The following is a 57,671-nucleotide window of genomic DNA, read 5'->3' as shown; positions in this document are numbered from 1 at the left end:
GAAAAGACTTTCAATCGGGGATCGCAGTTCTCTAGGATTAAGAATTTTAAATGAAGCTAAATATGGTGATTTTAAAAATCATATTGAAGTCTTAAAGAAAAATTCAGCAAATCAGCAACTATATAAAAAAGCGAATTAATCCAGAGAAAAATGCAGTGACAACTAGGTGAAAACTTTTGTTGTTACTGCATTTTATTTATTCTAGTTTCATCTACATATGACCAATAGAACTGATAAAACTCGTCTGATTTCTGTTCGTCTACTAGAGTCGGTCCGTAACCCATTGCCCGTTTATACTTCCTACTACCATAATTTCCCGAAGACTATATTATAGTCCTACCCACCTGAAAAATTCTAACTAGGACTGCCATATACAAGAAGAGTTTTATTTGTTACGTAAGTTAAATAATGTAAATTTATGTTAAGGTATATATAAATAGGGTGGAACTAACGAATATTAGGATTTTAGATCTTGTTTACTTCAGTTCTTTTATCTATTTGCCTATTGCTATTTCATTACTAAGTATTTGGGGTTTATTTTGGGTATTCAAGAATATGAGAAAGCTATATGTTGCTCCATTGGTTCTTGTGAAATTTAGGTATCATTACGCATTTTGTTGGTTTGAAGTTAGTTAGGCGGATCTTAGCTTAAATATTAATTAAAGATTCAAATAGGAAAGGAAACAATTTATTTATGAATGATGTTCATCTTAAACTACTGGGGAACAAAAGTTTAAAATCCAAATGAAAAATTAAAAGTAGCTTTTCTTATTGAGCATGAATCGGATTAGTTCAACAAGTTTTTATGAAAGGAGGATGGCAGTTGAAAAAAATTACTAACACTCATTTAGCAATTTTAACAACCGTGTGTATTCTAATTTCTGTTATTTATAGTTTAATTGTCAATGAACCAATATATAAACTTACATTATTTTTCCACGCTGCGACTGTGATGATGTCTATCATTACTTTAGCGATTCATTTTATTGCTTTAAAAGAGAATAAAGAGAATAAAAAACTATTATTATTTAGTCTTGTAGTACCAATCGCCACCATAATATATTTTACTATCGGTTTTTATATGTATTTTGTGCTTTGTTACAATAACGCTACTAACGGCTGCGCTAATTAAAGATTGTGGGTGGTGTAGGCTAACAAAATATGTTCCATGGTGTCTAAAAAAAAACACTGAATTAAGCATAATTAAACCTTCTTCAAAAGGTTTAATTATGTGAAATGTAGAATTACTATTAAAACCATTTTGTTAGGAGGAAAGCTATGCATACCTTATCAGGAAAGGTTATTCTCATTACTGGCGCAAGCTCAGGTATTGGGCTAGCGACGGCCGAGTTGATGGCATCCAAAGGAGCTAAAGTAATTCTTAATTATAATTCAAATGTGAAGGGGGCAATGGAAGCTGTCCAACGTATTCAAGAAAAAGATGGAGACGCCATTGCAATTCAAGCGGATGTTACCAATAAAGAAGAAGTGATGCTGATGGTTGAACAAACTATTTCTTCATTTGGCACAATTGATGTTTTAGTTAATAACGCTGGTGGTGGCATCCGCCAAAGTACATTTATGGATATGAGTGAAGAGCTATGGGAAGAAACGTTCAAATTAAATGTAAATAGTGTACTCTTTTGCTCTCAAGCAGTATTAAGATATATGATTCCGAAAAAAAGTGGCAAAATTATTAATGTATCTTCATCGGCTGCACGTATTGGAGGGGCAGGAGAAAGTATTCATTACGCATCTACTAAAGGGGCAATCAATACTATGACGATTGGTATGTCGAGAGAGCTAATTGAGTATGGAATTATCGTGAATGGGGTAGCACCTGGAATAGTAGAAACACCTTTTCATGATAAATTTGCTCCTGGCGATAATCGACTTGATCGTATGGCTTCATCTGTCCCTATTAAACGGGCTGCATCACCTATGGAAATAGCAGAGGTAATCGCCTTCCTTTCTTCCAATGCTTCAGATTATATCCTAGGAGAAATTATAAATGTCAGTGGTGGAAGGTGATTTTAAAAAGAGAACGCTATTAGGGATTTTTGATTAATAAAGTAGATTATCGGTATATCTTCTATACCTGTCCGTTTTTTGATTGAACTTATAGCGCGGGTTAGTGCAAGAAGAAATTTTAATATATAAGATTAAATTAAATTTAGAGAATCGATTAATCGGGAGTGAGCATTTCAAATGCAAGAAATATTAAAAAGTTTTATGGACGATCCGTGGTGGATGATTTCGAAAAGTATGTCAGAATCCTTAAATGGGGAGTTAGAAAAAGAACTTTCACCAAAACATATTCTTTACGGAAAAGAAACTGTAGCAGTTGCTAGAAGAGAAGATAAGGATGACGTTATTTATTGGATTAATAAGCTTAATAAATATGCAGTGGTTCATTTAACATATTCAAAAGAAACTTCAAGTAAATTCCCTATTACAACACTATTTACATTAAGTGAATTAGAAGAATACTGTAAGCGTGTTTCAAAATCTTACTAAACAAACAATTACCAATGTATTTTAGTTGAAGATTTGGTTTGTGAAATATAAAAAAAGAGTTAATTTCTAAGTGCTTTTGTAGATTATGTTGTCCCTCAATATTTTGTTTAGCAACAATTTATCTGAACACAATTATAAAAAATACTCCCTCCATACTAAGTATAGAAGGAGCTGTCTAGTTATAGCGATTCTTCGTGAGCTTCACCATCAATTGTTTCATAGTAAAGTGTGCCGTTGTTGATGAACAAGTTTAAAACCTCTTCTTCTAGTAAAACTTCTTCGGAACCGTCTTCAATATATATTTTTGTTAAGTAACCAGCATTATCGTAATCACTACAATAAATCGACTTGTCGTTAACGGCTAAATAGTAGCAAGCTGTTTCTGTAATTTGTTTGTTAGTATTATTCGATAAATTATACGCATAGACTGTCGCGTCACTTATACTATTGTAGTAAATGACATCATCCAAGGTATCTGCATACCACATATCATGCATGAAGGTAAAAGCATTACCTGTAGCTGCCTTGTAATTTTCGGTTACCCAGTAATGATCGTTACTTAATTGGGTATCATTTAATAAAAAATATTCGTATGAAATGGCATATTGTTCATTCGCTTCGGCATCATTCCAAGTGGTATCGACATGGTACCATGCATCGTCCACCTTTACTAAATTCCATGCATGCAGTTGGTCACCACTATAGCCGTACACATATTCAGTTTCGAGACCTGCTGCTTTAAAGAGACGATACGTTAACAGTGCATAAGCCTGACAAACAGCCGTTTCATCCGTAATGAGTTCGTAAACTGTTTGACCCTCAGTTACGCCTTTATCTGTATATGTAGCAAGCTGTACAACATAGTCATTGATTATTTTTGCACGCTCGAAATCACTCATGTTTTCTGTAATAAACGTACTTTTAAAGCTTTCTATATGTGTATTAACTGCAGTCTCTTTTATGGCATCTGTTAAATAGGTAATCGTCAATTCAATGATAAACCCTTTATTTGTTTCCTCAGAAGCCCATTCATATTGAAGAAAGTAGCCTGCAGTATAAGGATCTACATAAGAGAGTAAGCTAGGTAAATCATTTAATTGCACCTCGAAATCAGCCCATTCTAAAGTGCCCGTATACATTACTTCAAAAGTCTTCTCAAATTTTGCAATATGTTTTTCTACGTCTTTCGTAAATTGAAGTAATGCAGGGTCTTCGTCAAATAGTGTTGTAGAAAAGAGGTTAGCTGTTGGAAGGGAAGGGGAAATCTTTTTGCTTTCAGGTTGCTTTTGTTCTTCTACTTCATATTTCTTTTGAGGTACTACAACAGCATCAGAACAGGCAGAAAGAATCAATGTAAGACTGAGCAGCGGAAGAAAAAGTGCCTTTCTCAAAATTCGTAACCTCCATACATACTATTTATATCATTGTATAAAATTGGAGTGCGGAATAGAAATTGTTTTTCAAATTTATGTAAGGTGAGTGGCGGTAATGTGGTTTTTGGGATTCCTACATTGTCACAGTACCCACTTTTTGTTATAATGTAGTGTGTTGTGATGTTTCAAAGTTCGGGAGGTGCAGTAGATGCATACAGTAGTATTAGTTTCATTAATCGTCGTATCATTAGCATTGATTGTTGTTGTATTACTTCAATCTGGTAAAAGTGCAGGCTTGTCAGGTGCCATCTCGGGTGGGGCTGAGCAACTATTTGGTAAACAAAAAGCTCGTGGTATGGATTTAATCCTTCACCGTGTGACAATTGTATTAGCAGTATTATTCTTCATTCTAGCAATCGCTATTACGAAAATCTAATAGTTGAAGATGTATCGCCTAACCAAGTATGGTTGGGCGTTTTCTTTTATTTGGGGTCATCTACATAACATAGGGGTGATTTCTGTTCTGCCCAGACTCCACTCCAATCAACTAGTTACTTGAAATCAATATACTTATTAACTCAAATATTATCCCCTATTTTTGGTGATGAGTCCTGATTTGGGTATAATAGAGATAAGCTTTTGATGAAGGAGGGCGTGCTATGAATAAATCATTATCGCAGCCATTTTTCTTTCAAGCAGGTTCACGAGCGGTTTTACTATTACATGGATTTACAGGTAGTTCTGCAGATGTGCGCATGCTTGGTCGATATTTAGAAAAAAAGGGGTATACTACGTTAGCACCTCACTATAAAGGTCACGGTGTGGAACCAGAAGAACTTATTACAACAAGTCCAGCAGATTGGTGGTTGGACGTACAAAATGCTTACCAACAATTAAAAGATGAGGGCTATCAAGAAATTGCCGTAGCGGGACTGTCGCTTGGCGGTGTGATGGCGTTGAATATCGCGGCAAATTATCCGGTCAAAGGTATTATTACGATGTGTTCACCAATGACGATGCGTACAACAGACATTATGTTTGAAGGCGTACTGAAATATGCACAAGACTATAAAAAGTTTGAAGGTAAAGAACAATCGCAAATTGACGCAGAGGTAGCGTTAATTGCGGAAAAGGGAATGCCTTCATTGCCACAGCTTCGTGAATTTATTGCACAGACACGCAAAGAAATCGATATGATTTATGCGCCGATTTTGGTCGTGCAAGCAACAAATGACGAGGTTATTGATACAGATTCTGCCAATATTATATATAATGAAATAGAGTCACTTGAAAAGTATATCAAGTGGTATGAAAACTCAAGACATGTTATAACATTAGATCAAGAAAAAGATCAATTACATGAAGATATTTATCGTTTTTTAGAGGGCCTAAATTGGGTAGACTAAAGAATAACATATAGATTTTCAGTAAGAAGGAGGTAAAATTTATGATAAACAATAAAGATCCACTCCAAAGTCGATTACTCGATTTTTTTGGTGAAGAAGAATATAACCCATTAACGGTTGGTGAAATCGAGGAAGAGTTTGGCTTTGAGGACGCAGATGAATTTAAAGAACTAGTGAAAATACTAGTACGTATGGAAGGTCAAGGCTTAGTCGTTCGTTCTCGTTCGAATCGCTATGGCTTACCTGAGCGTATGAATTTACTGCGTGGTAAGTTTATCGGGCACGCAAAGGGCTTCGGTTTCGTGACACCTGATGTGGAAGGAATGGATGATGTATTTATTCCACCACATGAAGTGAACGGTGCGATTAATGGGGATACGGTTTTGATTCGTGTATTAAAAGAATCATTTGGTGATCGCCGCGAAGGTACTATTACGAAAGTTGTGGAGCGCGGGCAAACAAAATTTGTCGGTACTTTCCAAGCAAATCGTGGCTTCGGCTTCGTTGTTTTAGATGATAAAAAATTGCCAATGGATATTTTCATTGCAAAAGGTGATACGTTAGGTGCTGTTGATGGGCATAAGGTAGTGGTAGAAATCGCTACGTGGCCAGAAGATTTAAAATCTGCAACAGGCTATATTACGAAAATTTTAGGACATAAAAATGATCCTGGTGTAGATATCCTATCTATTTTATATAAACACGATATTCCGCCAGAGTTCCCTAGTGAAGTAATCTCTGCTGCACAACAAGTGCCAGATGAAATTACAGAAGCAGATTTAAAAGATCGTCGTGATTTACGTCACGAAACGATTGTGACAATTGACGGTGCAGATGCCAAGGACTTAGATGACGCTGTAACCGTAACGAAAAATGTAGATGGCACATATAAACTTGGCGTACATATCGCAGATGTAAGTTACTATGTAACACAGGGCTCAGTCCTTGATATTGAAGCGTATGATCGTGCGACAAGTGTGTATTTAACAGACCGTGTAATCCCAATGATTCCACACCGCCTATCAAATGGTATTTGTTCGTTAAATCCACAAGTAGATCGTTTAACGTTATCATGTGAAATGATTATCGATGAAAACGGTAATGTTATCTCTCATGAAATTTTTCAAAGTGTTATTAAAACAACGGAACGTATGACATATAGAGACGTGTACAAGATTTTAGAAGAGCAGGATGAGGAGCTTATTGAGCGTTATAAGGCACTTGTACCGATGTTCAAAGACATGGCAGAGCTTTCTAACATTTTGCGTAATAAACGTACATTGCGTGGCGCGATTGACTTTGATTTTAAAGAATCAAAAGTAATTGTTAATGAGGACGGCTGGCCAGTAGATATCGAACTACGTGAACGGACTGTGGCTGAGAAGTTAATTGAAGACTTCATGTTAGTAGCCAACGAAACAGTTGCTGAACATTTCCATTGGATGAACGTGCCGTTTATTTATCGTATTCACGAAGATCCTAAGCCAGAAAAGCTACAACGCTTCTTTGAGTTTGTCACGAACTTCGGTATTTTAATTAAAGGTACGGGGAATACGATTCATCCAAAGGCACTTCAAGATGTGTTAAAAGCAATCGAAGGCATGCCAGAAGAGCCAGTCATTTCTACGATGTTGCTGCGTTCGATGCAACAAGCGAAGTACTACCCTGAAAGTATTGGACACTTTGGTTTGTCGACAGATTTCTATACACATTTCACATCGCCAATTCGTCGTTATCCTGACTTAATCGTACACCGATTAATCCGCACGTATTTAGTGAACAAGGATACTTCGCAAGAAACGATTACACAGTGGAGCATGGCAATGGATGAAATTGCAGATCATACTTCAGAACGTGAGCGTCGTGCAGTGGATGCAGAACGTGATACAGATGCATTGAAAAAAGCACAGTATATGTCTGATAAAATCGGTGAGGAGTTTGAGGGGATTGTCTCTTCTGTTACAAACTTCGGTATGTTCATTGAGCTACCAAATACGATTGAAGGACTTGTGCATATTAGTAATATGACAGATGATTATTACCGCTTTGATGATCGTCAAATGATTATGATTGGGGAGCGTACAAATCGTCAATTCCGTATTGGCGATGAAGTGAAAGTACGTGTTGCTAATGTTATTATAGAAGAATCATCAATCGACTTTGAAATTGTTGGTATGGTGACGTCTTATGGTCGCACACGCAAAGATACACCGAAAGTCATTCATACGCGTAAAAACTATAGCGACAGCAAAGGCGGTCGTGGTAATCGCACTGAGAGAGCTAGAGATGGTAGAGGACGACGCACTGATGATGAAAAAGGGCGTAGTGATACATCTAAAAGAGGGGAACGTCGTGAAAGCGACCGCGATCCACGTGGCCGTCGTAAAGATGGCTCTAGCCCTGGAGCGAAAAAAGGCGTGAAACAAAAACAAAAGTTTTACGAGGGCATCGCCAAAAAAGGCAAAAAGAAAAAATCAAAACGTAAATAATTATGGAATGGGTAGGCGATGTCCTACCCTACCTTTGAGTAGAGGGTGAGCATAATGGCAAAAGGCGCAGGAAGAGTATTAGCACAAAACAAGAAAGCTGGACATGACTACTTTATTGAAGAAACGATTGAAGCGGGTATGGTCTTAACGGGTACAGAGATCAAGTCGATTCGTACAGGTAAGGTCCAGCTAAAGGATTCGTACGTCCGAATTAGTAACGGTGAAGCATGGATTAGTAATATGCATGTCAGCCCATTCGAACAGGGAAATCGTTTCAACCATGATCCGCTACGTCAGCGTAAACTACTGTTGCATAAAAAACAAATCGGCGAACTAGTGGGTGCTGTAAAACGTGATGGCTATACAATCGTGCCATTGAAAATGTACATTAAAGATGGCTATGCGAAACTACTAATTGGCGTAGGTAAGGGTAAAAAAGATTACGATAAACGTAATGATATGCGTAAAAAAGAAGCAAAACGCGAAATGGAACGTGTATTTAAAGCGAAAAATCAAGTCTAAGATATACTCTATATAATAGAAAAAACTCACCATTTTTGTGGTGAGTTTTTTGTTGTGAGTCCTGAATAATGTAGGCTATCGTTGAAAAAAGCGGTGAGTGCTGAAAAACAACACAGTATAGAGCCGTTTTTGCTACTCTGATAACTTTTTAAAATAAAATAATAGAACTAAAGTTATATATATTTTCTGGTGAAATAGCCTTTTAAAGTGGTAAGTTCGCTCAGAAAATTGTACTTTTGAAGACTATTTTCTTTGATTTTTAAAGCAGCGCGCTCTTAAATATTGTTCCGTTGACTTATAAACTTCACTAAGTTTTTCTTATACTTAGAGTAAAGAGCTAGATGAAGTGAGTTTTTTAATCGCATATCAATTCTTATAAGGATGAAAAAAATATCGAGTTTATTCAAGTTCTCAATTTTGATATACGACATAATTTTATATAAGTGTCATATCGAGTCTTTAGACCTTGTTTGTCACTTATTTAAATTTAAGTTGTATATCGATTTTGACAAATGCGCTTTTGGTCGCTAAAGAAATTAGTTTAATATTTTTTCTTACCAAGAAAAAGAAAGAGTTCTCTTGATTTCGTCTGACTTAGAATTTATGCAAATGTTTTGCAAGAGTTGATTTTAGTATCGAGGCGATATTTTGATACTGTTTAATTTGTATGGAAATCAATTTTTGCACTGGAAAAATCAGTGCACTTGAAGAAATAGCAGTATTGTTTTATAATAAGTTATAGTCATTGCCAGATTACATGGAAGTGAATTACGTACTTCCACCGTACTAGAAGAAATTCTAGCTCTTTGTTTGGACGAGGCCACGTTGCTTCGTATCATAATCAAGGGGACGTTACGGATTCGACAGGGATGGTTCAAGCTTTGGTCGCGCGTCGGAGGTCTCGGCTCCGTCATCAACGGAAGTTATATAATAACTGGCAAACAACAAAACTTAGCTTTCGCAGCGTAAGCTCGTAAGCGCTCTGCCTATGCATCGCCCATGTGCATAACGTAGGGCCCAACTTTAGTGGGATACGGTCGGTGGTGCCACCTGAGTCACCGGCAAGAGATTTCCAGGTTAGCGTACAGGACGCCTGTTTGTCGGCATAATGCTACGTGAATTGCGAATAGGCAAACTACACGCGTAGAAGCTAAAGTATTGGAGTCTTTGGACGCGGGTTCGACTCCCGCCGTCTCCATACATAGTATTTAGTAGTAGAATTGCTGTTAAATGTGACGTAAAGCATAAATTTTCCGTTTGGAAAGTTTATGCTTTATTTTTTTTGCGGAAATTATATGGTTGATTTTAATGAATAGCCTTATTATCCATCTATTGAAATTTCCGTTATCAACTGTTTATACAGACTAAACTAAATTTCAAAATTAATATAATAGTTGATTTATTAGATATGGTGATTCAGGAATCGCTGAGTCTCAAGAAGTTTCTGAAGATCTATTAACTTATATGTTCAAATTTTTTCTTATTCCACAAACGGATCATATTATTGAATAACAACCTTTTATGATATGTTACCAAACGACGCTTTGGTAATGTTAAACTTTAATTACACGAGGGGGCGAAAAAATGGATTATACTAAAATCTATAATGAGGAACTGATTGCCTTAGTAAAAGAGAAAATAAAGTCAGTCGGTGAAATTAAAGCGGTGAAGTGTTTGATCTTTTGTTTTATAGTTTTTTGAGGATGTATATGAAAAACCAGTCCCTGGTATACCCACAGTTGTTGTAGATCTACCTCTGCTGTTAACACTATAGCGCAAACCTTTGCCACCAATACTTATACCTGTACTCTTACTTCCGATATTAAGTCTTTCTCCAGGTGCTATCTTTAAACTTTTACGAAATCGTAATCCCATACTATTTCCCTCACTTTATGAAACAATTTAAATATTACACTTATCATAATATATAAGTAATTATATGAAAATGTATACTTAAATGGTAGCATTATACAATCGTTCTGTGCTATAAGTAATAAGTATGTAATTTACAAGGAGAGGAAAATATGAAAAAAAGGATAGTTTTAGTGACTAGTTTATGTGGAATTTTATTAGTACCGAATTTTGCAGATGCTCATCCAGGAAGAACGGATTCTAATGGAGGACATACATGTAGAACGAACTGTGAAAAATGGGGGTTAGAGTACGGAGAGTATCATTTCCATAATGGAGGTCGTTCCAGTGGTGGATCATCTGGTAGATATAGTTCACCTACACCCAAACCAGAGCCAGTAATTGATGAAAATCAAGTACAAGCAGACAAATATTTTACATCAGCAAACACATACTTCACCAATGGAAAATATGAAGAGGCATTAGCTGAAGCTGAGAAAATATATCCTTTAAACAGAAATATTAACAAGGCAAATGATCTTGTGAATAAATCATTGGAATCCTTATTTAAGAAAGCAGAATTAGAATTTGCAGCCAAAGAATATTACGATGCAAAAAATAATTTAACTTACATTTTTGAGGGCTATGCACACGCTAATTCTCAAATAAAGCAAAAAGCAAAGAGTTTTTTCGAAAAGATAGTTAAAGAAGAAGAGTTCCAAAACAATCTTTCTAAAGCAACAGAGGCTAAAGGGAATAAGAACTATGATGACGCTATTTCGATATTAAACGAGTTAAAAAAGGAAAATAAATCTACGACAGTATCAACTTTATATAATGACACTGTTAAAGAACTACAAAATGAAGCTGACATCTCGTTTGACAAGAAAGATTACAAAATGGCAAAATCCCACTATCAATTGTTGAACAATATTATTACTGATTTAACATTAAAATCACAATATACTACAAGAATCGAACTCATGCAGGATGAGGAGTTAATACAAAAGATGCTCGGTATCGATAAAGAGGATATAGAGAAAAACTCACTTTTTGAGCACCTTATCGTAGAAGAAAACGAAACTCCATATAACAAAGTAACAATACAGACACTGACTAATCTACTAAAGCCAAAGGAACTTGATTTTATTTTCGATATTAATATAAAGGAATTATTTAAAGGGGTAAACAAAAATGCAAGCTAATGTAGTTAAAAAAACAAGGTATTTTGAGACAACTTGGTTTATGTGGATTTCGTTAATAATCTTTCCACCTTTAGGCTTGATTTTACTATGGAGACAAGGAAGGTATTCAAAAAAGAAAAGAATCACCATTTCTATTGTGGCGTTGGTATATTTTGTACTACCCATTATAATAAGTACTACTGTAAAATTACCTTTATTTAATGACCATAGTGAACTTGTTTCAGCATTTAATATCTCGAAGAAAGAGTTAAATGTGTCAAATGAGATTATGAAAGTGTCGAAAAATGGTAATGTGAAAACATTTAAGATAGATGAAGATATTACACTAATTGAAAATTTAGATGAAAATGGCCAAATCCATGAATTAATTATGATTGGACAAGGAGAAGGTATCGACATAACAACCAGTTTAGCATTATTAGTAGGAATGACGAATACCGAATTAAGTAATGTTGAAATAGGTGACGTATTAAAAGAATTAAGGTTTTTTGATAAAGACTTTAAATACGATAAAAATGAAACTGAGTTAGAAGTCAATACAATTAGATATAACTTAAAATATGACCAAACTCAAGGAGTTATCTTTAGTATTTCTAAAGTAAATTAAGTACTCTTGCTCTACCGAAAATGGTAGAGCTTTTTTATTTTCATTTGAATAATCCAACAAAATATACCTTATCAGTTATGGGGTTTGTTATGATTATTGTATCAAATGGGGAATATAGGTGAATTGAATGAATGGGTATATTGGTGTTACATCTAGAGATTGGTTTCATTTTTTGGCTGAAATAAACTATAGAGATAAAATAAATTTTTGGCGTAAAAATACTAATCAGTTCAAAGTTTTAGAAGTTGGTGAGCCATTTTTCTTTTTGGTGAAAAATGAAAAGGGAATCAAGACAGAACGTGCAGTGCTTGGGATGGCTACTTTTGAACGATTTGAAGTGAATTCTGTTGAGCAAGCTTGGAATACATATACGCAAGGGAATGGAGATCCTAATAAGGAAAGTTTCACAAGCAGAATGCAAGAAATGTTTCATACAACAGAAACTCAAAGCCAAATAGGTTGTATTATTCTTTCTAATTTTAAAGTTTTTGATCGACCAGTTTTGCTAAGTCAACTTCAAATTGATTTTCAAAATAGTGTTGTATCTGGAAAGGGAATAACCGAGCATGAGGTGGAAATAATTCAAAAGTATGCCTTTAAATCATTTAGCTCAGTTGTGAAAGAGCTCAGCGAAGTATATGAAGTTGGTTTCTCGGAAGATGATGAGAGCTTTCCGGAAGGCAAGCAAGTGCTAAAGGAACATTTATCTCGTGAACGAAATCAACGGGTTATTCAATTATCAAAAGCGAAATTTAAAGAGCAGCACGGAAATTTGTATTGCCAAGTATGTGGTTTTGATTTTGAAAATACATATGGACCACTTGGTGAGGATTACATAGAAGGTCATCATACAAAGCCAGTGTCAGAAATGGTGGATGGTGAAGAAACGAAAATAGAAGATATTGCGATAGTTTGTGCGAATTGTCATCGAATGTTACATAGGAAAAGACCGTGGCTAAGTATTCAAGAATTAAGCAAGTTGTTGAATGATAATAATTAAGGATGATGTAAATGAGTAACGTAGAGGTTTTATCGTGGCCATTTGATAATGGTAGTTTAAATAAGATTAATAATAAAGAGCAGTTTTTAAATTATCCTGTCATTTATATTCTTAATGGCAATAAGGAAGCGTACATAGGTGAAACTGTATATTTTAAGAATCGAATGAAAGCACATATTAAAAATCCAGATCGAAAAAATATAGAACGTATTAATTTAATTAATCATGAACAATTTAATCGCTCAGCAACATTTCACCTAGAAACGAAGTTAATTAATTATTTTTTAGGTGATGAAAAATACAAGTTGCAAAATAAAAGTAAAACAGCGAACGACTTTACTCATAATTATTACAATAAGCCATTTTACGATCAAGAGATCTTCGAGGAACTTTGGAAGAAGTTGCATGAGCAAAAGCTAGTAAATAATGAGCGTCATGTTATTGAAAATAAAGATATTTTTAAGTTATCTCCATTCAAAGAATTATCACTTGAACAAATAGAATTAAAAGATAAAGTATTAGAATTTTGCGAGAAACGAGTTAAGGAAGAGCACGGTGAATATGGGAGCTTACTTGTTATTGAAGGGGAAGCTGGCGTTGGGAAAAGTGTTGTTTTAAGCTCAATTTTCAATACAATTCAAGCTCGGACTACGGAGCAATCAAGCAATCTATATGACACTGAAAACTATTTAGTAGTAAATCATGAGGAAATGTTTAAAACGTATAAAGGGATTGCTAAGCAAGTAAAACATTTAAAAGGAAAGCATTTTGCTAAGCCAACTCCTTTGATTAATCAGTTACAAAAAGCTGAGAAAAAAGCGGATGTTATTTTTGTAGACGAAGCACATTTACTTTTAACAAAGCCAGATACTTATAATAACTTCTATGGTGAAAACCAGTTAGAAGAATTGTTAAAGCTAGCAAAAGTGGTTGTCATCATTTATGACCAAGATCAAGTGTTGAAATTAAAAAGTTTATGGGGGGCAGCAACACTAACTGAATTAGAGAGAAAGAGTGCCTATAAAGAAAGATATGAACTAACTAATCAATTTCGTATGCAAGCGAATGATGATGTGATTAATTGGATTAACCACTTTAAACAGAAACAGCTAAAGCAATTACCGAAAGATGAAAACTATGAATTTAAAGTGTTTGAATATATGAAAGATATGCATGAAGAAATTAAGGAGAAAAATAAAAAGCATGGTCTGAGTCGTGTTGTTTCAACATTTGATTACCTACATAAAAAAGATGGTGGTACATACTACGTGAAAGAATCAAATGGGGAGTATGAACTAGCTTGGAATACAACAAGCGCGAAGTATACATGGGCTGAAAAACCTGAAACAGTTCAAGAAGCTGGTTCTATTTATACGATTCAAGGCTTTGATTTAAATTATGTAGGTGTTGTACTTGGTCCTTCAGTTCAATACGATACAGCAAAAGATGAAATCGTCATTGATACAAGCTTGTATATGGATAAAGGTGCTTATACAGGTATGGATGGCATTGAAAATGTAAATGAGGCGAAAGAAAAAATCGTATTGAATTCTATAAATATCCTAATGAAACGTGGCATCAAAGGGCTTTACATTTATGCAAGCAACGAAGCATTAAGAAATAAATTGTTGGAATATCAAAAAGCAGGTGAATGATATGAGTGAATTAGAGCAACTAAAAAAAAAAATTCTACAATTTCGAGATGAACGCAACTGGCAGCAGTTCCATAATCCGAAAGATCTGGCGCTGTCATTGTCGTTAGAAGCGAGTGAACTTCTTGAGTTATTTCAATGGAAATCAAGCGAAGAAGCGGTCGAGAAAAACTTGGATAAGATGAAGGATGAGTTAGCGGATATTTTAATCTATTCTATTTTGTTTGCTAATGAACTGAAATTCGATTTAGAAGAAATCATAGTTGATAAACTTAAAAAGAATAATGAAAAATATCCTGTTGAGTTATCAAAAAATAACAAGCAAAAATATAGTGAGTTATTGTAATGGAGGATTAATTGATGTCACATACAAAATTACCAATAAACTCTATAACACCAATATTCCAGATGTGAGGGACACCCTCCCTTCTAACGGAACCCCTATAAAGCTTTGATGCCAAAGGTGTCGCCGCCTTCCGTTCCATGTGCTTACATTTTATAGCTTTCTTTTAAGTCAAATACATGTTTTGGCAAAGAGCCAAGAAAGTAAATTGATATAAAAATTGTAAAAAGGCTGATTCATAACAAAACTTGAATCAGCTTTTTTACATATGGGTATACTTTGTCTTTAAATAGAGAATTTTTCCATTTCTTCTCTTAAGTTCTCTGCAATAGCATTTAGGTCTTTTGCTTTTTCTGAAACAGTCTCGATGCTTTTAAACTGTTCATTTGCGGAAGCCGAAACTTGTTCTGTTCCTGCAGAAGTCTCTACAGCAGAAGCAGATATGTTTTGAACCGCACCAATGATATGCTCCTTGCGCTCATTCATCTCATGAGATAAATGTTTCACCTCTTGTGCAATTTCACTCGTTTGATCTAGAGCAGTCTTTATTGTATTAAAGATTTCACTAGTATCCGCTGTAGCTTTTGCATTTTGTTCAACAATGCTAAGACTCGTACCAATTTCCTGCACAGCACTTTTAGAAATATCCTGAATTGCAGTGATTTTATTCTTAATATCTTCAGTGGCAATTGATGTTTGTTCTGATAATTTTCGAATTTCGTCAGCAACCACTGCGAAACCTTTTCCTAATTCACCTACACGTGCTGATTCAATGGATGCATTCAGAGCCAATAAATTCGTTCGAGTTGCGATGTCTGTAATTATATTGACAATACTTGATATATCAGATGAAGTTTTATCTACTTCTTGAACGATGTTACTAACCTGTTGCGAAGAAACGCGATTCTTCTCTGACCAAATAGAAAGTTGGTTGACGGTATTCACACCTTGATTACTTAAATGATCAATATCCTCAGTCATGGAAGCTATCTTTTCTGTGTGCTCCATAACACGATCAATATTTACAGAAAGCTGATTTAATTGTTCAGCACTTTTTTCTGTATCATGAGCCTGTTCCTCTGTAGCTTTTGCTATTTCATTAATGGCTGAGCTAATTTCGTCAGTAGTACGCACCGTATCATCTGCTATTTGCATGAGAATCTTTGAGGAATCTGATAACTCGGAGCTTGTATTATGTATGTTGACGGTAACATTTTTTAATGCAGATCGCATGCCTGAGATGCCTTTTGCCATGAGACCAATCTCATCTTGATGATTTAATAGCTTCTCTAATTCTGGATTTTTAGTAAAGTCTAAGCTTGCGGTTTGATGAATGATTCTTTCAAGATTTTTAATAGCAGCAACAATGCGACCAATAATCCACCACATTAAAGCACCTATAATTAAAAAACTTACTAAACCTGTAATAATCTGATAGCCCAGTACAGAGTTTGTAATTGATTGAATGCCACTTTCAGGCACCCCAATGTCGATAATCCCATAAAGCTCGCCATCTTTATATATAGGCTCCATTATGTCATATGTCCATATACCTTGAACATCGGCATACCATCTAGTAAATTGTTTTTTACCATTTTTAGCCCCATCAATCGTGTATTCATCTTCATACACTTTGCCTAATTTTTCTTTATCACTATGAGCCACTGCTTCAACATTCGTATTAATAACAACAGCATAAGTCACATTATCTTGTTGTGCTTTTAATTCCACAAAATCTTGTAAAGATGGGATGGGATCACTCTTGGAATTTAATATAGTTTCTACTTGCTTTGCGACTTCATAGACCTGTTCATTTGCTTTCTCAATTAAAACTTCTTTACTATTTTTGCCGACAATCCAAACACCTAATACGGAATTGATTACAGATGACAATAACAGCAAACCTAATGTAAAAAACAATAATCGTCGTTTAATACTCTTGCTTTTCATAAATTTCCCCCTTTAAGTTTTATGAATCTTTATACCCATGAAAACTTAAATTTTAAGTTAAGTATTATGCAAAAAAACAGGAATGTCAATAATGGGTTATTAGACTTATTACTCTTATTGTGACAAAAATAGGTATAAAAGTCCCTTAGTTTTTTTATGAATTCCGAATTATTAAACAGATCGTAAATACCTGTTTTTGGGAAGTGGTAGTGGGTTGATCAATTTCGCCTTGGCATAATTGTAGCTGCCGCTTTGCTTTCGCTACAGATAAATAAGGCGTGACATCTGTCGGGGACTTTAGGCCAGCCCAAACGTTTTGTGGAGTTGCGCGAACGACAAGGAGGCTTTTGGCTGGATCCGCCAGCTCGTCCTTCATCTTCTCTAAATTTGTGAATACAAAGTATACGGATCTATAGGGGCGGGGTATTTTCCGATATTGAGGTAGGGTATCTTCCTATATAAAGGTGACCTGTTGCACTCACGCGGATATACCTACGTTTGTAGCCATTTTATGTTTGGAAACAGTGGGAGTCGAACCCGTGTCCAGAAATTCCAATACTCCAGCTTTTACGTGTGTAGTTTTCCTACTTACATTTCACGTAGCATTACATATTTACGAACTTGGTTCAAAGACCGTACTGATTCAATTGGTTATCGAAAGGAATCGTTTCGTTAAAAACTTCATTTCTTGTTGAATATTCCTTTTTTCATTCCAAGAGACAATCTTGCGACAATTACCTATTTATATCGTTATTAATAAAAATAGAATACCAATTTTTTTAGTATTACTATTTATTAAGTGAAAAGCATAATATCCTAAGTAGGTGAAATACACTAGGGGAACGGTTGATTTATTTGTTTAAAAACCCTTTTTTACAATAATTATGAAACTATCCGCCGCTACATTCGTATAGTAATTAATTATAAAAAAGTAGGTGAGAGGTTGAAGGCAGAGCGTGTGGAACTGATGGACGCATTGAGGGGTTTTTCGCTAATCGGAATTTTAATGGCAAATATGCTGCATTTCCAATTTGGTTCATCAGGAGTAGAAATTATTGAATCGGTGAGTGTGCTTAATAAAGTAAGTTATTATTTTGTGAAAATTTTTGTAGAAGGGTCATTTTATCCGATTTTTGGTTTTGTATTTGGTTATGTTTTGATAAAAATGATTGAATCTCGAGAGGCTTCGGGGTTAAAGTATAAAAATATTGTGTTTCGAAGGGCAGTTGGCTTATCCGTATTAGGGGCTATGCATTTAGCACTTGTGTGGGAGGGTGACATTTTATTAACATATGGCTCGACTCTTTTCATATTATTATTATTCTACTTAAAGCGCCGTGTGAAAACGTATTTTGTGTGGAGCTTCATTTTAACAGCTATCCTCGGAGTAGGAGTCCTTTTTGGTAGTAGTTTTATAGAGATTATTAAGCCTTTAACGGCAGCGGAAATCATGATCTATCAGGATGGTACATACGCAGAAATATTGACGCAACGATTAGGTGAATTACTTGTAGTGAATGGTCTTTCATTATTATTCATCTTACCAATTGGCTGGCTTTTATTGGTCGGTGTAAGTTTTCTTATGGTAGGTCCATTTGTATTATTCGGAATGGGCATGGCGAAAAGGGGTGCATTTTTACAGCTAGAAAATAGCAATCTGACCTATAAAAAAGTGGCGATGCTCGTACCAGTCGGGCTTTTGCTAAAGGGGTTCATTATTTTTGATACCCCGTACAGCTTAATTATTTATTCGACAGGGACATATGTGTTAGCGATTGGTTATATTGCCTTATTTGCTTGGCTATTTAGCCGCTATCAAACAAAAATGAACTATTATTTTGCCCCAATCGGAAAATTATCGCTCACAAACTATTTAATGCAATCAATCATGTGTACGACTATTTTTTATGGCTACGGTTTTGGGTTGTTTGGGAAATTGGGTGTATTTGTTGGAATCCTTTTATCGGTCATCATTTATGTTATGCAGCTAAAAGCCAGTCAACTATATTTAAAACGCTTCTCACTGGGTCCAGTAGAAACAATTTTAAGATGGTTCGTTTATTTAAAGAATCCTCGGAAAGCGGGTTAATATCGTGCAACGGGTGGAGCTACCCTAAGAGGGGGATTGAAGCCTGAAATGTACAAAATATAAAAGCGATGCACACAGTTCAAAATACCGTGTGCATCGCTTTTTAATATAGTAATCAACCCTTCAGAAAATCAGGTTTTGCAAAGCTTGGGTTCGGATATTTATAAAAGCCTTCTCCTGTTGCTCGTCCTAGTTTGCCTTTGTCGATATACTCTGTTTTTAAGAGGTTCGCTAATTTTTTCATGTTGTCATCGCCAGTAGCAGCAACTTTCGCTGATACGATGTTGTGTGCTGTATTTATGCCGACGATATCTAAAATGGCAAATGGTCCGAGTGGAGCGCCAGTGCCGATCATCCAAGTTTTATCGATTGTTTCAGGATCGGATACCTCTTTTACAAGTAGCATTTCAGCAGCATCTAAGAAAGGTACAAGTAATGAATTTAGTATGTAGCCCGGTTGTTCTTTATGTAATGGCAGTGGCACCATACCAATTGCTTTGGCAAATTCAATAACATCTTCGAAAACTTGTGCATCAGTACCTGGGTGCTTCATGATTTCAGCAGTGTTGTTTTTCCAAATCGTATTTGCGAAATGTAGTGCTAAGAATTTTTCAGGGCGCCCCGTAGCTTCCGCAAATTGGCTAGGTAATAATGTTGATGAGTTTGTTGCAAAGATTGTTTTTTCTGGTGCAACTTTGCCTAGGGAAGTATAAAAATCTGTTTTGATTTGTACTACTTCAGGAATTGCTTCGATGACAAGGTCAGCATTTGCAACAGCGTCCGCTAAGTCACTTTTAAAAGTTAGACGTTCGTAGGCAGCATCTACTTGTTCTTGTGTGGCACCTAAATCTTGTTGATACAATGGTTTTAGTTTTGTAATACGATCCTGTGCAATTTTTAATGCATCATCATTGATGTCGTAAACAGTGACAGCAAATCCTTTAAAAGCTGTTTGATAGGCAATTTGACTTCCTAGAACGCCACTACCCGCAACGGTAATATTTTTGTAATGCATGTTAGTGCCTCCTTAGAGAAATAATGTTGGTATTTTAAGATTGGAATTATGTGGTACAACATTATCCTACTGCTTTTTTGGAAAGAAAATCAAATGAAAGCCATTATTAATATGCTAGAAAAATAAATGAGTGAGAATCCTATTATTACATATAGAAGAAATTTAAATTGTTATGCATAGTATCGAGTAATACATCGTGTAACTAGTTTAAAGAGCCTTTGCGCCAAGTGGGGTTTCTATATGTAATAGTTAAATCTATGTTTATTTATATCAGTAGATTTTAAGTCTGCCTTGTTCACAAAATTTCTAAATAAGATCATTGTTAAATGTAATTTAATAGAATATAATTCATCTTATAATTACCATAAAATTAATTTTAATGTAAATTTATTACAGTTATTACGATTCGAATATTTAATTGGTTTTAATATTATTCAGATGATTGTAGGGCCATTTATTAAAATTTGAGAACTAGGAGGGGAAAATAATTTTTAAAAAGAACGGAGATTGTAAAAGTGAAGAGTTAGATTTTTTATTTGAGGTATATGCAAGTTCGAGGTTGGAAGAAGTAGAGGCGTGGGGGTGGGAAGAGAATCAGATTGTGCAATTTTTAGAAATGCAATTTTTATGTCAGCAGCGGTCATATGAAATTCACTATCCTAACTTACAAACTATCGTAATTGACTATCAGAGTATAAAGGTAGGGCGACTTCTTCTTGTAGAACTAGATGGAAAGTTCATTATTGTGGATATAACTATACTACCAAGCTATCAAAATAAAGGGATAGGCACAAAAATAATATCTAATTTATTGGAAAAAGCAAGAGAGCGAAATAAGGAAGTCCATTTAAGTGTTTTCTACAGTAATGATAAGGCAAAGAAGTTATATGAGCGGCTGGGCTTTCGACAGGTTGGTATGGATCAAATGTATATTCATATGGAGCGGACATGTGAACAAAAAGAAAAGGAGGTGGTGGAAGATAAATATTCTTAATTTTCAAATAAGGAGGGGTTTTAATGGATGCATATGTCGGAGAGATTCGTATGTTTGCAGGAAACTATGCACCACAAGGGTGGGCATTTTGTAATGGACAACTATTACAGATAGCAAACAACGAAGTGTTGTTTGCACTAATCGGTACAACTTATGGAGGGGATGGTCTAACGACATTTGCTTTGCCTGATTTTCAAGGGAGAGTAGTTCTTCATCAGGGAACGAATCCGAAAACTGGAACTCCATTTGTGATGGCGAAAAAGGGTGGGGCAGAAACAGTCACGTTAGCAACTACACAACTACCGGCTCATACACATCGAGCTGTAGCTTCTTCATTAGAAGGAACAACATCAAATCCTGAAAATGCGGTTTGGGCAAAGGGGATGCAATATTCTACTCAAACGCCAAATGGCACAATGAACTCAACGATTATTTCAAGTAAGGGTAGCAATTTCCCACATGACAATATGATGCCATTTTTATCAATTAGCTATATCATCGCCCTTGAAGGGATATTCCCATCGGAAGCATAGGAGGTATTGAGATATGAGTGAACCTTTTTTAGGAGAAATCAGATTATTTAGCTTTGCTAGAATACCAAGAGGATGGATGCCGTGTAACGGACAACTATTAGCGATTAACACTAATCAAGCTTTATATTCATTATTAGGAACACTGTATGGTGGCAATGGAACAACAACATTTGCGCTACCTGATTTAAGAGGACGTGTACCTGTTCATATTGGAAATGGTATAAAGCTTGGACAAATAGCGGGAGAAGAAGCACATACATTGACGATTAATGAAATGCCAGCCCATACACATCAAGTTAGCGGAAGTTCACAAAATGCTACTGTGAAAGTAGCTTCTGGCAACGTATGGGGGGTAACCGCTAATGCTTTCTATACAACAAATCAGCCGAATGTATCAATGAGCCAACAAGCCTTATCAACGGCTGGAAGTTCACAGGCGCATCCTAATATGCAACCATACAATGTGATTAATTACTGTATGGCTATAACTGGTATTTACCCGCAGAGAAATTAAAAAGAGGGGAGTTGAGAAAATGGATCCATATGTTGGCGAAATTAGAATATTCGGTGGTAATTATGCACCTAAGGATTGGGCTTTTTGTAATGGACAGCTCTTATCAATTAGGGAAAATACAGCGCTGTTTGCCATTATAGGTACGTACTATGGTGGGGATGGGAAAACGAACTTCGCTTTGCCAAATCTAAATGGTAGAGTAGCTATTCATCATGGAACTGGTACAGGATTAACAACTAGACATATTGGTGAGGTTGGTGGAGAAACTAATGTCACACTACTAGAATCTGAGATACCTAGCCATAATCATGTACCTAATTGCAACAATATTCAAACTTCTGGTGTTGATCCTACTGAAGTAATATGGACTGATCAACAAGGTAAAGGTTCTAGCCTTGTTTATTCAACACAAGTAAACTTGCCAATGAATCCACTTGCTATCCAACCAACTGGTGGCAGTCAACCGCATAATAATATGCAACCGTATCTTGGTATGAATTTTATTATTAGTTTATATGGAGTATTTCCACCAAGAAGTTAAAAACTTTGAATGTAAAGTTAGAGTGATGATGTGAAAGGTGTGAAAGAATGGAGAAGGAGTATGAATAATGGGAAAAAAGATATTCAATGTATTGTTATGTTTGATGTTGATTATATCTTGTCAATTGTCAGTGGTGTTGTTCGTTTCACCTATAAAAGTAGAAGCGGCTAGCTGTGGAGATCCAGGTTATCCAGAATGTATTCAAGATTTAACTAAATCCTCTTGGCTAGGTGATGCTACTAATGGTTTTGTAGTCACTGGAGTTCCGGGTAATGATGGTATTGATCTTTTTAAGTATGAAGATAACCCAGATTATCCTAATGGTTATTTTTTTGATGCTGATGAATTTCAATCACCGAAATCAATTAGAATTTCTGCTGGAGAAGGTTTTACAGGTGGTGTTTTTGATCTGAAAACATTAACGATTAAAACTGTTGGTTCTCCATATCTGGTTGATGATGTGTATTTTGTAACGATTCAAGGATATGATATTGCCGGAGCTGAAAAAGGGAATCCAGTTCTTTTTAAATCTAAGGCAGGTCTATCTGAGTTTGAAATACCTATTAGCTTTGAAGGTATTAATTCTTTTGTGATCACTGCTAGTTCTGATCCTGCAAGAGGAGCTGGTATATATGATATTACTTTTACACAGTTTAAAATAGATATTTCTGATTCAGTACCCCCAACAGTTTCAACTGGAGCAATCAACACCTCAAATATTACTACATCAGGGGTAACGCTAGATTGGACGAAAGCAACTGATAATACAACACTTGAAAACAACTTAGAATATCGTGTTTATCAATCTAGTAGTAGTAACATTGATACGGTAAGTAATATGGAGGCAAATGGAATACCATTGGGTAGCGGTTATTCAAAAGATTTAAATTCTTTCGTAGTGAGCGGACTTGCTCCGAGTACTATGTATTATTTTAATGTGATTGTTAAAGATGCTTATGGAAATAAAAGTGCTTATACTATGAAGCAGGTATCAACACCTGCACCAAATAAACCACCGTCTTCTAGTAATGGGTCAGTCAATGTTAATGAGGGACAAGTGTACACGTTTAACACTACAGATTTTGTCTTTAGCGATGAAGATGCTGGGGATGTACTAAGTCATATTCAAATGACTATTATTCCTAGTAGTGGCCAGCTCTTTATTGATGTGAATGGGAATAACCAAGCTGATATAGGAGAAATTATTTCGAACGGTGGAACAATTAGTAAGTCAGATTTAGATACAGGTAAATTAAAATATGTAACACAAAGTAGTACGTCATCGTCTTTCACGTTTAAGGTGAGTGATGGAAAAGACTATAGTACGTCTACTTATATGATGACGCTAGTAATCAATGCAGGACCTACTGTGATAATTTCATCAAATGAGTCTAATCCGACGAATCATAATCCAATTGGCGTAAAGGTTGATTTTAGTGAACCAGTCACAGGTTTTTCTACATCTGGTATAACTGTTTTAAATGGAACAGTTACTGGTGTTTCAGGTAGTGGAGGTTCGTATATTGCTACTATTTCTCCAACTGCTGATGGAGATGTCAAAATTAATGTCCCTGCAAATGTTGCATCAGATAGTGGTGGGGCCATGAATAAAGCAGCGGCAGAATTTTCAATTACGTATGATGGTACAGCTGCAAATAACATTGTACTTGACAATACTCAAGTATTCGAAAAGAAACCAAGTGGCACAATCGTTGGAACAATTAATGCTACTGATCCAGTAAACTCACAAGAAACATTTACGTATTCTTTGCAGTCCGGAGACGTTAGTTCGTTTACGATTGATGGAAACAAGCTAAAAACAAGTGCTGTATTTGATTATGATACAAAAAATATTTACAGTATTACGATTAGAGCAACGGATGATGCTGGAAACACTTTTGATAAAGCATTTACTATTCAAATTCTGAAAAATCAATCGCCAACTGGATCATTAACCATTAATGGTGGAGCGAATATTACAAACTCAACGAGTGTAACCTTAACGACTACTGCAATGGATGCAGAGGGTGAACCGGTTGAGATGCAGTTTTCTAACGATGGTGTTACTTGGAGTGCATGGGAACCAAGTGCTTCGAATAAAAGTTGGGTAATGGCAAGTGGTGATGGAAGTAAAACGGTTTATATGAAATTAAGAGATGCTGCTGGTAACATATCAAACATACTGACAGATACAATTGTGTTAGATACAACACCACCAGTAGTTACAGGTGTCACAAATAATGGAACATATAACACAAGTGTAACGATAACATTTAATGAAGGGACTGCTACACTAAATGGCGCCGCATTTACAAATGGAACTATAGTCAGTGCAGACGGTAATTACACTTTAGTGGTAACAGATGCAGTAGGAAATACGACAACCGTAACATTTTTAATTGATAAGACTGCGCCACAAATATCGGTAGTATCGATAAAATCTAACAATGTAGATCCTACAAAAGCCAAAGTAGGAGACACGATTACCTTAACTATCACAACAAATGAAAGTATTCAAACACCAATTGTAACGATAGCAAGTAGGGCGGCAACAGTAACTCAAAATGGAGATACAACAAAGTGGCAAGCAACCTATGTCATGGCTAATGGCGATTCAGATGGAACAATTCATTTCACTGTAAATGTCAAAGATCTAGCAGGCAATCAGGCAGCTGAAGTTACAGGAACAACTGACGGAAGTTCCGTAAAATTTGACAGAACAATGCCGACTGTACAAAAAGTAACGATGCGTTCTAATAATGCAAATCCTGAAGTCGCTAAAGTTGGCGATATTATTACATTAGATATTGTGATGAGTAAGGATGTTCAAATGCCGGTAGTTACAATTTTAGGGAAGGCTGCAGCTGTTTCAGATAAAGGTGATGGGGATGCAAAAACATGGCAAGCGAGTTATACATTGCAATCTGGAGATGTAGAAGGAGTCGTAAGCTTTACTATTGATTATAAAGATATTATTGGAAATGTAGGCGTACAGGTTACTACAGTAACTTCGGGAAGAGCAGTTATTTTCGATAACACGGCACCGACACTCACAACAGTTACAATGAATTCAAGTAATAATGACACAACAAAAGCAAAGGTTGGAGATGTCATCACTTTAAATATTGTCGCAAGTGAAGACATAAATTCACCTACCGTTACGATTGCAGGTAAAAGTGCAACGATAAATAATGGTGGCGATAGTGATGCAAAAACATGGAGTGCCAGTTATACGATGCAAGCCAATGATACAGATGGTACGCTTGCATTTACAATTAGTTATGAAGATTTAATTGGAAATATAGGATCACAAGTAACAACTGTCACAACAGGAACAGCTATTACATTTGATAAACAGTCACCGAACGCGTCAACAGTGACGATTTTTTCAAGTAATGTAGATCCTACAAAAGCCAAAGTAGGAGACACTGTTACACTTTCTTTCACAACAAGTGAAAGTATCCAAACCCCAACTGTAACGATAGCGGGGAAGGCGGCAACAGTGATTCAAAATGGAGATGAAAAAACGTGGCAGGCAACCTATGTTATTGCAAATGGAGATTCAGATGGAATACTCGGTTTTACAATTAACTTCCATGATTTAGTCGGGAATCAAGCGACTGAAGTTACAGGAACAACTGATGGAAGTTCAATCTCATTAGACGGAACAAAGCCAACTGTTCAAACAGTAACAATGCATTCGAATAATGTAAATCAGGAATTTGCTAAAGTTGGTGATATCGTAACATTAGAGATTGTAACGAGTGAGGATGTGCATTTGCCAATCGCTACAATTGCAGGTAAAGCCGCAACTGTAACAGATAAAGGGGATGGGGATGCAAAAACGTGGCAAGCCACTTATACATTACAGTCTCAGGATTCCGATGGACCTGTGAGTTTTACACTCGACTTCCAAGATTTAAATGGCAATAAAGGTCTGCAAGTGACAAATGTTACAACAGGTACGATCGTATTATTTGATAAAGAACAACCTGAAGTAACAGAATACTACCCGCTTCATAATGCACTTGACGTGTTGAATACAGACAACCTTATATTGACGTTTAATGAAAACGTTGTACCAGTCACTGGTAAGAATATTATCATTAAGAATGTTACTGAAAATCAAATAGTGGCGAGTATTGAAGCGAATGATTCCAATGTTACTGTTTTGGATGGAGTGGTGACCGTTGATCCTTCAGCGGATTTAGCTCATAACATCGTCTATAGTGTTGAAATTGATGAAGGAGCATTTACGGATATAGTAGGAAATAATTATTCAGGTATAGTTGACCATACGATTTGGAACTTTACAACAAAGTCACAACCAACATTTACGGTTATTTACGATGGAAATGGGGCGTATGGAGGCAAAGTTCCAACAGATACAAATCAATATAAAACGCAAGCGACGGTTTCGATATTGGGGAATTTAAGTAATTTGGTGAAGAGTGGATATACATTTATAGGGTGGAACACAAAAGCCGATGGAACAGGAACCACTTATAGTGGAGGACAAACAATCAAAATGGGAACTGCTAATCTGATGCTGTATGCAATGTGGGATAAGAACAGTTCGTCTGATGGTGGTAGTGGTAGTGGTAGTGGTAGTAGTGATGGACAAAATCCGAATCCAGGTACTGGCCCTAATCCAACACCAGGGCAACCAACTCCAACTCCAGAAACTCCAAAGTCTGTTGAACCGACAATGCCTGAGCAACCGAAGCCGACACCAACGAAACCAAATGAACAAAAGCCAACACCAACAGAGCCAAATCAACCAGAAAAACCAACAACAGATGTTATCTTTTCAGATGTACAGGTGGATCATTGGGCTGGTGAGATGATATATGATTTTGTTAAAAGAGGATATATAACAGGATATTCTGATAGTACGTTTAGGCCTAATGAGCCGATAACACGTCAGCACGTCGCATTAATATTAACGCGTGTATTTCAGCTAAGTCCTAAAAAGGAAGCACTGGCATTTAAAGATATTCCAACGAATCATCCGTATTATGGTGTAATTACTTTAGTACAACAAGCGGGTCTTTTTGAAGGGAATAATGGGAATTTCAACCCAAATGCAAATATGACACGTGCTCAAATAGCAAAAGTATTAGCGATTGAATTAAACTTACCAGTAGCGAACACACCTATTTTTAGAGATGTGCTACCAACACACTGGGCATATAATTATATTAATGCGTTAGCAGTGAATGATATTTCGCTAGGAGATAATGGTTACTTTAAACCAGAAGCATCTCTAACTCGCGCCCAATTTGTCGCATTATTATACAGAGCGCTCAACCATTAGTTATATCATCACTTGATGACTGAAGAATATTAATCGAAAAAGCGAGACAAAGAATAACACCTTTCGTTGAAAGTAGGTATTGTACCCTATCCAATCAACGTGAAGGTGTTTTTCTGTCGACTTAAAGGACACAATTAATAATAATGAACTGTAGTAAACATACCACCCAAACCAGGTGCACCATTATTTGTGACATGATGGGGCATGTGACAATGGAATGGCCAAACACCTGGATTATTCGCTAGGAAACTTATATCCCACGTTTCTCCAGAGGCAACGAGTATTGTATTTTTGCGAATTTGTGTTTTTTCTGGAATGGGGAATCCATCTGCACCAACAACGCTGAACTGATGACCATGTAAATGCATAGGATGATGGTTCATTTGGATATTGCCAAAACGAACTCGTACTAGATCCCCGTATTTGACAGGTAAAGGTTTAGTAAATGGACAGCATTTTCCGTTTATTGTAAAGAAATTGAATTCGGGTTTTATGAAATTTAAGTTGTATTTTCCTCTAGTTAGGTTCCCCCAAGGAAGCTTATCAATAGCCCATTCTTGTAATAAACAAAGATAATCTCTATATCTAGGCATATGTTGCATTCTTGGATCTTCCACAATGAAGCCACCTAATAGCCCTGCATTATCTTGTACGGCAACATTAACATGAGAATGATACATATAAGTGCCAGGTGGATTTTGAATCTTAAAATGGTAATCAAAATAATGCCCGGGTTCGATAAATGGGGACGGTTCGATTGGTGGAACACCATCCATATTATTGGGCACAATTAATCCATGCCAATGAACGCTCGTCTTTTCAGGCAAGCGATTAATGACTCGAATACATACATGATCTCCAGGACAAACACGAATCGTGGGCCCAGGCGTAGACCCGTTGTACCCCCATGCTTTAATAAAAATGCCATCTACTAGTTCCCATGTGATTTCTTCAGCAATTAAAGTGAAAAACTTTGTTCCATTGGCTTGAATAACATATGGTAAATCCGCAATGCCAGGGGTGATGACCATACAAGTCCTCCTAATTGAGCTTATTTTAATACTGTATCTTCAGCTACACATAGCTGAGATTTCCTTCATTTATATTGAAGAGAAAACAAATTTATAAAGTATATGTGCCGGGGGAGTTTGTATGCTTGTCTTGTTAGAATCGCTGGTTATATTTTTGTTTTAAAGAGAGGGAAAGTAGTTATCTACTATGCGGGGAAAATTACCTATGCAATTCATGGAACTTTTAAAATAGTCTTGCTAAATTACATAAAGAGTTTGACAGGGATTACGCATTTTATCATAGGGAATTTTTAATGTTTTTTACATAATTTTCATATATAAGTGGATTAAAGTTCTGTCGATTTAGTACACTAAATTTATGAAATGAAGGGGGAATAGTAATAGTGAAAAAAACAATTTTAGCTGGAGCATTAAGTATTACTTGTTTAACAGGAGGCTTTGATCTTCAAGCACAGGCAAAAGAAAATGCAGAAGTTCCTAGTAAGTCTTACATAAAACAGCTTGCTGCTACGACAAACGTTAGCCAGGTACAAGCTTTATCCTATCAAGAAATCTACAAAACATTGGTTCTTGCCAAATTGGTTTATGAAGAAGATCAAATGTCAGTAGTTTCAGATAAAAATAGCATTACATTAAAAATTTCGTTAGAGGCGATTAAGGAATCCTATGAGGAAGAGGAAGCAAAAGAATACGAAGAGATTCATAAAGGGTTAGAAGAAATTTTTAAGGATGCCATTCAGATGAAGTTTACTCAATCAGGAGCATCTTTCAAAACTGAAATTTATGTAGAAGGTGCTTGGCAAGAAATAAGTGCTCAAGATTCAAATGAATTCTTTACAGCATTAAACCCTACGGATTTAGATTTAAAACCAGGTGGTTATTTCACAGATACAATCGGACATTGGGCTGAAAGTTATATCCAATTCCTCTACCAAGTAGACGTGATAAACGGTACTTCTAATACAACATTCAACCCAAATGGACAAGTAACGCGTGGCCAACTGGCAGCGATGATTTTCCGTGCATCTGGTTTAGATGTAAATGAAGATTATGAAGGACCTGCTACATATAAGGATATGCAAGGATTTTGGGGCGCAAAAGAAGTAGCAATTTTACAAGAGTATGGACTAATCGATATTTTTGATGGCACTAATTTTGAGCCAAATAAACTTGTGACACGTGAGGAAATGGCAGATGTAACAGCAAAATACTTGATTGGAATGGAGATTGATGCGGTAGAGAAGAGTAGTAAAAATAATACATTTACTGATAAGGGTCAAATGCGTAAGGAAACAGTGGATTCTATCGGTTTATTACAACAATTAGGAATTGTTGGTGGTGACGGTGGGAAATTTAATCCGAAAGGAAATCTGACACGTGCGCAGTTCTCCAAAATAATGGCACTTTCGGTGTTGTTAGTGGCTGAGGACGAAGAATAAAATATTGGTTTATATTCGATAGTTTTACTTCCTTAAAGTCGTGCAGGAGCTATACGAATGACGAAGTTTAATATTTATAGAAATGATGCTATAATTAGAGAACTCAAGTAGATTAGGGAAGCATACGCCTAATTGAATGAAAGGTATCCGAAACTTCTTTCATCGGAGGTGTATAACTATGAATAAAAAATGGACCATTGAAAATATCCGTGAGTATGTAACAAAAAATTCAGACTGCAAACTACTCTCTACTGAATATCATGGATTCTCACAAAAACTATTGTTTAAATGTTCATGTGGGCAAAATTTCGAAAAAACGTTTACGAAATTTAAAAAGAACAATCAGAGAAATTGTTCAAATTGTGTGGCACCTAGAACGTCACGATAAATTTCAATTATGTTGGAAAGTTCAGGGACATTGATGGGTGAATCCTAGTCATTATTGTGGTTAAACTATTAAATCAGAATTTATAGAGTTCGAAGTTTTCTTAACTATTTAATCTGTTAGAAATAAGTAAAGAGTAGCGGATGAGCTACTCTTTACTTTTTTTATTTAATTAGTTTGCGCAAATTAATTAAAGTGTTACTTTGAAACTGACTGCTTTACCGATAATTTTTGCAGGATTATTTTCATTGACGATGTACGGCTCGTGCTTTGGATTGTCCGGCATTAGGAAGATTGTATCCCCTTGTTTTTTTACCCGTTTAAGTGTTGCTTCAGTATCACCGTTTACAAGAACTGCTGCAATCTCACCATACTCAACTTCACTTTGTTCCCTTATCAAAACTTTAGAACCATCCGGTATAGTCGGTTCCATTGAATCTCCTTTTGCTACTAAAGCAAAAATATTGCCAGCAGGTAATAAGTCAGCGAACTCATACATATAACTTTCTACATTTTGTTCTGCAAGGATCGGTTCTCCACAAGCAATTGTGCCGAGAATAGGAATTTTCACGAAATTTGGCTGCATTTCGATTAAATTAGTTGGTTGTTCTTCAGTTAAATCGGATCGCTTAATCTTAAAATAGTCAGCCATTAACTGTAACTTATCTGGTCTAGGGTATGTGCTAGCCTTCATCCAATTAGAAACTGTGGTTTCAGGGATATTCAAATCTCTTGCCATATCAGTTTGATTCAAACCTTTTTTATTTAATTGATATTTTAAATTTTTAGAAAAAACTAACTTTACATCTGTTTTTCCCAAGATAAATCACCTCCTTGTCTATGATGATACCGAAATTGAGTAGTTTTGTAAAACTTTTAGTACCTTTAAAGAGTATTTGCGATATGTTAATACTTGACTATACTGTTTAAAGGTACTATATTGTGTTTATAGAATATAGGAGGTTATAAAATGATAAGAATATCGTTAAGGGCAGCTCGTGTTAATGCAGAATTAGAACAAGGAGATGTAGCTTCTAAAATTGGTGTCACAGCTAAAACATTGAGCAAGTATGAACGGGGAATTACTGCTATACCAGGTTTTTTGTTAGAAAAGGTCGCTGATATCTACAATGTTCCAGTAGACTCGATAAGATTGCCAATTGTAAATGACGGTAAATATGATGATTTTTTTTATGAAGAAGTACCGTTTAAAGGTATTTTTATTTCGCATTTTAATCAATGAAATCTATAGTGGAAGTTTGTAGAGATTTGATGTAAAAACGAATGTTTGTTCTTTAGAGGGATAAAAATAAAATTAAGGGGAATTTTAGAAAATGAAAGCTAGATTAAATGAATTAGATCGTAAGATGAAAGTAACACCAATCAATTATTACTCAGATAAAATTTTTAACGCAAATGCTGAGGATGACAATGGGAACGATTTAACATCTCCTGAAGAAAATGCGAGAACATATTTTGGTGCAGGAATAACTGTAAATATGCAAGAGGCACTAAAATTCCCTGATAAAAATAAAGAGTATGTCGATGCTCTAAATGACTTACTAGAGGAATCGAATCAGTACTTACTTGAATTGCGTCATCAAATAGTAGAGGAAGTGTTAAATCACAATGATTTGCGATTCGATGACTATGTGTTACCCAATCTTGTAAAAGAATATCAGGGGCATAAAGATTATATCGACGGTTTAGCGTCTGCTTTAGAGGTTATTAAATATACGCCTAGGGAATTGATAAACACATGAAGCCAAGAAGTATTTTATATTAAGATAGATTGTTAACTAGGATTTGTGTATTTAAGAATTGGGGGCAAGAAATGTGTACTCGATTCAAGATGAAGAATCTAACTACGATATTATGAAAAACTAAAAAAAGCTCGCTAAAGGCGGCAACCGATGACGAGCACTAGAAAAAATAAATCTGTTAAAAATATAACATAGTAGGACATCTAATGGCCACTCTTCATGACTTATATATCTCCTATTAATAGTTATAAAAAAATAAAAAGTAGGTGCAGCAGATGTATGAATGGTTACTAGACTATCGGCAAATGGAAGATGAAATTGCATACCTGGAATTTAATCTTGAACAATCAAGAAAAGAGCTGAAACGTTGGGTAAGCGGTGATTTAGCAGGTGTGAAACTTACTGCTGAATCTGATGGTGCGAAGCTGGAAGAGCGAATTGAACGAATTGAAAATGAATTAAAGATTAAGCAAAACGAAAAGGAAAATTTTATGGAGCTAATTAGTAAATTTAAAGGATTAAATCATAAAATATTGAAGTTGAAATATGTTGAGGGGATGACATTGGAAGAAATTGCGGAAGAGTTAAATTACAGTGCTAGTTATATATACAAGAAGCATGCAGAAATTGCTAAGATGGTTCGATTCGCTCACGAAATAAAACTTTCACTTTCCTGATATCTGTTAATATGAATAGAAAATATTGATTATTTTTTATAGTGTTGACGTAATAGTTAGATATATTGCTTTTATCACGGCAATGACAAGTGTTCTCTTTATTGCTTCAAGGCCACTCATTTTTGAGTGGCTTTTTTTTATGGTTCTGTAGGAATTAAATAGATGATTAAGTTGTTTAGCAAATCAGTAGAATAACCTATCTAGTGTTATCGTATAAACTTTCACTTTTCTGACAGCTAGTAGTGTGTATAGAGACTATTGAATATTCGTTATATGATGTTAGTGTAATAGTTCGTTACAAGATAATGAGATTAGCTTTAAAGAAATTTCACCCTGTCGATTGCTGATTATTCAATCATCATTAATTTTTAATAATATTTCAATTATTTTAAGAAAGGAATGCGAATTATGGATCCAATCTATGCAAAGTGTAATAAATCATGTGGGCATAAGTTTTATGTTTCATATTTTAAGAAAGAACAGTTGCATAAGTCTATTGAGAAGACATACTTTAATTGTCCTAATTGTGGTCGAGAGTATGTCTGTTTTTATACGGATGAATCTACACGTAAAAGCCAATCTAAAATGCGCGAGTTACATCGTGAAATGAAGTGGGCAGATGGTGATCAAATGGAAAAATTGAGGCAAGAAGAAGTATACCTAAAAGACATTATTACACACAATATGGTTTGTATTAGAAGAGAAATAGAGTCCTAGTTCTCAATTTATTTACAGTGAATGATAACTTTAAGAAATGTTTCTTATTGTTTTGGAACTAACATTAACCTTGAAAGGAGGTGGCAAATAGTGAGTAAGCAAAAATCATTAAATAGTTTTTTTAGTATGAAAGCGTCTGCTGATAGAAAATCAGAAGACGTTTTTTATTACGAGCAAAGTACCCAATTGCTACAGTGAAAAGAAAAAATATCGTTTAATAGCGATATTTAATTCATTGAAGGGAGGTGAATTAAATGAAAAAGTATAAGGCAATCAATCTGTTTTTCACCTGAATTTGTCAAGCGTAATAGAAGTGACCACCAATATAATGGCAGATGTAGATTGAGGAGATAATGTCATGAGAGATTTATTTAATTACATTCCTACTATATTAGAGCCATTAGGCTTACCAGTCATATTTAATGGAATCCCTTCTGGCTCTGAAAAACCAAATCAGTATATTACCTTTTTAGAGGTAAGTGCCAAGCCAATTTTCGAAGTAGGTGAAAACGAAATAGAAACGGAACGACTTATACAACTAAAAGTATGGTCTGACTCTAGTTACCATCAACTTGTAGAGCGTATCAAACAATTGATGGAGAAAGCTGGCTTTGAACGAGTTTTGGAATATGACGTACCGAATGAGGAAGGTGCATCACACTTTAACCGAGTGCTACAATTTATCTTTTTTGATGAGTAATTAAAAAAATTAGGAGGTCATGTAAATGACAACAATCGTAAATGAAAAACCGCAAAAAATTAGCTTAAAACGTATTCACTATGCACTAATGACAGATGCACAAACTGAAACATGGGGTGATGTTAAGACATTAACAATGCCTATTTCTCTTACACTTACACCTAACTTTTCAGAAGCACATCTAGATGCAGGAGATCGTGTCGTAGATCAAGAAGCGCAATTAGACTCTATCACGATTGCGGGTGAAACAGCAGATTTACCAACGGAAGTACTAGTTGACTGGTACGGGCATAAAAAATCTGCCGAGGGGGGTGTTATCACCAATGCAAATGATACACCAAACGCAATTGCAATTGGTTTTGAATCAGGATCTAAATTAGTATGGCTTTTAAAAGCAAAACTAAAACCGGGTGAAGAATCGAACGCTACACGTAAAAAAGGTGAAACAAGCTATAAAGTGTATCCATTTGGTGGTGAAGCATTACCATTAATCGATGGAATTATCAAACATACTGTGGATACACGTGATGCGGGAGTTACAGCGACAGCGGAAACGTTCTTTACCACAGTTACAAAACCAAGTGAAACAGTACCAACCCCTTAATAGTGAGAAGCCCTTTCGAGGGTTTCTTTTTTAATTATGATAAAAAGGATGGATGAATGATGCAGATTATATTGAAAATAGACGGTCAAGAAAGAATGTTTAACAATGACTTTGTAAAGGCTCGTGTATTCCGTAATGCCCTAAAGATGAATGAAAAAATGCGTAAAGAAGGCAATGAAATTTCCGTCGAAACTTTTGATGAAATGATTGGCTTTGTTGTTAATGTTTTTGATAGTCAATTTACAGTAGATGACGTATGGGATGGATTGGAAGCAGGAAAGCTGCAAGATGAAATTATGCGTGTATTTAATAGTGTGTTGAACATCGGAGGACTTGAAACGAAAACTGCTATTAGTGATGCGGAGGGAAAGTTAGCGGACTAACACCATATCAAAATATTAAAAAGTTTTATCGTGAATTGATAAAAGAGGGCTACAAATTACATGAAATTGACGAAATGGATATCCATTTTTGGTTTGAGCTTTCAGATGATTATGAAGATATGGAGGAGGTCACAGCCAACGAAATTTCTTGGTTGTGATTTTGATTTTTGCCAAAAAAGGCGGTGAAGAATATATGACGAATATTAGTGCTATTGAACTGAGTCTCAACGCAGATAATTTTAATGGTTCCATAGATCAATCCATCAGAAGATTGACTGCAATGGGAGCTGAGCTACAAGCTTTACAAGCACGGGGTAATGAATATGAAAACTCTATCGAGGGTTTATCACAAAAAAACAATATTCTATTCCGTTCTGTTGAAGCATCTAACATTAAGTTAAGAGAACAAAGCAATAGATATACTGAATTAGTAGCATCTGGAACAGCATCCGAAGAAGCAATTGAACAACAGGCAATTGCTGTAAATGAAGCACTCGCTGAATATAATCAATTAAATACGCAATTATCAGAAGTTAGTAATCAATTAGATATACAATCCTCTAAATGGAACCAGTTTCAAGAGGTTGGCGGAAAAATGAAATCTGTTGGTGAAAGCATATCTACGATTTCAACACCTATAAAAGCGATTGGCGTTTTAGCCTTTAATGCAGCAGTAGATTTTGAAAATGCATTTGCTGGTGTGCGGCAATCTGTCAACACGAGTGAAGAAAATTTTAAAAAGCTTGAAGACGGAATACGTAGTATGGCTAAAGAACTTCCAGTAAGTGCTACTGAAATAGCAGGGGTTGTTGAATCAGCTGGTCAGTTGGGGATAGCTGAAGATCATTTACTATCTTTCTCTCGTACAGTTATTGACTTAGGAGCATCAACAAGCATGACGCGAGAGGAGGCAGCAACTGAATTTGCTCGTTTTGCTGGTATCGTCGGGATGAGCCAGGGAGATTTTGACCGATTAGGCTCATCTGTTGTCGAGCTTAGTAACAAGATGGGTGTAACTGAATCTGACATTATCGCAATGGGAATGGGGTTTGCCAAGCAAGGTGCGCAATTAGGCATGACTGAGGCGCAAATAATGGGTCTTGCTGGGACAATGTCTAGTTTAGGTATCGAGGCTGATACTGGTGGAGCTGCCATGACAACAGTTCTGCAAAAGATTCAAAAAGCTGTTGGTGATGGAGGCGAGAGCTTATCTGGCTTTGCAAAAGCAGCAAATATGTCTAGTGCTGATTTTAAAAAGGCATTTGAGACGGACGCTGTTTCAGCATTAGATGCATTGGTGAAAGGGTTAGCTGAAACCTCAGAAGGCGGTGCTAATTTAAAAAGTATTTTAACAGATTTAGGGGTTAACGGTGATGAAACCGATGTGTTAATGAGTATGGCAAATGCATCAGATCTGTTATCGTCAGCAGTCGATAGCTCTTCGCAAGCATGGAAAGATAATACGGCATTATCCAACGAAGCTGCTCAAAATTACAAATCAACAGAATCTCAAATGACCATGATGAAAAATCAGCTAGTGGATATTGGTATTAGTATTGGCCAGATTTTAATTCCAATGGTTCTGGAAGTAATGGATGTCATTGCACCATGGATAGAGAAGTTCAGTAATTTATCATCTGAAACCCAAAAAACAATCGCTATTATTGGTGGCTTAGCGGCAGCGATTGGTCCTTTACTTGTGGTTGGAGGAACGTTAATAACCAGCGTTGGTTCAATTATTAGTGCTGTTGGTGGATTTTCTACGGCAATTGGTGCAGCAGGAGGCGCGACAACATCATTTGGCGCGGCATGGGCATTAATAACAGGGCCTATCGGAGCAACGGTTGGCATAATTGCAGGAATCGGATTAGCAGCCTATGCAGTTGGTCGTGAACTAAATGAATCATCCATTCAAGTTGCTGATTGGAAAGATAAAGTATCAGAATCAACCGCAGAATCAGTTGGGAGTTTCTTGGAATTATCTGATCAGGCGACAGTCGCACTTAACCAAATGGCTTGGTCCGGCGTAGCAGTAACAGAAGAAATGGCAGCCAACATGGTAGGTATTTATAATGAGATGGGCGATCAAGTGTTGACCGAAATGCAATCTGATCATGCGCAAGAATTAGAGACTATGCAAAATCATTTTGCTCAAAGTGATGCCTTAACTGAAGAACAGGAAGCAAAAATTTTAGAACGGGTTGCACAAAGTCAAGCTGAGCAACAACAGGTTATCGCAGATGGTAAGGCGAGAATTGAAGAAATTTATCAAAATGCCTCCGAAAACAATAGAGGAATTACTGAGGCTGAGCAACAAGAAATCAATCTTATTCAACAAACGATGACTGAGAACGCAATCAAGCATCTTTCCGACAGTGAAGTAGAGCAAAAGATTATTCTAGAAAATCTAAAAAATGAGGCTTCAAATATTACAGCAGAACAAGCAGCTGAAGTTGTGAGAAACTCGCTTAAACAAAAAGAAGATGTTCTAAAGGAAGCAGAAGAACAATATAACGAAACACATAAATGGGCAGTTCGACAACGAGATGAAACGGGTACAATGTCTGCAGAAGAAGCACAAGCAGTTATTGATGAGGCAGCGAGAAAAAGAGATGAAACGGTTGCTAACGCAGAAGACATGCACCAAAAGGTTGTAAGTGAGGCACAACTGCAAGCAGAAGAACATGTCAATAAGGTGGACTGGGAAACTGGTGAGATTAAGTCAAGGTGGAAAGTATACACAGAAAATGTTGCAAGTGATGCCAAAGCACTTGGTAAAGCAATTAGCGATGGCTGGAATAACGCTTGGACTGCTACTAAAAATAGAGTGAATGAGATTAAGCAAACAGCAGAAAAAAAAATTACGGATATGAAAACCGCTGTAGAAACGAAAATGGGCGAAGTTAAAACTAAAATCGAGACAAAGTGGAATGAAGCACAAGTTTTTTTATCTGGCATCAGTTTGGGGAAAATAGGTAAAGATATTATATCAGGTTTAATTGGTGGTATTGGAGATATGTTCGATAGTGTTAAAAAGAAGGTTGGAGAATTAGCGGGCCTTATTCCAGAATGGGTAAGGGAAAAATTGAAAATCAATTCTCCATCACGTGTCATGATACCAATTGGTAAAGGTGTGGGTGAAGGTTTAGCAATCGGGATCGAGCAAGGAAATGAAGGAGTTAGAAAAGCGGCTGAGGAATTAGCGGAGGCTGCAATACCAAATGTGACGCAGCATTTATCAATTACTAAAGAGGCAATGCAAAAAGTCCAAGAAATTGTAAGTAGTGCTACAAAAGCCAATTCAGCCGAAATTGAAGTATTACAAAAAGAGGCTGAGAATAAACGAATTGAGATTTCCCAAAAAGCTTCGGAAAAAATTGCTACGATTAAAAACAATGCAACGAAACAACAAATTGCCCTTACTGTGGATCAGATAGCTCAAATTAAGCAGATTGAAGAACAATCCTTAAAGGATAGTGAAACCATTACTAAACAATACGCTGACAAAATTGCAAAAATAGAATCTAACTCAGCAGATGCAAAATTCATAGCTTTAAAGGAATATGTAGAAGCTCAAAAGGCTGCTGGCGAAATGACAGCAAAGCAAGAGGCAGAGTTTTGGCGTTATAGTGCAACGACATTTAAAGAAGGTACTAAAGAAAAGTCCAATGCTTTAAAAGCGTATAACAAGGCATATTCTGAAATGGTTAAAGATCAATTCGATAATGAAAAGGAATATGTTGATAAACGTAAGAAATATAACACACTATCGCTCGCAGAGGAATTGAAAATTTACGAAAATTTTCTTGCACAATATGAAGCGGGTACAGAGGAACGTACTTATTATGAAGAGAAATTCTATGATACTAAAAAAGCAATTAGTGAAAAAATCAAGACAATCAATAATGATTATTTAAAGCAAACACAGGATATTAATAAAAAGTTATTGGATGAGGAGCAGAAGCTTAACGACGCCTATACCAATGCTTTGGAGAGCCGTGCGAAAAGCATTAAAGGATACTTTGGACTATTCGATGAAGTGAAGATAGCCGATTCAGTAGAATCATCAAGTCTAACCCAAAATTTAAGTGAGCAAGTAAATGCTCTTTCTCAATGGCGAATTGAGCTATCACAACTTGAAATGCGGGGATTATCAAGTACTATTATCGATGAATTAGAAGCAATGGGCCCAAATGTTCTCGCGCAATTACAAGCACTGAACCGTATGACAGATGGGGAACTATTGCAATATGAGGAGCTGTATGAAGAGAAACTTTATATAGCTCGTGAAGCAGCGATTAAGGAGTTAGAGCCATTACAAGCTGAAACAAAAGCAAAAATTGAGGCTTTACGAAATACGGCAAAAACTGAATTGACAACTTTAAATACAGAATGGCAGGGGAAAATTAATGAAGTCGTTTTTGGTACAAGCGAAATATTAGGGTCTATGAATGATATTGGAAAAAATGCTATTCAAGGATTAATTGATGGCATGAAAGGAATGCAACCAACATTACAACAAACAGCAAATAGTCTTGCGAAAAATGCCGCAGAGACAATTAAAAAAGCACTTAATATCAATCCAACCTCTTCTGTCATACAGAATGTAAGCGAGGGGTTAGTAAATGGGCTTAATTCGATTATGAATAAGGCTACAAATGTAAGCGAACGATTGGCGAATAGTGCCGTACTAGATTCACCTTCATCGCCGGCACAAAAATCTAAGAATAACATTGTAGCACAAAACTCTAGTCCCTCTACGATTATTGTACAATCCGTTTTAGATGGACAGATTCTGGGTGAATCTGTTGTGGATGTAGTCAGTGGTAGACAATATAACAATGCAAGTATCAATGCATTAACAAGGGGGTTAAGTGGTATATGAAAATGATTTTAAAGGATGGCCGCGAACTTATGATGAGCGACTACAGTTTAAAATTATTAAAATATTACATTCCTTCTGTGTCTATAGAGCATCAGTCATCCGAGATGGATGGTGGTGACGGTGCAATCTTTACTAATACACGCTTTAGTGGACGAACGATTACAGCGAAATTTATGTATAAAGCATTTGATTATCATGATTTTAAATTGTTTGTTGCAGATATTAACGCATTATTTGCTCGTAAAGAATTTTTTTATATTATTTTTGAAGCAGAGCCAGGTAAAAGATGGAAGGTACGTTTGGCGAATAGTTATCAACCAAATGAGCTGCTTCGAAAAGTAGGAGAGCTAGATATTCAATTTATTTGTGAAAATATTTATGCTGAGTCTGTACCCACAACTTTAGATTTAAAGGAATGGGATATTGATAAATGGGCTTGGGGTATGGGATTTGATTGGGATGAAGATTTAGCTTACTCATATAGTAGTAATAGCTTTACTGTAAAAAATTATGGCAATGTCGCAATCGATCCACGTAGACATGAGTTAGAAATTGTGCTCAAAGGGATTTTTGACAATAGCATTACGATCACAAATGGAACAACTGGGGAATCTTATACTTTTAGCGGATCATTATATTCTACAGACACACTTGTACTAAAGGATGTTCAATCATTTAAAAATGGTACATCTGTTTTTAAACAAACAAATAAAAAGCTAATCACTTTATCTGTTGGTGATAATAACTTTTGGATTTCAGGCGGTACTGTTCACAGTATCGTTTTTAATTTTAGGTTTTTATATTTGTAAGGAAGGTGAAAAAATGACGATTAGTTTACACACGACACAATCACCAATTAGTCGTTCAGAACGAAGTAAAATAAATGAAAACTGGAATCGTATCATTGCAGGATTAACGAATTTACAAACACAAATCAATATTCTTGCGGATGGGGAAGTCGATGAGCTTTTAAATCAACTCAACCAAGCTGTAGTTGATGCTAACATTGCTGTACAGCAAGCTATTGAATTAAATAACACGGCAACACAAGAAGCAATAGACACTAACAATGCGGCGTTACAAGCAGCACTTCAAACGATATCTATTTCATTAGTAGATTTAAATAATGCTATAACAAATGCAAATGTTGCAACTGAAAGTGCGAATGAAGCAACCAGTAATACCTATCTAGCTGTACAAGATGCTATAAATGCTACACAAGACGCCTTGACTTCAATTACTGACATGCAAAATTTTGTGAATCAATTAAGTGGGAAATTAGAGTACAACAATGATACTCAGTATTTGAAAAATAATATCGTTACGCTGAATGGTAGTGGATATATTGCGTTGCAAAATACTAAAGGAAATGTTCCCCCAGATCTACCGACGATCTCTAATGCACATTGGCAGCTACTAGCTGAGAAGGGTGAAAAAGGTGACAAGGGTGAACAAGGGGAAACAGGTACTGGTATTAATGTACGTGGGAGTCTTAAAAGCGTAGACGACCTACCAGCTACTGGCGATGTTGGAGATGCATATTTAATTGATGGAAATCTCTATGTGTGGAGTGGAGTTGTATGGGAGGATGCAGGAAACATCAAGGGGCCAAAAGGTGACAAGGGTGATAAAGGCGACGCGGGGGCAACTGGCCCACAAGGTCCGGCAGGTGCTGATGCAGACATCTCGGAAATAACACAAGTCGTAACAGAGTTAAAGCAAACAGCTACTAATCACTTCACTAACGAGGATGACCATCTACAAGAAGGGGAGCGTGATAAGTGGAATAAAACAAAAATAGATTTAGGCAACCATGCAAATAATTCAGAATTACATGTCGATGCAGCAAAACAGCAGTTAATCTATGATTCATTGCAGGCTAATAGATATAATAACAACAGTCTTATAAACTTTGATAAAAATTATATTAAAAAGGCGTTTTATACGTCATGGAAAACAACGGTCAATTCAGAAGATTTTAACTTCATAATTCCTCATGGATTTGGTTTAGCGGGATCTATAACTCTGAAGGTCGCGTCATCATATAGTGTGGGTAATGCTGGTGGGGAAGCAATTATAAAATACGATATCGTTGCTGGGTTTGATGGTAGAATACATTGGCAAAGAAAAACAATTATTGACTTACCGAAAGACACTATGGGTCAAAGGTTTACGTTCTCCGATATTTGGGACGGCGGTGGTGGGGCGTTTGTTATTACCATAACTAAAAGAGCCGCGACCAATAATCCTATTAACGTAGTGTTCGAATATAACAGCGTAAATAATAACGCATACGAAACAATTGATGCTATGACAACGACGGTATACGATCATGGTGTGGCAAATTCTTTCACGCCTCAACAATCAATAATAGACCAACTTTTTACATCTGTAGAAGCTTTAAAGTCCTCGTCCGTTGATAAAAACACTAAAGTAGCTCAGGCTATCACGGACAAGGGAATCACAACTAGTCCTGATGCTACAGGTGACCAAATGGCAGCTAACATTAGAGCTATTCAAACAGGTAAGAAATCATTAGAATATTTTGTTCCTATTAATTTAAACCCAGGTCAACAACAAGAATATGTTACTCCCCTAGGTTTTACTGCAAGAAATTCTGGACATCAGCTTGGTGGACAATATCTATTGTTAGGGTCTGCTTTTGGTGTTATGAATCCTCAAGTAGTAAGTGTTCTTAGCGTCAAAGCTCAAGGCAATAATATAGTAATGACTGTTAAAAATAATGGCCAATCAGTGTACAATCATCCCGGAACATTTCATTTTGCCTCAGAATAAAAAAGAATTGGAGTGAATTATATGGCAGTAGGAGCAAGAGTTTTCTGTGACCAAGACGGAGAATTAATCCTTATGCTTGGTGAATCTTCTTATCTATCATCAAGGAAGGAAATCACCTCATTGCATTGTATTGATATGGAATATGGCGCTTTAAATACCGTCACGCATTATGTATCAGGTGTAGATATGGGAACAATGGAGCCTATAGTAGTTCCTTATCTGACAGAAGAAACCGAAGACCAAAAAACAATCAAACAATTACAAGATGATGTTTGACTATTGCAGGCGGATGCTAAAAACGGTGGAGGAATATTATTGCAAAAAAAGGAATAGTAAATCAGGTAGTAGTATGTATCGCCGAGGAAAGAATTATGAACAAAGGACTTAACCCAAAAACTAATGAAGTATATGTCATTGATGACATTACTAACACTGAATACAGACAAGCCGTGCAGGATTTTATCTTAGTCCATACAGAGGGTGTATAATCGTTCCATATTGTTAAGTAATTTAAAGGGATTTCAAATAGTGTAACTCCCATAGGGTGAGTAAAATTAAATACAATTATTTTTATATTTAAATATATTAGCGTAATGTTTAGTCATTAACCTTTTTTCTTAAACCACTTCTATTAACAAAATCAAGGTAGAAGTCAGAATTATGCTAATAGCCCTTCATCTTCGTTGAAAATTCATTATTACTAGTGCTATTTTGAAGCGAATATTCCCAAAATAACTTTTTATATAAGAAGGTGATATTACTTGCTCATTGTCACAAATGACTCATTAACAGAGCCGTTACTAGAAACTAATTACGAAAAATTTGAGGAGTTGAACAGTGCATTACGCATATCATTTAGCTCTTTTTTGTATGACAAAAATCCAGGGCATTCACTTTTAGATTTCGAAGCAATTATTGAAGATGAAGATGGTCATGAATATATAGTGAAGCAGCTTGAGGGTGATAGGCTATCCAAAAAAATTACGGCTGTTCATCGTTACTTTTCATTAGCAGATGATTTTAAATATGATATTCATGGTGGGGCAAGGACTTTCGATGATTTTATGTCATTTGTTCTTGCTGGGACAGGATGGACATTCATTAATGTTGATGTAGCCGGTCATCAATTAATTCCGAATTTTGGGGAAGCAAATACAATTGTATTAATTGAACAATTATGTAAGACGTTTAATTGTGATCGGCAAATACTCCCGGGTAAAGTTGTACGTTTTGCTAAGCAAATAGGAAAAGACGATGATGTACAATTCCGTTATCGTCATAACATCGAAACTTTATCTTACAGCGTTAATACTACAGGATTAAAAACCCAAATCCGTGGCTATGGTGCTAATGATATTGATATCACGTACACATCTCCATTAGCAAGTTCTCCAAGAATAGGCATACGTATTGCTGAACCAATTCATGATGATAAAATTGAATCAATGGAAGAGATGACAGCGAGGCTAGCTAGTGAACTACCGGCAGCACCTGAGACAGAAATAAAAATAAAGGTCACAACAGTAGATGGTGAAGTCGGTGATTGTGTTTGGCTCATCCATGAGGATTTGCAATTAGAATACCAGACGCGAATTTTAAGCAAAAAGACAAAGCGTAATTACAGCGATTCGGAAGTGGAAGTTGGGAATATACAAGCCAAGTCTATAGTAGATGCACTGCTCAATCAACAAGCTACTATTAATGCGAATGACAAACGTTATCGTTCAAAGTTCGAACAGACAAATGACCGTATTGATTTAGAAGTTGAAGAAATTGGTTCATCGCTAGCAGCTATCAATATTCGGGCTGATAGTATTACACAAAGCGTAACAGACTTAAATAACAATTTAAGTAGCCGTATTACTCAAACGGCTGCTGAAATACGTGGTGAAATATCCTCACAGGTTACAACAATCAATAACAATATCCAGACAGTACGTAATGATGTATCAGTAGTATCTCAAACAGCCTCACAAATACAATCAATTGTAACTAGCCAACAAACGCAAATTGGTGGATTAGGTACTCGGGTAAGCAGTGCAGAAAGTAACATTACACAAAATGCTTATCAAATACAGTCAAAGGTTAGTGTCACAGATTTTACAGGAAACACTGTGGTGTCGATGATTAATCAAAATGCTACAACAATTGATATACAGGCATCTAAGATAAACCTGATAGGGGCTGTGCGTGTGCTATCTGATTTAACTGGAGAATTAGGTACCATTTATACCGGTACCCTAAACAGTGTGAATATTAATAGTGCTAACATTAGAATCACAGAGGATATATTCATCGGCAGCGAGATCAACCTAGGTACACATTACGGTAACAGTCAACCTAAACGAATCAATTTTGGAGGATCCACTGGTGGTATAATATCACACCATAATGATACGATTAATTTGAGTTCGTTAGAAGGTGTAAGGGTGATGGGGGATTTACGAGTTGATGGAGACATTTCATTTGGCAATGGTCAAGGTTATGCTATTGGGCATACGTCAGGAATTGGTATTGCTTATAGCCCTGCTTCTAATTTTTTATATGTGCGTATCAATGGTTCTAATGTAGGGTACGTGAAATTAACATAACAAAAGGAGAATGATAAATATGGATTATCAAGTACAACTAAACAATGGACAGGCAATTAACTTAAAGAAAGCGGAGTTTGACGCAACAGCATTTACAGAAACATTAAATGATCAAAAAATTAATTTTGTAAACATAGGTGGTGCCATTATTAATAAACATATTATTGTAAGTGTATTACCTACTACAGCAATAGCAGAACAATCAGAAACGCAGTCATAAGACGAGCGTTATTTTTTTTGTTAAAAACATTAGAGTTTGTACAAATGCTCACCACATCTTCATCCGTGGTGAGCATTTGTTAAATGCAATAAAAGGAAGTGTTGTAATGGAGAAATGGATTGCAACAGTTAGTGGGATTATCGGTACAATCATATCCTATTCTGTGGATGGGCTTGGCATGGCGGTAACGGTTTTAATTGGCTTTATGGCAATTGATTATGTAACAGGCCTTTTGGCTGGTATTGTAAATCATAAATTAAACAGTCGAGTTGGTTTTAACGGTATCATTCGTAAAATTTATTATCTAATGCTAGTTGGTTCTGTTTATTTACTATCTTTAGTCGTACCTGGTATTGAGTATGCGGGTGATGGGGCAGCTATAGCATTTTGTATGCTTGAATTTATCTCAATTACTGAAAACGGTACAAAAATGGGCTTATGGATGCCAAACTTTATCAAGAATTTACTTGCAATCGTAAAAGAAACTACTGGGGAGGGTGTTGATAATGACAAGCGTAACAACGACATGTCGTGATTTAGCAGAGTTATTACCAGTTGCACAACAAGCATGCCGACTGTTATTTCAGGAATGTTATAAAGCAGGTATACGCAATATCTTTATTACAGAAACGTATCGCAGTCAGGAACGTCAAAATTATCTATATGCACAAGGGCGTACTAGGCCTGGGCGGATTGTTACGTGGACTTTAAATAGTAACCACAAGTCTCGATTAGCATGGGATATAGCAGTTGGCCCCCCACAGTCATTGTATGAAGTGGCCACATTAAATAGAGTGGGGGCCATTGCAAAAAAGCTAGGTATCGAATGGGGCGGTAATTGGTCTAATAATATCGATCGACCACATTTTGAGGTCAAAAGAGATTGGAAAATGCCAAAGGGTTATATGTTAGGTAAAGTAGTCGTACCAAGTAATAGTAAGTTGCAAATACAGTTAATTGTGGAAGATGAAGAGGAGAATGTGGTAATGACTCAAATTAAAAACTGGAATCCAAGTTCGCCAGCAATGCATACAGCAACAGAAAATATTATTAAATGGGGCGTAGAAAAAAAGCATATTCAAGCACAGCACCTTACCAATTTACAAAACAAAGAGCTAACAACAGATAGAGTATTGGGATTAATAGCAACTGTAATTGACCGAAGCGGCATTCTAAAATAAACAAAAAATTCAGTGTCTCAAAAGGGTATGAGATTCCTCTTTTTGTATAGAAATGGGAAGCAAAGTTTTTGTCATTAGGGCCAAAAATTCAGAGATAATACTACTTTCTACTGAATATCATGGATTCTCACAAAAACTATTGTTTAAATGTTCATGTGGGCAAAATTTCGAAAAAACGTTTACGAAATTTAAAAAGAACAATCAGAGAAATTGTTCTGATTGTGTGGCACCTAGAGCGTCACGATAAATAGTATCAATTGTTCTTACTCTTTAAGGAAGCTGTCGAAGATTCATTTCGGCAGCTTCTTTGTTTTGAAGGGAATAATCGATGGGTGATCAAAGGAAAAGTTGCCATCTAGATTAAAGAATATCTTTGTGCATCGTCTAATGATTACTCGCCACCGCCATCTCCACTAGTGCTATCTGCAATTCCGTCAATACTTTGCATGACAATGTCTGAGAACTCTGTAGAGTATTTGGGGAGTTCTCCGATTGCTTCAGTACATGTGTAAATTTGTGTAGCAATGAGCAATGTATTGTAGTATTTAGGGTTTAGTTTAAGCGTTTGAGAGATTGCATCATACACTTCTGTTAGTGCTGGGAATTCCTCTGGCTCAAAAGTTGCCAATGCTAACAGGCACACGACATTATAATAGCGAGGGTCAATCTTAGTATTAGTAGACATAAAAGTTGCTGTGAATGCCTGAACCCTTTGCCATGTTTTTTCATCGAATGTCCCAGTGCCCATTGTTAATAGTAAGGCAGCATTTTTACTTTCATCGCCACGTTTAAAGTTTAAATTTATTAGTAGTTTGTAATAACGCTCATATGTGTTGGCTAACACCTCTGCTGATTCGGGGCGAGTTGCTAGCATCGCTCGTAATGTGAGTGATAAAGTGGTAAATCTTAAGCTTGGCTGTTTCATAAGTGCCTTGGAAAGCTCATTCATTTTTACAGCATGTACTTTATTTTTAATGTACATAGCAGCTAAATAGGAGTTTTCAATGTTTGACAAACCTGAAGCTGTAATAAGTTTTTGCATTTCAAGTGTGTGTGCTACTTTTTCAGGTTCCTTTGCAAATTGTATGTAATAAGCATTCGCTATATTTCTATTTGCGCGCACTGTACTATACCATTTTGAATTTGCTTTAATGGCCTTTTTTATTTCTTCGTAATCACCTACATAGAAACGTATGCCCCTAACTGTTAATTGTGTCGCCATTTTCAATGTGAAATTTTCTATCCCAGTGCCAAAATAAAGACGGATTTTTTCCATATTATCTAAAAATAATTGTATCCGTTCTTTCATGTAAATCACCTCTTACATGAATATACGTAAAAGTATTTTAGAAGTTTCAATGTAATAGAGAACTACTAATATTCTTATCTAGTATCACGGATGAAAATGGTTAATTTCCGCTACAGGCTACTTGCTTTCTCACAGCAGGGTATCGATTGTCTCAGCGGAAAGCTCTTATACTTTAATAGAATGGTAATAACTGTTTTGAAATTTGCTCATTGTTAGATCATTCAATAATTCCCTAATCAATCATTTAATAGACAGAAAGATTTTTATACTACCGTCTTTCCCATAAAACTCAAAATCAGTTGTGTATGCTCTGTTTAAGTCGCTATTCCATATTTCCACCCATGCACTGTAAACTGCATTAGGAACAGTTGGATCTACCTCTATGACATGGTAATCTCCCACTGGAATTGTAACATTACTTTCATTCGTAAAGTTTTCTTCAGTCCCAATATGTAAATCATAATCTCCCGCTGGAATTGTAACATTACTTTCATTCGTAAAGTTTTCTTCAGTCCCAATATGTAAATCATAATCCTCTGTGAAATCACTTGTGTAATTACTATAAACCGCGTATACGTCACCTTTTAAATTTAAGCGAAGAAACTCTTCCCATAGGTTAAGAATGACGTCTGTATTTTGATTATTCGTTCGTACCTTTTTTCCGTAAATGTGTTTTTCAGTAACTGTTGTATGCATAAAATATTCCTCCTACTCATTGATGGTAAAAGTATAGCATTCATAATATGACAACAGTCTGTCAGCTTTCATAGATAAATTTTATTTCATCTAGGTATTTATTTTTCAGCCATTGCGGAGATAGTATTTTTACATGCCTTCCAAACATCAATAAAAAAGGTAGTAGATTTTTATTGGTGTCATAGGTGAAGGTTACGTTTATCCACCCATCGTTAAGTACTGAAATCTCATCTTCCGTGAAGAAATCGTATAATTTGCCGAGTTCACTTTTGGAGAATAGTAGTGTAATCGTCTCCAATTCAGTAGTTTTATTTGGAGGGACATCCGTTTTTTCAACAATTACAGATCTAGACTTATCATGTATGACTTCCATACTTCGAATCCGCGTCAACTTGAATAGTCTAAGGGCTTCCCTCGATTCGCAAAAGGCTTCTACATACCAACTGCCATTCATGAAATTTAATTTTATAGGTTGAATAGTTCTACTAGAGATGTTAGCTGTTTGTGACACATATGAAATTGAAATTTTATGTCCTTGTTCAATAGTAGATAGCACCTTTTTAATCTTTATTTTTGTTTCTTCCTCAATAGATTCTCGGTGCAATGTAGAGGATGAAATCGTGATGTTAGCATGCTCTACTTCATGGTTTTCTTTTAAGAGCTCTAACTTACTTTGTAAAGTGGATAATTGTTGAGAATCAAATAATTCATTTTTTAAGGATAGCCCTTCTAATAAAAACTTCTTTTCTTCCTCATTAAAAGTAAATTTATCGAGTTGGTAGTTATCGATTAACGTAAAGCCGCCGTTTTTACCGAGATAAGAAATAATCGGAATGCCAATTGCAGATAAAGAATCGATATCTCGGTAGATTGTTCGCTTACTAACTTCAAATTTATTGGCTAATTCTTCAGCAGAGACTTTCTTTCTCTGCAATAAATAGATCAATATCGAAAACATTCTTTCTGTTTTCATGCTTGGAATGACCTCCTGTAGCGTAGTTTAAACATTTTAGCATGAAAATAATCGATTACCTATTCTCTCTGTAAATCTATACTTACTCATTACGGTGTTTCCTCTAAATGAACTATATAATTAGAGATTAACGTCATTATAGATTCAGTATGAAAAGCCGGGATGACTTTTGGTTAAAGTACTAATATACGATTTGCCCCGAAGCTGCACATTTGACGCCCCCCTGAAAGCGCCCAGTCAGAACGGAAATTAACCCCAATTTATAGTGATGGACCTCTTTGTGGGAAAAGTATTTTTTTGTAATAATGGCAATGATATACTTAATTTTGTAAGAGTTGTTACAAGTGTCGTGTAAAGAATTTAGGTATTTGAATATAAAAGGAATGAATGAGTGTGGATAATTACCTTAACCAAATATCAGCAAAAAAGTTTCGAGAAAGCCTCCATTCGGATTGTTCGCAATGCTTTGGGCTATGTTGTGTTGCTCTCAATATTACAGCTTCTAGTGATTTTGCTAATCATAAACCGGCTGGGGAACCATGTTCAAACTTGCAGTCCTGTTTTCAATGCAAAATTCATGAAGAGCTTAGAGAAAAGGGATTTAGAGGTTGTACCGTATTTGATTGTTTAGGTGCAGGTCAAATGGTCTCGCAGCATACGTTCAAGGGGCAAGGCTGGCGTGAGAATCCAGCGATGGCAGAAAAAATGTTTCGAGTTTTCCCCATCATGGAGCAATTAGTTGAAATGATGGCATATATATCAGAAGCGTTAACCTATCCCTTACAACTTGAACTTCAGAAAAATTTAAGTAAACAACTAAGACAGTTAGAAAAGTTAACAAAATTAGATGGCGATGCGTTAGTAACGCTAGATATTATTAAATACCGTATGCCTGTTAATGAACTATTGTTGAAAACGAGTGTGCATATTCGTCATGCGTTAATCGAGACCATTTCTTCAAAGAACAAGAGGAAACTTGATTATAGAGGCGTTGATTGGCTGGGGAAAAACTTAAGAGGAAAAGATTTAAGAGCAATTGATTTAAGGGGGGCTTACTTGATTGCTGCTGATTTACAAGATGCAGACTTACGTGGTGCCGATTTTATCGGAGCTGATTTACGTGATGCGAATGTAAGCGGCGCGAATCTTTCAACAAGTTTGTTCTTAACGCAGATGCAAATCAATTCAACAAATGGCAATATCAAAACAAAATTGCCTACACATATCCAAAGACCTTCGCATTGGTCAAATTAGCAGAAATTCACCCACTTTTTTTAATTTAGAAGGTTTAATAATGGCAAGGTCACTGAAAAAATTTTAAATGAGGATTTTATTTATAGCAACTTGTCGCATCGTATTATACTATGCAAGGATTTAGTTCTGTGGCGAATGTTTTCCGCGCGAGCGCTTAAATCCTCAAGATTATATTTTTATTAGTGAATATATTAAAAAATACTTTTTCAGTGGCTTTACTAACGGTCGTAATGCATTTTATTCATATTGTTGTGCGTTCTAGGCTATACTTGTGGTTGAGCTAATTGATTGGAGCTGGTGATTGGTGTTAAAAAAACAGATAGAATTTTTAATAAATGAAAAAGAAATTATTAAATTATTAGATGTAGAAAAGGCATATGTACAAAAGTATGAATTAATAAATGATAAGGCATTAGTGGATACTACTTCTTTAGAGTTGAATGTAATCGAACGTTGTAATAAGGAAACAGAAGAGTTGTTAGCGGAAGAAACTGCTTCGTTTCTCACAATGCCTGTACACTATTTAAAAGAACACCCAAATGAATTTATGTTTGTGACGTCTGATCGACTGGATGTCATCCGCGTAGATACGTTTGCTCTTGAATTCGATGAAGCATTTGGTGTGTATAGTGCTTTATTTGGACTGCGATTGCAAAAGAAGCAAAGTGATTTTTTACATACGTATTTAAAAGCACATTTGCAACACGAAAAGATGACATATAGTGCGGCATTTTCTGGGGAAGATGGCCTGTGGGAAGTAAATCTTGCGTTAGATGCATTGGATGGGTTTAGTGAGCAACAATCATTCGATGAAGTGCTTGTACGTTTATATCGCTTTGTTTTTGGATTGCTAGAAGAACTAGAGGCGATCATATGACAAAAACACAAGTTTCTTCTTATGTTTATACGTATACATGGCAAATTGATGAGGCCGAGCTATGTAAATTAGAAATGCGCTCATTATTTGGATTTGATGTAGCATCAAACTTATTGATCTCACCTGAAAAAATTGAACCAAGTAGAAGTCCCTTTATACGAAGTCGCTTAGATGTATTGCATGAAGCGGATGATATTGCGGCAATTTCTCACTTTGCACAAGGGCTGGAATTAGGCGAGGCAACATTTAAGGTACTGTGCTTAAATACAGTAGACCTTGGGGATACGAAGAAAATTCGGCAGGATGAACGTCATCAGGTGGAGCGGGAAATAGCTTTAACTATGCACGCAGAGCCAGATTTAAAGAATCCTGATATTGTTTTGGGGGTAGTGTTGAATAATAATCGCTGGTATTTTGGTCACTTAGTTGAGAGCGAGGCAATTTGGCTCAAGCACCAACAAAAGCCTGAGATGTATTCGACGGCACTTAGTACTCGTGTAGCACGAGCAGTCGCAAATATTGCGATTCCGAATCCAGTAGATGTTCGAGCAATTGATCCGTGTTGTGGTATTGGCACGGTTTTAGTAGAAGCATTGTCGATGGGGATGGATATCGTCGGAAGTGACATTAATCCGCTTGTCGTAAAAGGTTCACGAACGAATATTGCTCACTTTGGTTTACATGGGGAAGTAGTAAAAGGTGATATTGCACAGATTACGGAAAGCTATGATGTAGCTATTATTGATATGCCTTACAATCTATTTACGCATATATCAATTGATCAGCAGTTTTCTATTATTAAGGAAGCACGACGAATTGCAAAAAGGGTTGTTTTAGTAACTATCGAAACGATAGATGATATGGTGCATGATGCAGGCTTTGAAATTAAGGATCGCTGTATCGTTAGAAAAGGCACGTTTGAGAGACAAGTGTTAGTGTGTGAATAAAGGATGTCCAACAAGGTCAATGAGTGACTTTGTTGGACATTTTTGTTTTAAATCATGATATGGAATACATAGCTCAATAGATAGCCCATTAAGATGAATGTCAGAAATGTTCTCCTTGGCACAGTTCGGACATTATGTAGCATAAATTCAGAGACGCTGGTTGTTGCAATCAATGCAATGGATACGCCCATCAGCATACTTTGCCCCTGATCCGTGAGCTTTGTAAAATGACCAATCCAGACAAATATAGTGAAAAATATAGAAAAGCCTATAAAGCAAAAAAACAATTTCCATAATTTATCGCCCTGAGAGAGGAGTGCTATAGTAAGTGCAAAACCCTCAGGAAGATGATGAAGAATAACGGAGGTTGTGATTGTAATACCGAAGTTTGATTTCCCTAGTAAATTTCCGACAGTTAAAGCTAGTGGAATCGTATGCAGCAACATGGCAATAAGGAGTAAATAAAGTGACGGTTTAAGTGATGTAGTGGGATGGAATGATTTATGAAGTATAAGAAATAAGAGATAGCCAATGATGAAGCCAAGTATGATACCAAAAGAGTCATATATTTTTAAAGACGATGGCAGGATGTCGTTGATTAGTAAGCCAAATAAAAATCCACCACATAACAATGATAAGCCTTGAGTTGTATGTTGAAATAGCCTAGAGACGAATAAGGCGACAGCCCCTCCTATACTAATACTGAAGAAAAGAAGCCCTCCTAGTGCCATAGCATTCAATAGTATTATTCCTCCGCCCTATAGTAATTACAAAACTTTATTAAATAATGTATGAAAATAATGGACATTTATGAGGGGACTATTTGTAAGAGGTGTGAAATTGCGAGTAATTATATTATAGAAATTAGTATTACTTAGTGTGAAAATTGACAGAATATTATTTCAATTTCATACTTCTTAGTAGAAAGACCATTGCTATTAGACTGTTAAGCAGGTAATTAAGAAGAAATCAAATTACTGTTAGTCATTCATCAAAAGATTCATTGTCATACAGATTCATTCATGTAGTCAAATACAATTGATGAAAGCGAGGAATTCAAGTATGAAGTGGGATGCGAGTTATGATGTAGTAGTAGTAGGTTCAGGTGCTGCAGGGTTAACTGCTGGGTTAACGGCAAAGTTGCAAGGGATGAAATCATTAGTCATTGAAAAAACAGATCGCTTTGGTGGTACATCTGCCTTATCAGGTGGTGCACTCTGGATTCCCAACAATCATGTGATTAAAGCGGCAGGTGTGCCAGATACACAGGAGAAAGCTCGTTTATACTTAGATTCAACTATTGGCGATCGAGTGCCATCCGCGTTGAAAAATGCTTATATTACACGTGGTCCAGAAATGTTGAAGTATCTATATAATAAAACAAATCATATGCGTTTTCAGTACGCAAAAGGCTATTCGGATTATTATCCTGAAAAACCAGGGGGCTTCCCACAAGGAAGGTCGATTGAGCCGCTTATATTTGATTTGAAGAAAATGGGTACGCTAGTCAATACAATGCGCCAAGCAACGATATCTACAAAGGGTTTTACGATGAACAGCTATGAGTTTCATAAAGTGAATATGATTCGCCGTACGAAGATTGGCAAAACAACGGCATTAAAGTTAGGGATGCGTCTAGTGAAATCCAAAGTAACAGGTAGTCAGCCAGTTGCGTTAGGCGTATCACTTGTTGCGCGTCTACGAATGTCACTTGCAGAAGCGAATGGTGAGTTATGGGTTTCGACGGCTTTTAAAGATTTTATCGTTGAAAATGATTGCGTCGTTGGTCTGCTTGTAGAGCGTGAAGGTCAGGAGATGCGTGTTGAGGCAAAGTGCGGTGTTGTACTCTCGTCTGGTGGCTTTTCGCATAATCAAGCCTATCGGGAAAAGTATTTGCCGACACCAACAAGTGCATTATGGACGTCAACTCCAGAGGGTCAAACAGGTGATATCATTGAGCCAGGTGTAAGAATTGGCGCACAGTTAGACTTAATGGATCGTGTATGGGGGGCACCTTCAGTAATTGATCCGAATGGTCATCCATTTTTCTTAGTCGCAGATAGAGGCATCCCAAATATGATGGTGGTGGATAATGCGGGTAAACGTTATATAAATGAAGCTGCACCTTATCATGAATTTGTGGATAATATGAATAACCATCATCAAGAAACGGAAGCGGCGGTACCTTCATGGATTTTAATTGATGGTACTGCGAAGAGTCGTTATATTTTCACAGGGTTATTCCCGGGGCAAGCGTTCCCGAAAAGCTGGTATGATCATGGCATTGTGAAGTCCGCACAGTCAATTGAAGAATTAGCGCAGCAAATGCATGTGCCAATCGGAAATTTAGTGAATACTGTTGAGCGTTTCAATGCTTTTGCACGAAACGGTTGTGATGAAGATTTTCAGCGAGGGGATAGTGTCTACGATAATTACTACGGAGACCCAACGTTAAAAAATCCAAACCTAGCCGAAATCAAAACGGCACCTTTCTTTGCATTGCGCTTATATCCGGGGGATATTGGGACAAAGGGTGGCTTAGTCATTGATGAGCATGCGCGTGTGGTAAAAGCAGATGGTACGCCAATTGAAGGTCTTTATACATCGGGTAACTGTTCGGCATCTATCATGGGAGAAACATATCCTGGACCTGGTGCGACACTCGGACCAGGTATGACGTTTAGCTATATTGCAACGACACATATGGCGCATACCAAAAAAGAAGCAGAGGCATTGGTAGAGGCCTAATCAAACAAAATCCTTATCGTCTATAAAGATGATAAGGATTTTGTTTGATTGATAAAGTATCTTGTCTATAGAAATTGCATGAATGGATTGTTCTTAAAAATGGTTTCTACACCAAAATTCGTACTTGAAGATTCCTTTAACTACAGAAACGTGGAGTTGATTTTGGTTCCGGATGAGGCGCTTTTCGGGGGGCGTCCGATTAGCCACTTCAGCAGGGCAATTGAATATAGAAGAGTACTTAGCGTAGCTGTTCTAATAACTGCTCCAATGAATATAGTAGCTAGTGGAGAGAGGTTCAGAAAAGAATGATGAGATGCATAGTTACACAATTTAATTATTTTTAATGGACAGTTTAAAGCATATGCTAAAGAGCATGCATTTTCATCGACAGTAAAGAAAGGATGACCAATACGTGCTAGAGTATAGACTTGTAAAGTCGTTAAATGAACTTGAGCCATATCGTGAAACTTGGTCGGAGATACTTGAAGTTGAAAAAAATGATAATCCCTTTGTGGAATATGAATGGGTTGCTACATGGTGGAGGATGCTTGGAAGCGAAGAAAATATAGAAATTTATGTGGTCGAGTATAATGGAAAAGCCGTAGCATTTTTTCCTTTTATACATATAATTCGATTTGGTGGTATTCATCAATTCGGCTTTTTAGGGCAAGGTTTTGCTACTTACATGGAGGTAATTTCTAAAGGGATGTGGAAAGAACAGGCAATTGAATATATGTTAAGTGAACTTGCTCGTACATTTCCGCGGGTTCTTTTCGTATTTCATGGTTTACTTGAGAGTAAGGAGACATCACGTATACTTGAGAAGTATGCGATACAACGTGAATTATCCCATTCTATTTTTCGTATTGTGACACCGTATATAGATTTTGAATCAATCGAGCTATCAGACTTTATGAAGAAACATCATAAAAAATTTAAAAGTATCAATCGTCGAGAAAAACGATTGAAATCTCTTGGCAAATTAACATTTCAGGAGGTTATCGATAATAAATTAGATAAGATGTTTCATTTGTTTGAAAGAAGATGGAGAAGGAAACTTGATACGAGCGGTTTTGCAGAGGTGCAGACGAGAAATTTTATTGAAAGTTTAGCAACGCAACGGAATGGAGCGATCCATGTAGAAGTTGGAAGTCTTCAGTTTGAAGGACGATGGATTGGCTTTACTATTGATATTTGTTGCCGTGGTAGGAATCTATGTCATGCGATGGGGCATGAGCCAGATTTTAATTTATTCGGTCCAGGACGTTTAATTGAGAAAGAGAATATGTTAAAAGCGCATAATTCAAATTATCGTATCTATGATTTTGGTAGTGGATATGAGCCGTATAAGTTTGAATGGTATACACATTTGGATTTCACACGGAAGTTTGTGATGAGTTCAAGTGGAAAAAGGGAACGTATTGTAAAAGCTATGTTGGTAATGTGCTATTCTTTGAAAGAAAAATTGAAGACAAATTATCAATTGGTTAGTTTTAAACGTAATCGAATTGGTGAGATTATGCATTTATTCAAAGAAGCACATTTGAAAGAATGGGTTGCAACGTTTGTAAATGGCT

At 36.2% G+C, this 57,671-nt stretch carries 54 protein-coding genes and 1 other RNA gene (2 of these 55 cut by a window edge); 45 read left to right on the top strand and 10 right to left on the bottom strand.

Annotation, left to right across the window (positions count from 1 at the left end; all coding sequences use genetic code 11):
* From ACIQZG_RS07275 to ACIQZG_RS07260, 4 genes are all read left to right on the top strand, one after another.
* A protein-coding gene (locus ACIQZG_RS07275) for a DUF1413 domain-containing protein (protein ID WP_402754502.1) crosses the window boundary here: on the top strand, positions 1-139 show its 3' portion. Its footprint begins 110 nt before the window's first position; 139 of the gene's 249 nt are visible here — the last part of the coding sequence; the start codon falls outside the window, past its left edge; it ends in the stop codon at positions 137-139.
* Between the two features lie 684 nt (positions 140-823).
* Positions 824-1,132 (top strand): hypothetical protein, encoded by a 309-nt coding sequence (locus ACIQZG_RS07270; RefSeq protein WP_402754501.1) that lies wholly within the window; start codon positions 824-826, stop codon positions 1,130-1,132.
* A 146-nt stretch (positions 1,133-1,278) separates the two neighbouring features.
* Positions 1,279-2,031, top strand: a complete 753-nt coding sequence (locus tag ACIQZG_RS07265; protein ID WP_402754500.1) for an SDR family NAD(P)-dependent oxidoreductase — start codon at positions 1,279-1,281, stop codon at positions 2,029-2,031.
* Between the two features lie 177 nt (positions 2,032-2,208).
* Entirely contained in the window at positions 2,209-2,517 is a 309-nt protein-coding gene (locus ACIQZG_RS07260) for a hypothetical protein (protein WP_402754499.1), read from the top strand.
* A gap of 179 nt (positions 2,518-2,696) precedes the next feature.
* Here the strand turns inward: ACIQZG_RS07260 and ACIQZG_RS07255 are convergent, their stop codons facing one another.
* Positions 2,697-3,908, bottom strand: a complete 1,212-nt coding sequence (locus ACIQZG_RS07255) for a transglutaminase domain-containing protein (protein WP_402754498.1) — start codon at positions 3,906-3,908, stop codon at positions 2,697-2,699.
* 190 nt (positions 3,909-4,098) lie between these two features.
* Between ACIQZG_RS07255 and secG the strand changes: the two genes are divergently transcribed.
* From secG to ssrA, 5 genes are all read left to right on the top strand, one after another.
* Positions 4,099-4,326 carry a preprotein translocase subunit SecG gene (gene secG / locus ACIQZG_RS07250; RefSeq protein ID WP_402754497.1) on the top strand — a complete coding sequence of 76 codons (228 nt, stop codon included), beginning with the start codon at positions 4,099-4,101 and terminating at the stop codon, positions 4,324-4,326.
* Between the two features lie 223 nt (positions 4,327-4,549).
* Positions 4,550-5,296: an alpha/beta hydrolase gene (locus tag ACIQZG_RS07245; protein WP_402754496.1), complete on the top strand. Its 747-nt coding sequence runs from the start codon at positions 4,550-4,552 to the stop codon at positions 5,294-5,296.
* Positions 5,297-5,337: 41 nt separating this feature from the next.
* A complete protein-coding gene (rnr, locus tag ACIQZG_RS07240; protein WP_402754495.1) occupies positions 5,338-7,785 on the top strand; it encodes a ribonuclease R in 2,448 nt (815 codons plus the stop codon).
* A 54-nt stretch (positions 7,786-7,839) separates the two neighbouring features.
* Complete coding sequence (gene smpB / locus ACIQZG_RS07235) at positions 7,840-8,307, top strand: SsrA-binding protein SmpB (RefSeq protein WP_402754494.1); 468 nt, start codon at positions 7,840-7,842, stop codon at positions 8,305-8,307.
* A gap of 845 nt (positions 8,308-9,152) precedes the next feature.
* Positions 9,153-9,508, top strand: a transfer-messenger RNA (tmRNA) gene (gene ssrA, locus ACIQZG_RS07230).
* A gap of 443 nt (positions 9,509-9,951) precedes the next feature.
* On the opposite strand, the gene ACIQZG_RS07225 is transcribed toward ssrA, so the two are convergent.
* The gene (locus ACIQZG_RS07225) at positions 9,952-10,182 is read right to left on the bottom strand and encodes a DUF4236 domain-containing protein (protein WP_402754493.1); all 231 of its coding nucleotides are present in this window, start codon (positions 10,180-10,182) and stop codon (positions 9,952-9,954) included.
* Between the two features lie 149 nt (positions 10,183-10,331).
* Here ACIQZG_RS07225 and ACIQZG_RS07220 point away from each other — a divergent pair, with 149 nt between their 5' ends.
* From ACIQZG_RS07220 to ACIQZG_RS07200, 5 genes are all read left to right on the top strand, one after another.
* Complete coding sequence (locus tag ACIQZG_RS07220) at positions 10,332-11,363, top strand: YHYH domain-containing protein (RefSeq protein WP_402754492.1); 1,032 nt, start codon at positions 10,332-10,334, stop codon at positions 11,361-11,363.
* On the top strand, positions 11,353-11,970 hold the full coding sequence (locus tag ACIQZG_RS07215) for a hypothetical protein (protein ID WP_402754491.1): 618 nt from the start codon (positions 11,353-11,355) through the stop codon (positions 11,968-11,970). Before ACIQZG_RS07220 ends, ACIQZG_RS07215 begins: the two co-directional genes overlap by 11 nt.
* Before the next feature lie 127 nt (positions 11,971-12,097).
* Positions 12,098-12,970 (top strand): HNH endonuclease, encoded by an 873-nt coding sequence (locus ACIQZG_RS07210; RefSeq protein WP_402754490.1) that lies wholly within the window; start codon positions 12,098-12,100, stop codon positions 12,968-12,970.
* A gap of 11 nt (positions 12,971-12,981) precedes the next feature.
* Entirely contained in the window at positions 12,982-14,625 is a 1,644-nt protein-coding gene (locus ACIQZG_RS07205; RefSeq protein WP_402754489.1) for a DNA/RNA helicase domain-containing protein, read from the top strand.
* A gap of 1 nt (position 14,626) precedes the next feature.
* A complete protein-coding gene (locus ACIQZG_RS07200) occupies positions 14,627-14,968 on the top strand; it encodes a nucleotide pyrophosphohydrolase (protein WP_402754488.1) in 342 nt (113 codons plus the stop codon).
* A gap of 282 nt (positions 14,969-15,250) precedes the next feature.
* Here the strand turns inward: ACIQZG_RS07200 and ACIQZG_RS07195 are convergent, their stop codons facing one another.
* Positions 15,251-16,915, bottom strand: coding sequence for a methyl-accepting chemotaxis protein (locus ACIQZG_RS07195; protein WP_402754487.1), 1,665 nt, complete (start codon positions 16,913-16,915; stop codon positions 15,251-15,253).
* 1,006 nt (positions 16,916-17,921) lie between these two features.
* Here ACIQZG_RS07195 and ACIQZG_RS07190 point away from each other — a divergent pair.
* Positions 17,922-19,004: a DUF418 domain-containing protein gene (locus ACIQZG_RS07190; protein ID WP_402754486.1), complete on the top strand. Its 1,083-nt coding sequence runs from the start codon at positions 17,922-17,924 to the stop codon at positions 19,002-19,004.
* A gap of 115 nt (positions 19,005-19,119) precedes the next feature.
* Here the strand turns inward: ACIQZG_RS07190 and ACIQZG_RS07185 are convergent, their stop codons facing one another.
* Complete coding sequence (locus ACIQZG_RS07185; RefSeq protein ID WP_402754485.1) at positions 19,120-20,019, bottom strand: 3-hydroxyacyl-CoA dehydrogenase; 900 nt, start codon at positions 20,017-20,019, stop codon at positions 19,120-19,122.
* 484 nt (positions 20,020-20,503) lie between these two features.
* Between ACIQZG_RS07185 and ACIQZG_RS07180 the strand changes: the two genes are divergently transcribed.
* The 5 genes from ACIQZG_RS07180 to ACIQZG_RS07160 all read left to right on the top strand — a co-directional run bounded on the left by ACIQZG_RS07180 (position 20,504) and on the right by ACIQZG_RS07160 (position 27,918).
* Entirely contained in the window at positions 20,504-21,013 is a 510-nt protein-coding gene (locus tag ACIQZG_RS07180; RefSeq protein WP_402754510.1) for a GNAT family N-acetyltransferase, read from the top strand.
* A 23-nt stretch (positions 21,014-21,036) separates the two neighbouring features.
* Positions 21,037-21,546, top strand: coding sequence for a phage tail protein (locus tag ACIQZG_RS07175; protein ID WP_402754484.1), 510 nt, complete (start codon positions 21,037-21,039; stop codon positions 21,544-21,546).
* A gap of 13 nt (positions 21,547-21,559) precedes the next feature.
* Positions 21,560-22,060: a phage tail protein gene (locus tag ACIQZG_RS07170; protein ID WP_402754483.1), complete on the top strand. Its 501-nt coding sequence runs from the start codon at positions 21,560-21,562 to the stop codon at positions 22,058-22,060.
* A 19-nt stretch (positions 22,061-22,079) separates the two neighbouring features.
* A complete protein-coding gene (locus tag ACIQZG_RS07165) occupies positions 22,080-22,601 on the top strand; it encodes a phage tail protein (protein ID WP_402754482.1) in 522 nt (173 codons plus the stop codon).
* Between the two features lie 67 nt (positions 22,602-22,668).
* Positions 22,669-27,918: an S-layer homology domain-containing protein gene (locus ACIQZG_RS07160; RefSeq protein WP_402754481.1), complete on the top strand. Its 5,250-nt coding sequence runs from the start codon at positions 22,669-22,671 to the stop codon at positions 27,916-27,918.
* Positions 27,919-28,052: 134 nt separating this feature from the next.
* Here the strand turns inward: ACIQZG_RS07160 and ACIQZG_RS07155 are convergent, their stop codons facing one another.
* Positions 28,053-28,949, bottom strand: coding sequence for a multicopper oxidase family protein (locus tag ACIQZG_RS07155; RefSeq protein WP_402754480.1), 897 nt, complete (start codon positions 28,947-28,949; stop codon positions 28,053-28,055).
* A gap of 383 nt (positions 28,950-29,332) precedes the next feature.
* On the opposite strand from ACIQZG_RS07155, the gene ACIQZG_RS07150 reads away from it, so the two are divergent.
* Together ACIQZG_RS07150 and ACIQZG_RS07145 are read left to right on the top strand one after the other, a co-directional pair.
* Entirely contained in the window at positions 29,333-30,388 is a 1,056-nt protein-coding gene (locus tag ACIQZG_RS07150; RefSeq protein WP_402754479.1) for an S-layer homology domain-containing protein, read from the top strand.
* A gap of 178 nt (positions 30,389-30,566) precedes the next feature.
* Positions 30,567-30,776, top strand: coding sequence for a hypothetical protein (locus tag ACIQZG_RS07145; RefSeq protein ID WP_402754478.1), 210 nt, complete (start codon positions 30,567-30,569; stop codon positions 30,774-30,776).
* Between the two features lie 187 nt (positions 30,777-30,963).
* Here ACIQZG_RS07145 and ACIQZG_RS07140 read toward each other — a convergent pair whose 3' ends face one another.
* The gene (locus ACIQZG_RS07140) at positions 30,964-31,596 is read right to left on the bottom strand and encodes a LexA family protein (protein WP_402754509.1); all 633 of its coding nucleotides are present in this window, start codon (positions 31,594-31,596) and stop codon (positions 30,964-30,966) included.
* A 147-nt stretch (positions 31,597-31,743) separates the two neighbouring features.
* On the opposite strand from ACIQZG_RS07140, the gene ACIQZG_RS07135 reads away from it, so the two are divergent.
* The 17 genes from ACIQZG_RS07135 (at position 31,744) to ACIQZG_RS07055 (ending at position 47,537) form a co-directional block, all read left to right on the top strand.
* The gene (locus tag ACIQZG_RS07135) at positions 31,744-32,016 is read left to right on the top strand and encodes a helix-turn-helix domain-containing protein (protein ID WP_402754477.1); all 273 of its coding nucleotides are present in this window, start codon (positions 31,744-31,746) and stop codon (positions 32,014-32,016) included.
* A gap of 91 nt (positions 32,017-32,107) precedes the next feature.
* Positions 32,108-32,536 carry a hypothetical protein gene (locus ACIQZG_RS07130; RefSeq protein ID WP_402754476.1) on the top strand — a complete coding sequence of 143 codons (429 nt, stop codon included), beginning with the start codon at positions 32,108-32,110 and terminating at the stop codon, positions 32,534-32,536.
* A 275-nt stretch (positions 32,537-32,811) separates the two neighbouring features.
* Positions 32,812-33,213, top strand: coding sequence for a hypothetical protein (locus ACIQZG_RS07125; protein ID WP_402754475.1), 402 nt, complete (start codon positions 32,812-32,814; stop codon positions 33,211-33,213).
* Between the two features lie 408 nt (positions 33,214-33,621).
* Positions 33,622-33,930 (top strand): hypothetical protein, encoded by a 309-nt coding sequence (locus ACIQZG_RS07120; RefSeq protein WP_402754474.1) that lies wholly within the window; start codon positions 33,622-33,624, stop codon positions 33,928-33,930.
* Between the two features lie 358 nt (positions 33,931-34,288).
* The gene (locus tag ACIQZG_RS07115) at positions 34,289-34,630 is read left to right on the top strand and encodes a hypothetical protein (protein ID WP_402754473.1); all 342 of its coding nucleotides are present in this window, start codon (positions 34,289-34,291) and stop codon (positions 34,628-34,630) included.
* A gap of 25 nt (positions 34,631-34,655) precedes the next feature.
* The gene (locus ACIQZG_RS07110) at positions 34,656-35,234 is read left to right on the top strand and encodes a major tail protein (protein WP_402754472.1); all 579 of its coding nucleotides are present in this window, start codon (positions 34,656-34,658) and stop codon (positions 35,232-35,234) included.
* A gap of 59 nt (positions 35,235-35,293) precedes the next feature.
* Positions 35,294-35,617 (top strand): phage tail assembly chaperone G, encoded by a 324-nt coding sequence (gene gpG, locus ACIQZG_RS07105; RefSeq protein WP_402754471.1) that lies wholly within the window; start codon positions 35,294-35,296, stop codon positions 35,615-35,617.
* A 35-nt stretch (positions 35,618-35,652) separates the two neighbouring features.
* The gene (locus ACIQZG_RS07100; RefSeq protein WP_402754470.1) at positions 35,653-35,775 is read left to right on the top strand and encodes a hypothetical protein; all 123 of its coding nucleotides are present in this window, start codon (positions 35,653-35,655) and stop codon (positions 35,773-35,775) included.
* Complete coding sequence (locus ACIQZG_RS07095) at positions 35,772-40,502, top strand: phage tail tape measure protein (protein ID WP_402754469.1); 4,731 nt, start codon at positions 35,772-35,774, stop codon at positions 40,500-40,502. Before ACIQZG_RS07100 ends, ACIQZG_RS07095 begins: the two co-directional genes overlap by 4 nt.
* A complete protein-coding gene (locus ACIQZG_RS07090) occupies positions 40,499-41,311 on the top strand; it encodes a distal tail protein Dit (RefSeq protein ID WP_402754468.1) in 813 nt (270 codons plus the stop codon). Before ACIQZG_RS07095 ends, ACIQZG_RS07090 begins: the two co-directional genes overlap by 4 nt.
* Positions 41,312-41,324: 13 nt before the next feature.
* Positions 41,325-43,298 (top strand): collagen-like triple helix repeat-containing protein, encoded by a 1,974-nt coding sequence (locus tag ACIQZG_RS07085; RefSeq protein WP_402754467.1) that lies wholly within the window; start codon positions 41,325-41,327, stop codon positions 43,296-43,298.
* A gap of 21 nt (positions 43,299-43,319) precedes the next feature.
* Complete coding sequence (locus tag ACIQZG_RS07080; protein WP_402754466.1) at positions 43,320-43,574, top strand: hypothetical protein; 255 nt, start codon at positions 43,320-43,322, stop codon at positions 43,572-43,574.
* A 485-nt stretch (positions 43,575-44,059) separates the two neighbouring features.
* Positions 44,060-45,889: a phage tail protein gene (locus ACIQZG_RS07075; RefSeq protein WP_402754465.1), complete on the top strand. Its 1,830-nt coding sequence runs from the start codon at positions 44,060-44,062 to the stop codon at positions 45,887-45,889.
* Between the two features lie 19 nt (positions 45,890-45,908).
* A complete protein-coding gene (locus ACIQZG_RS07070; protein WP_402754464.1) occupies positions 45,909-46,109 on the top strand; it encodes a hypothetical protein in 201 nt (66 codons plus the stop codon).
* A 106-nt stretch (positions 46,110-46,215) separates the two neighbouring features.
* Positions 46,216-46,644, top strand: a complete 429-nt coding sequence (locus tag ACIQZG_RS07065) for a phage holin family protein (RefSeq protein ID WP_402754463.1) — start codon at positions 46,216-46,218, stop codon at positions 46,642-46,644.
* Positions 46,616-47,290, top strand: coding sequence for a M15 family metallopeptidase (locus ACIQZG_RS07060; RefSeq protein WP_402754462.1), 675 nt, complete (start codon positions 46,616-46,618; stop codon positions 47,288-47,290). The genes ACIQZG_RS07065 and ACIQZG_RS07060 overlap by 29 nt, the downstream gene beginning before the upstream one ends.
* 52 nt (positions 47,291-47,342) lie before the next feature.
* Positions 47,343-47,537 (top strand): hypothetical protein, encoded by a 195-nt coding sequence (locus ACIQZG_RS07055; RefSeq protein WP_402754461.1) that lies wholly within the window; start codon positions 47,343-47,345, stop codon positions 47,535-47,537.
* Between the two features lie 144 nt (positions 47,538-47,681).
* Here the strand turns inward: ACIQZG_RS07055 and ACIQZG_RS07050 are convergent, their stop codons facing one another.
* From ACIQZG_RS07050 to ACIQZG_RS07040, 3 genes are all read right to left on the bottom strand, one after another.
* The gene (locus ACIQZG_RS07050) at positions 47,682-48,599 is read right to left on the bottom strand and encodes a DUF4003 family protein (protein WP_402754460.1); all 918 of its coding nucleotides are present in this window, start codon (positions 48,597-48,599) and stop codon (positions 47,682-47,684) included.
* 240 nt (positions 48,600-48,839) lie between these two features.
* On the bottom strand, positions 48,840-49,295 hold the full coding sequence (locus ACIQZG_RS07045) for a GyrI-like domain-containing protein (protein WP_402754459.1): 456 nt from the start codon (positions 49,293-49,295) through the stop codon (positions 48,840-48,842).
* Positions 49,296-49,356: 61 nt separating this feature from the next.
* Positions 49,357-50,268, bottom strand: coding sequence for a helix-turn-helix transcriptional regulator (locus ACIQZG_RS07040; protein WP_402754458.1), 912 nt, complete (start codon positions 50,266-50,268; stop codon positions 49,357-49,359).
* A 387-nt stretch (positions 50,269-50,655) separates the two neighbouring features.
* Here ACIQZG_RS07040 and ACIQZG_RS07035 point away from each other — a divergent pair, with 387 nt between their 5' ends.
* From ACIQZG_RS07035 to ACIQZG_RS07025, 3 genes are all read left to right on the top strand, one after another.
* The gene (locus tag ACIQZG_RS07035; RefSeq protein ID WP_402754457.1) at positions 50,656-51,522 is read left to right on the top strand and encodes a pentapeptide repeat-containing protein; all 867 of its coding nucleotides are present in this window, start codon (positions 50,656-50,658) and stop codon (positions 51,520-51,522) included.
* A gap of 304 nt (positions 51,523-51,826) precedes the next feature.
* Positions 51,827-52,399, top strand: a complete 573-nt coding sequence (locus tag ACIQZG_RS07030; RefSeq protein WP_402754456.1) for a branched-chain amino acid aminotransferase — start codon at positions 51,827-51,829, stop codon at positions 52,397-52,399.
* Positions 52,396-53,346 carry a TRM11 family SAM-dependent methyltransferase gene (locus ACIQZG_RS07025; protein ID WP_402754455.1) on the top strand — a complete coding sequence of 317 codons (951 nt, stop codon included), beginning with the start codon at positions 52,396-52,398 and terminating at the stop codon, positions 53,344-53,346. The genes ACIQZG_RS07030 and ACIQZG_RS07025 overlap by 4 nt, the downstream gene beginning before the upstream one ends.
* Positions 53,347-53,393: 47 nt before the next feature.
* On the opposite strand, the gene ACIQZG_RS07020 is transcribed toward ACIQZG_RS07025, so the two are convergent.
* A complete protein-coding gene (locus ACIQZG_RS07020) occupies positions 53,394-54,077 on the bottom strand; it encodes a ZIP family metal transporter (protein WP_402754508.1) in 684 nt (227 codons plus the stop codon).
* Positions 54,078-54,408: 331 nt separating this feature from the next.
* Here ACIQZG_RS07020 and ACIQZG_RS07015 point away from each other — a divergent pair, with 331 nt between their 5' ends.
* From ACIQZG_RS07015 to ACIQZG_RS07005, 3 genes are all read left to right on the top strand, one after another.
* A complete protein-coding gene (locus ACIQZG_RS07015) occupies positions 54,409-56,094 on the top strand; it encodes an FAD-dependent oxidoreductase (RefSeq protein ID WP_402754454.1) in 1,686 nt (561 codons plus the stop codon).
* A 48-nt stretch (positions 56,095-56,142) separates the two neighbouring features.
* Positions 56,143-56,403 (top strand): hypothetical protein, encoded by a 261-nt coding sequence (locus ACIQZG_RS07010; protein ID WP_402754453.1) that lies wholly within the window; start codon positions 56,143-56,145, stop codon positions 56,401-56,403.
* Between the two features lie 103 nt (positions 56,404-56,506).
* Positions 56,507-57,671, top strand: partial view of a GNAT family N-acetyltransferase gene (locus ACIQZG_RS07005; protein ID WP_402754452.1) — the 5' portion only. 536 nt of this gene lie beyond the right edge of the window; 1,165 of the gene's 1,701 nt are visible here — the first part of the coding sequence; its start codon is at positions 56,507-56,509; its stop codon lies off the right edge, out of view.

Source organism: Lysinibacillus sp. NPDC096418 (genome assembly GCF_044762775.1).
Lineage (GTDB): Bacteria > Bacillota > Bacilli > Bacillales_A > Planococcaceae > Lysinibacillus.
This window is presented reverse-complemented; position numbering and strand designations above follow the sequence as displayed.

Coding starts and splice junctions, on each gene's coding strand:
- smpB (WP_402754494.1), top strand. CDS start 7,840: ATGGCAAAAGGCGCAGGAAGAGTATTAGCACAAAACAAGAAAGCTGGA.
- ACIQZG_RS07040 (WP_402754458.1), bottom strand. CDS start 50,268: ATGAAAACAGAAAGAATGTTTTCGATATTGATCTATTTATTGCAGAGA.
- ACIQZG_RS07065 (WP_402754463.1), top strand. CDS start 46,216: ATGGAGAAATGGATTGCAACAGTTAGTGGGATTATCGGTACAATCATA.
- ACIQZG_RS07155 (WP_402754480.1), bottom strand. CDS start 28,949: ATGGTCATCACCCCTGGCATTGCGGATTTACCATATGTTATTCAAGCC.
- ACIQZG_RS07245 (WP_402754496.1), top strand. CDS start 4,550: ATGAATAAATCATTATCGCAGCCATTTTTCTTTCAAGCAGGTTCACGA.
- ACIQZG_RS07090 (WP_402754468.1), top strand. CDS start 40,499: ATGAAAATGATTTTAAAGGATGGCCGCGAACTTATGATGAGCGACTAC.
- rnr (WP_402754495.1), top strand. CDS start 5,338: ATGATAAACAATAAAGATCCACTCCAAAGTCGATTACTCGATTTTTTT.
- ACIQZG_RS07260 (WP_402754499.1), top strand. CDS start 2,209: ATGCAAGAAATATTAAAAAGTTTTATGGACGATCCGTGGTGGATGATT.
- ACIQZG_RS07020 (WP_402754508.1), bottom strand. CDS start 54,077: ATGGCACTAGGAGGGCTTCTTTTCTTCAGTATTAGTATAGGAGGGGCT.
- ACIQZG_RS07205 (WP_402754489.1), top strand. CDS start 12,982: ATGAGTAACGTAGAGGTTTTATCGTGGCCATTTGATAATGGTAGTTTA.
- ACIQZG_RS07215 (WP_402754491.1), top strand. CDS start 11,353: ATGCAAGCTAATGTAGTTAAAAAAACAAGGTATTTTGAGACAACTTGG.
- ACIQZG_RS07210 (WP_402754490.1), top strand. CDS start 12,098: ATGAATGGGTATATTGGTGTTACATCTAGAGATTGGTTTCATTTTTTG.
- secG (WP_402754497.1), top strand. CDS start 4,099: ATGCATACAGTAGTATTAGTTTCATTAATCGTCGTATCATTAGCATTG.
- ACIQZG_RS07035 (WP_402754457.1), top strand. CDS start 50,656: ATGAGTGTGGATAATTACCTTAACCAAATATCAGCAAAAAAGTTTCGA.
- ACIQZG_RS07170 (WP_402754483.1), top strand. CDS start 21,560: ATGAGTGAACCTTTTTTAGGAGAAATCAGATTATTTAGCTTTGCTAGA.
- ACIQZG_RS07195 (WP_402754487.1), bottom strand. CDS start 16,915: ATGAAAAGCAAGAGTATTAAACGACGATTATTGTTTTTTACATTAGGT.
- ACIQZG_RS07045 (WP_402754459.1), bottom strand. CDS start 49,295: ATGCATACAACAGTTACTGAAAAACACATTTACGGAAAAAAGGTACGA.
- ACIQZG_RS07110 (WP_402754472.1), top strand. CDS start 34,656: ATGACAACAATCGTAAATGAAAAACCGCAAAAAATTAGCTTAAAACGT.
- ACIQZG_RS07050 (WP_402754460.1), bottom strand. CDS start 48,599: ATGAAAGAACGGATACAATTATTTTTAGATAATATGGAAAAAATCCGT.
- ACIQZG_RS07145 (WP_402754478.1), top strand. CDS start 30,567: ATGAATAAAAAATGGACCATTGAAAATATCCGTGAGTATGTAACAAAA.
- ACIQZG_RS07190 (WP_402754486.1), top strand. CDS start 17,922: ATGGCAAATATGCTGCATTTCCAATTTGGTTCATCAGGAGTAGAAATT.
- ACIQZG_RS07115 (WP_402754473.1), top strand. CDS start 34,289: ATGAGAGATTTATTTAATTACATTCCTACTATATTAGAGCCATTAGGC.
- ACIQZG_RS07120 (WP_402754474.1), top strand. CDS start 33,622: ATGGATCCAATCTATGCAAAGTGTAATAAATCATGTGGGCATAAGTTT.
- ACIQZG_RS07175 (WP_402754484.1), top strand. CDS start 21,037: ATGGATGCATATGTCGGAGAGATTCGTATGTTTGCAGGAAACTATGCA.
- ACIQZG_RS07160 (WP_402754481.1), top strand. CDS start 22,669: ATGGGAAAAAAGATATTCAATGTATTGTTATGTTTGATGTTGATTATA.
- ACIQZG_RS07060 (WP_402754462.1), top strand. CDS start 46,616: ATGACAAGCGTAACAACGACATGTCGTGATTTAGCAGAGTTATTACCA.
- ACIQZG_RS07200 (WP_402754488.1), top strand. CDS start 14,627: ATGAGTGAATTAGAGCAACTAAAAAAAAAAATTCTACAATTTCGAGAT.
- ACIQZG_RS07125 (WP_402754475.1), top strand. CDS start 32,812: ATGTATGAATGGTTACTAGACTATCGGCAAATGGAAGATGAAATTGCA.
- ACIQZG_RS07085 (WP_402754467.1), top strand. CDS start 41,325: ATGACGATTAGTTTACACACGACACAATCACCAATTAGTCGTTCAGAA.
- ACIQZG_RS07265 (WP_402754500.1), top strand. CDS start 1,279: ATGCATACCTTATCAGGAAAGGTTATTCTCATTACTGGCGCAAGCTCA.
- ACIQZG_RS07135 (WP_402754477.1), top strand. CDS start 31,744: ATGATAAGAATATCGTTAAGGGCAGCTCGTGTTAATGCAGAATTAGAA.
- ACIQZG_RS07055 (WP_402754461.1), top strand. CDS start 47,343: ATGGGAAGCAAAGTTTTTGTCATTAGGGCCAAAAATTCAGAGATAATA.
- ACIQZG_RS07070 (WP_402754464.1), top strand. CDS start 45,909: ATGGATTATCAAGTACAACTAAACAATGGACAGGCAATTAACTTAAAG.
- ACIQZG_RS07015 (WP_402754454.1), top strand. CDS start 54,409: ATGAAGTGGGATGCGAGTTATGATGTAGTAGTAGTAGGTTCAGGTGCT.
- ACIQZG_RS07220 (WP_402754492.1), top strand. CDS start 10,332: ATGAAAAAAAGGATAGTTTTAGTGACTAGTTTATGTGGAATTTTATTA.
- ACIQZG_RS07130 (WP_402754476.1), top strand. CDS start 32,108: ATGAAAGCTAGATTAAATGAATTAGATCGTAAGATGAAAGTAACACCA.
- ACIQZG_RS07225 (WP_402754493.1), bottom strand. CDS start 10,182: ATGGGATTACGATTTCGTAAAAGTTTAAAGATAGCACCTGGAGAAAGA.
- ACIQZG_RS07185 (WP_402754485.1), bottom strand. CDS start 20,019: ATGCATTACAAAAATATTACCGTTGCGGGTAGTGGCGTTCTAGGAAGT.
- ACIQZG_RS07080 (WP_402754466.1), top strand. CDS start 43,320: ATGGCAGTAGGAGCAAGAGTTTTCTGTGACCAAGACGGAGAATTAATC.
- gpG (WP_402754471.1), top strand. CDS start 35,294: ATGCAGATTATATTGAAAATAGACGGTCAAGAAAGAATGTTTAACAAT.
- ACIQZG_RS07025 (WP_402754455.1), top strand. CDS start 52,396: ATGACAAAAACACAAGTTTCTTCTTATGTTTATACGTATACATGGCAA.
- ACIQZG_RS07165 (WP_402754482.1), top strand. CDS start 22,080: ATGGATCCATATGTTGGCGAAATTAGAATATTCGGTGGTAATTATGCA.